52 protein-coding genes and 1 pseudogene are annotated in these 44,005 nt (G+C 39.7%); 31 read left to right on the top strand and 22 right to left on the bottom strand.

What is annotated here, in order from left to right:
- The 6 genes from CL42_RS17255 to CL42_RS17400 all read left to right on the top strand — a co-directional run.
- Positions 1–971: styrene monooxygenase/indole monooxygenase family protein (locus tag CL42_RS17255; RefSeq protein WP_035266805.1), on the top strand; the 971-nt coding region annotated here is incomplete at its 5' end.
- Entirely contained in the window at positions 958–1,482 is a 525-nt protein-coding gene (locus CL42_RS07555) for a flavin reductase family protein (RefSeq protein ID WP_035266802.1), read from the top strand. The genes CL42_RS17255 and CL42_RS07555, both read left to right, overlap by 14 nt.
- The gene (locus CL42_RS07550) at positions 1,479–2,249 is read left to right on the top strand and encodes an SDR family oxidoreductase (RefSeq protein ID WP_035266800.1); all 771 of its coding nucleotides are present in this window, start codon (positions 1,479–1,481) and stop codon (positions 2,247–2,249) included. Before CL42_RS07555 ends, CL42_RS07550 begins: the two co-directional genes overlap by 4 nt.
- On the top strand, positions 2,246–2,578 hold the full coding sequence (locus CL42_RS07545; RefSeq protein WP_081403254.1) for a non-heme iron oxygenase ferredoxin subunit: 333 nt from the start codon (positions 2,246–2,248) through the stop codon (positions 2,576–2,578). Before CL42_RS07550 ends, CL42_RS07545 begins: the two co-directional genes overlap by 4 nt.
- A 5-nt stretch (positions 2,579–2,583) precedes the next feature.
- Complete coding sequence (locus tag CL42_RS17405) at positions 2,584–2,895, top strand: 2Fe-2S iron-sulfur cluster-binding protein (RefSeq protein ID WP_228133244.1); 312 nt, start codon at positions 2,584–2,586, stop codon at positions 2,893–2,895.
- A 20-nt stretch (positions 2,896–2,915) separates the two neighbouring features.
- Positions 2,916–3,575, top strand: a complete 660-nt coding sequence (locus CL42_RS17400) for an FAD-binding oxidoreductase (protein ID WP_265596983.1) — start codon at positions 2,916–2,918, stop codon at positions 3,573–3,575.
- Positions 3,576–3,610: 35 nt separating this feature from the next.
- Here CL42_RS17400 and CL42_RS07535 read toward each other — a convergent pair whose 3' ends face one another.
- Together CL42_RS07535 and CL42_RS16655 are read right to left on the bottom strand one after the other, a co-directional pair.
- Positions 3,611–4,258, bottom strand: coding sequence for a response regulator transcription factor (locus CL42_RS07535; RefSeq protein ID WP_035266798.1), 648 nt, complete (start codon positions 4,256–4,258; stop codon positions 3,611–3,613).
- On the bottom strand, positions 4,249–5,736 hold the full coding sequence (locus tag CL42_RS16655) for a PAS domain S-box protein (protein ID WP_081403253.1): 1,488 nt from the start codon (positions 5,734–5,736) through the stop codon (positions 4,249–4,251). The genes CL42_RS07535 and CL42_RS16655 overlap by 10 nt, the downstream gene beginning before the upstream one ends.
- A gap of 392 nt (positions 5,737–6,128) precedes the next feature.
- On the opposite strand from CL42_RS16655, the gene CL42_RS07525 reads away from it, so the two are divergent.
- The 5 genes from CL42_RS07525 (at position 6,129) to CL42_RS07505 (ending at position 9,548) form a co-directional block, all read left to right on the top strand.
- Positions 6,129–7,016, top strand: coding sequence for a DMT family transporter (locus CL42_RS07525; RefSeq protein ID WP_035266795.1), 888 nt, complete (start codon positions 6,129–6,131; stop codon positions 7,014–7,016).
- Positions 7,017–7,186: 170 nt separating this feature from the next.
- Positions 7,187–7,672 carry an urease accessory protein UreE gene (gene ureE, locus CL42_RS07520; RefSeq protein WP_035266816.1) on the top strand — a complete coding sequence of 162 codons (486 nt, stop codon included), beginning with the start codon at positions 7,187–7,189 and terminating at the stop codon, positions 7,670–7,672.
- A complete protein-coding gene (locus tag CL42_RS07515; RefSeq protein WP_035266793.1) occupies positions 7,659–8,324 on the top strand; it encodes an urease accessory protein UreF in 666 nt (221 codons plus the stop codon). Before ureE ends, CL42_RS07515 begins: the two co-directional genes overlap by 14 nt.
- Positions 8,325–8,346: 22 nt before the next feature.
- Positions 8,347–8,961, top strand: a complete 615-nt coding sequence (gene ureG, locus CL42_RS07510; RefSeq protein ID WP_035266791.1) for an urease accessory protein UreG — start codon at positions 8,347–8,349, stop codon at positions 8,959–8,961.
- A gap of 17 nt (positions 8,962–8,978) precedes the next feature.
- Complete coding sequence (locus CL42_RS07505) at positions 8,979–9,548, top strand: HupE/UreJ family protein (protein WP_035266789.1); 570 nt, start codon at positions 8,979–8,981, stop codon at positions 9,546–9,548.
- Between the two features lie 59 nt (positions 9,549–9,607).
- Here the strand turns inward: CL42_RS07505 and CL42_RS07500 are convergent, their stop codons facing one another.
- Positions 9,608–11,518 (bottom strand): ATP-binding cassette domain-containing protein, encoded by a 1,911-nt coding sequence (locus CL42_RS07500; RefSeq protein ID WP_035266786.1) that lies wholly within the window; start codon positions 11,516–11,518, stop codon positions 9,608–9,610.
- A gap of 34 nt (positions 11,519–11,552) precedes the next feature.
- On the opposite strand from CL42_RS07500, the gene CL42_RS07495 reads away from it, so the two are divergent.
- The 12 genes and pseudogenes from CL42_RS07495 to CL42_RS07445 all read left to right on the top strand — a co-directional run bounded on the left by CL42_RS07495 (position 11,553) and on the right by CL42_RS07445 (position 22,598).
- Complete coding sequence (locus CL42_RS07495) at positions 11,553–11,798, top strand: SlyX family protein (protein ID WP_035266784.1); 246 nt, start codon at positions 11,553–11,555, stop codon at positions 11,796–11,798.
- Positions 11,799–11,910: 112 nt separating this feature from the next.
- On the top strand, positions 11,911–12,921 hold the full coding sequence (locus tag CL42_RS07490; protein WP_035266782.1) for a hypothetical protein: 1,011 nt from the start codon (positions 11,911–11,913) through the stop codon (positions 12,919–12,921).
- A gap of 202 nt (positions 12,922–13,123) precedes the next feature.
- On the top strand, positions 13,124–13,573 hold the full coding sequence (locus tag CL42_RS07485; RefSeq protein WP_035266779.1) for a hypothetical protein: 450 nt from the start codon (positions 13,124–13,126) through the stop codon (positions 13,571–13,573).
- Positions 13,574–13,604: 31 nt separating this feature from the next.
- Positions 13,605–16,244 carry a type I DNA topoisomerase gene (gene topA, locus CL42_RS07480; RefSeq protein WP_035266776.1) on the top strand — a complete coding sequence of 880 codons (2,640 nt, stop codon included), beginning with the start codon at positions 13,605–13,607 and terminating at the stop codon, positions 16,242–16,244.
- 82 nt (positions 16,245–16,326) lie between these two features.
- Positions 16,327–17,064: pseudogene (locus CL42_RS07475) on the top strand (NYN domain-containing protein); the annotation flags it as partial.
- Positions 17,050–17,307, top strand: coding sequence for an OST-HTH/LOTUS domain-containing protein (locus tag CL42_RS17735; protein ID WP_373683324.1), 258 nt, complete (start codon positions 17,050–17,052; stop codon positions 17,305–17,307). The pseudogene CL42_RS07475 and the gene CL42_RS17735, both read left to right, overlap by 15 nt.
- Positions 17,308–17,323: 16 nt before the next feature.
- Positions 17,324–18,454: a glycerate kinase gene (locus CL42_RS07470; protein WP_035266770.1), complete on the top strand. Its 1,131-nt coding sequence runs from the start codon at positions 17,324–17,326 to the stop codon at positions 18,452–18,454.
- Positions 18,455–18,556: 102 nt separating this feature from the next.
- Entirely contained in the window at positions 18,557–20,545 is a 1,989-nt protein-coding gene (locus tag CL42_RS07465; RefSeq protein ID WP_035266767.1) for an ATP-dependent helicase, read from the top strand.
- An 80-nt stretch (positions 20,546–20,625) separates the two neighbouring features.
- Positions 20,626–20,877: an RNA recognition motif domain-containing protein gene (locus CL42_RS07460; RefSeq protein ID WP_035266766.1), complete on the top strand. Its 252-nt coding sequence runs from the start codon at positions 20,626–20,628 to the stop codon at positions 20,875–20,877.
- 297 nt (positions 20,878–21,174) lie between these two features.
- Positions 21,175–21,501, top strand: coding sequence for a hypothetical protein (locus tag CL42_RS07455; RefSeq protein WP_035266764.1), 327 nt, complete (start codon positions 21,175–21,177; stop codon positions 21,499–21,501).
- A 192-nt stretch (positions 21,502–21,693) separates the two neighbouring features.
- The gene (locus CL42_RS07450; RefSeq protein ID WP_035266761.1) at positions 21,694–22,197 is read left to right on the top strand and encodes a DUF6586 family protein; all 504 of its coding nucleotides are present in this window, start codon (positions 21,694–21,696) and stop codon (positions 22,195–22,197) included.
- Positions 22,198–22,319: 122 nt separating this feature from the next.
- Entirely contained in the window at positions 22,320–22,598 is a 279-nt protein-coding gene (locus tag CL42_RS07445; protein ID WP_035266758.1) for a hypothetical protein, read from the top strand.
- 36 nt (positions 22,599–22,634) lie between these two features.
- Here CL42_RS07445 and CL42_RS07440 read toward each other — a convergent pair whose 3' ends face one another.
- The 4 genes from CL42_RS07440 to CL42_RS07425 all read right to left on the bottom strand — a co-directional run bounded on the left by CL42_RS07440 (position 22,635) and on the right by CL42_RS07425 (position 26,523).
- Positions 22,635–24,353: a cation:proton antiporter gene (locus CL42_RS07440; protein WP_035266756.1), complete on the bottom strand. Its 1,719-nt coding sequence runs from the start codon at positions 24,351–24,353 to the stop codon at positions 22,635–22,637.
- A gap of 151 nt (positions 24,354–24,504) precedes the next feature.
- Positions 24,505–24,660: a 50S ribosomal protein L33 gene (gene rpmG, locus CL42_RS07435; protein ID WP_001205031.1), complete on the bottom strand. Its 156-nt coding sequence runs from the start codon at positions 24,658–24,660 to the stop codon at positions 24,505–24,507.
- Positions 24,661–24,672: 12 nt separating this feature from the next.
- The gene (rpmB, locus tag CL42_RS07430) at positions 24,673–24,909 is read right to left on the bottom strand and encodes a 50S ribosomal protein L28 (RefSeq protein WP_000048256.1); all 237 of its coding nucleotides are present in this window, start codon (positions 24,907–24,909) and stop codon (positions 24,673–24,675) included.
- A gap of 165 nt (positions 24,910–25,074) precedes the next feature.
- The gene (locus tag CL42_RS07425; RefSeq protein ID WP_035266754.1) at positions 25,075–26,523 is read right to left on the bottom strand and encodes a coniferyl aldehyde dehydrogenase; all 1,449 of its coding nucleotides are present in this window, start codon (positions 26,521–26,523) and stop codon (positions 25,075–25,077) included.
- Between the two features lie 124 nt (positions 26,524–26,647).
- Between CL42_RS07425 and CL42_RS07420 the strand changes: the two genes are divergently transcribed.
- From CL42_RS07420 to CL42_RS07400, 5 genes are all read left to right on the top strand, one after another.
- Complete coding sequence (locus CL42_RS07420; RefSeq protein WP_035266753.1) at positions 26,648–27,340, top strand: TetR/AcrR family transcriptional regulator; 693 nt, start codon at positions 26,648–26,650, stop codon at positions 27,338–27,340.
- An 88-nt stretch (positions 27,341–27,428) separates the two neighbouring features.
- Positions 27,429–28,295 (top strand): formyltetrahydrofolate deformylase, encoded by an 867-nt coding sequence (gene purU, locus CL42_RS07415; RefSeq protein ID WP_035266751.1) that lies wholly within the window; start codon positions 27,429–27,431, stop codon positions 28,293–28,295.
- Between the two features lie 213 nt (positions 28,296–28,508).
- On the top strand, positions 28,509–29,327 hold the full coding sequence (locus CL42_RS07410) for an energy transducer TonB (protein WP_035266750.1): 819 nt from the start codon (positions 28,509–28,511) through the stop codon (positions 29,325–29,327).
- Between the two features lie 20 nt (positions 29,328–29,347).
- Positions 29,348–29,971 carry a MotA/TolQ/ExbB proton channel family protein gene (locus CL42_RS07405; protein WP_035266747.1) on the top strand — a complete coding sequence of 208 codons (624 nt, stop codon included), beginning with the start codon at positions 29,348–29,350 and terminating at the stop codon, positions 29,969–29,971.
- On the top strand, positions 29,971–30,375 hold the full coding sequence (locus tag CL42_RS07400) for an ExbD/TolR family protein (protein ID WP_035266746.1): 405 nt from the start codon (positions 29,971–29,973) through the stop codon (positions 30,373–30,375). Before CL42_RS07405 ends, CL42_RS07400 begins: the two co-directional genes overlap by 1 nt.
- A 50-nt stretch (positions 30,376–30,425) precedes the next feature.
- Here the strand turns inward: CL42_RS07400 and msrA are convergent, their stop codons facing one another.
- The 9 genes from msrA to lgt form a co-directional block, all read right to left on the bottom strand.
- Entirely contained in the window at positions 30,426–30,947 is a 522-nt protein-coding gene (gene msrA / locus CL42_RS07395; RefSeq protein ID WP_035266744.1) for a peptide-methionine (S)-S-oxide reductase MsrA, read from the bottom strand.
- 83 nt (positions 30,948–31,030) lie between these two features.
- On the bottom strand, positions 31,031–31,486 hold the full coding sequence (locus tag CL42_RS07390) for an META domain-containing protein (protein ID WP_035266743.1): 456 nt from the start codon (positions 31,484–31,486) through the stop codon (positions 31,031–31,033).
- Between the two features lie 74 nt (positions 31,487–31,560).
- Positions 31,561–32,631, bottom strand: coding sequence for a DUF4105 domain-containing protein (locus CL42_RS07385; RefSeq protein WP_035266740.1), 1,071 nt, complete (start codon positions 32,629–32,631; stop codon positions 31,561–31,563).
- 26 nt (positions 32,632–32,657) lie between these two features.
- Entirely contained in the window at positions 32,658–33,170 is a 513-nt protein-coding gene (locus CL42_RS07380; protein WP_035266739.1) for a dihydrofolate reductase, read from the bottom strand.
- A 93-nt stretch (positions 33,171–33,263) separates the two neighbouring features.
- Positions 33,264–34,106, bottom strand: coding sequence for a thymidylate synthase (gene thyA, locus CL42_RS07375; RefSeq protein WP_035266815.1), 843 nt, complete (start codon positions 34,104–34,106; stop codon positions 33,264–33,266).
- 192 nt (positions 34,107–34,298) lie between these two features.
- A complete protein-coding gene (locus CL42_RS07370) occupies positions 34,299–34,790 on the bottom strand; it encodes a lipocalin family protein (RefSeq protein WP_035266738.1) in 492 nt (163 codons plus the stop codon).
- 141 nt (positions 34,791–34,931) lie between these two features.
- The gene (locus CL42_RS07365; protein WP_035266736.1) at positions 34,932–35,234 is read right to left on the bottom strand and encodes a hypothetical protein; all 303 of its coding nucleotides are present in this window, start codon (positions 35,232–35,234) and stop codon (positions 34,932–34,934) included.
- A gap of 81 nt (positions 35,235–35,315) precedes the next feature.
- A complete protein-coding gene (locus CL42_RS07360; protein WP_035266735.1) occupies positions 35,316–35,687 on the bottom strand; it encodes a hypothetical protein in 372 nt (123 codons plus the stop codon).
- 84 nt (positions 35,688–35,771) lie between these two features.
- On the bottom strand, positions 35,772–36,587 hold the full coding sequence (gene lgt / locus CL42_RS07355; protein ID WP_035266733.1) for a prolipoprotein diacylglyceryl transferase: 816 nt from the start codon (positions 36,585–36,587) through the stop codon (positions 35,772–35,774).
- Positions 36,588–36,680: 93 nt separating this feature from the next.
- Between lgt and CL42_RS07350 the strand changes: the two genes are divergently transcribed.
- Positions 36,681–37,484 carry an NRDE family protein gene (locus CL42_RS07350; RefSeq protein ID WP_035266731.1) on the top strand — a complete coding sequence of 268 codons (804 nt, stop codon included), beginning with the start codon at positions 36,681–36,683 and terminating at the stop codon, positions 37,482–37,484.
- 27 nt (positions 37,485–37,511) lie between these two features.
- On the opposite strand, the gene CL42_RS07345 is transcribed toward CL42_RS07350, so the two are convergent.
- The 4 genes from CL42_RS07345 to tatA all read right to left on the bottom strand — a co-directional run bounded on the left by CL42_RS07345 (position 37,512) and on the right by tatA (position 41,371).
- Entirely contained in the window at positions 37,512–39,719 is a 2,208-nt protein-coding gene (locus tag CL42_RS07345) for a PhoX family protein (RefSeq protein WP_035266728.1), read from the bottom strand.
- A gap of 165 nt (positions 39,720–39,884) precedes the next feature.
- On the bottom strand, positions 39,885–40,667 hold the full coding sequence (gene tatC / locus CL42_RS07340; protein WP_035266727.1) for a twin-arginine translocase subunit TatC: 783 nt from the start codon (positions 40,665–40,667) through the stop codon (positions 39,885–39,887).
- Positions 40,664–41,128, bottom strand: coding sequence for a Sec-independent protein translocase protein TatB (gene tatB, locus CL42_RS16490; RefSeq protein ID WP_051586559.1), 465 nt, complete (start codon positions 41,126–41,128; stop codon positions 40,664–40,666). The genes tatC and tatB overlap by 4 nt, the downstream gene beginning before the upstream one ends.
- Before the next feature lie 15 nt (positions 41,129–41,143).
- Positions 41,144–41,371: a Sec-independent protein translocase subunit TatA gene (gene tatA, locus CL42_RS07330; protein WP_035266725.1), complete on the bottom strand. Its 228-nt coding sequence runs from the start codon at positions 41,369–41,371 to the stop codon at positions 41,144–41,146.
- A gap of 172 nt (positions 41,372–41,543) precedes the next feature.
- Between tatA and CL42_RS07325 the strand changes: the two genes are divergently transcribed.
- Positions 41,544–42,419 (top strand): permease, encoded by an 876-nt coding sequence (locus CL42_RS07325; RefSeq protein ID WP_035266723.1) that lies wholly within the window; start codon positions 41,544–41,546, stop codon positions 42,417–42,419.
- On the opposite strand, the gene rdgB is transcribed toward CL42_RS07325, so the two are convergent.
- Positions 42,416–43,045, bottom strand: coding sequence for an RdgB/HAM1 family non-canonical purine NTP pyrophosphatase (gene rdgB, locus CL42_RS07320; protein ID WP_035266721.1), 630 nt, complete (start codon positions 43,043–43,045; stop codon positions 42,416–42,418). The two genes, CL42_RS07325 and rdgB, sit on opposite strands and share 4 nt — an antisense overlap.
- Positions 43,046–43,139: 94 nt before the next feature.
- On the opposite strand from rdgB, the gene CL42_RS07315 reads away from it, so the two are divergent.
- On the top strand, positions 43,140–43,595 hold the full coding sequence (locus tag CL42_RS07315; RefSeq protein ID WP_035266717.1) for a GNAT family N-acetyltransferase: 456 nt from the start codon (positions 43,140–43,142) through the stop codon (positions 43,593–43,595).
- A 42-nt stretch (positions 43,596–43,637) separates the two neighbouring features.
- Here CL42_RS07315 and CL42_RS07310 read toward each other — a convergent pair.
- A partial coding sequence (locus tag CL42_RS07310; protein WP_035266715.1) for a tetratricopeptide repeat protein occupies positions 43,638–44,005 on the bottom strand: 368 nt, incomplete at its 5' end.

The following is a 44,005-nucleotide window of genomic DNA, read 5'->3' as shown; positions in this document are numbered from 1 at the left end:
CCATGGACCAACGAACCAAATATCACCGTTGGTTAGAGGAATATCCGCGCCGTGGTGGCAAGCTCATCATTCAAAATGTCAGTCCAGAAGATTTGGAAGTAATCACTGTTGAAAATGATCTGACGATTTTGGCAGCAGGTAAGGGCAATATCACCAGTTTATTCAAACGCAACGAATCACGCTCAGTACATCACACTCCTCCTCGCAAATTGGCTGCAGCACTCGTCGTCGGTGATGATTTATGCGGTCCAAACAGTTGGCAAGGTCAACCATCTCAGACTTTGCATTTTAATTTTGTTGCAGGTGCAGGCGAATACTTCAGTATGCCATTCTATAGTCACACGCATGGTCCATGTCGTAGTTTCTTATTTGAATGTGTACCGAATGGTCCAATGGATATCTTCGATGATGTGACATCTGGCGAAGAAATGGTCCAACGCATGAAAGAAGCGGTTGCCAAAGTAACACCAGATCAAAGCTTCCGTATGGTCGATAATATGGAATTAAGTGATCCAAACGCATGGCTCAAAGGTGCATTCCGCCCTGAAGTTCGAGATCCTGTTGCAACCTTAGATAACGGTGCAAAAATTTGGGGGATTGGAGACACTGTCATTGTAAATGATCCAATCGCAGGACAAGGCGCAAACAATGCAACCCGTATGGTGGAGCATTATTTAGCTGCGATTTTAGCACGAGGTGATGAAGACTTTAGTGCAGATTGGATGACAGAAGTATTCGAGCAATTCTGGGAAAAGTCAGGTCGCTATACGACTGAATTCACGAATCTATTGTTAAATCCACCAAGTGAGAGCTTATTACAAGTATTAGCTGCAGCCTCGCAGAACCAAGCGATTGCGGATGACTTTATGGGGCATTTCAACAACCCGTGCGGTTTCTGGCCAGCCGTAGATGGTGCAGAAGGGGCTAAAGAATATCTGTCACGTGAGGAGTTTCAACATGCAGCTGCCTGAAGTTTTGTGGCAGGACGTTGACCTAGCTGAAGCGAAAGCGCTTCGGCAGGCCTTCGGCGGTTTTGCCACTGGTGTCGCGATTGTCACTTGCTTAGACCAAGATCAACAACCTGTAGGGTTGACGATTAATTCCTTTAGTTCAGTGTCTTTAGATCCTGCATTGGTGTTATGGAGTTTAGTCAATTATTCTCCAAGCCGATCTATTTTTGAAAGTGCTGAATACTTCGCCATTAATATTTTAGGTGCACATCAGCAGGAAGTAGGTTTGAACTTCGCTAAGCCAATAGCAGATAAATTTCAGTATGGTACGTGGAATATTCAAGCTTCAAAAGCTCCTGTTTTAGAAGATTGTGTAGTGCAATTTATTTGTAAAAGAGCTCAACAAATTGAAGCAGGTGATCATCAAATTTTCTTAGGAAAAATTGAGCAATGTCGTCACAGTAATCAACGTCCACTGTTGTTTTGCAAGGGACAATTTAATGAATGGCCTGAGTACAAGGAGGTTTCATGACAGACTTAGATGGAAAAGTCGTCTTGGTGACAGGTGGTGCGACACATATTGGTCAAGCCGTAGTCCAAGAGTTGAAAGGCTTAGGTGCACAGGTCATTGTTGCTGATATTAATCAAACTCAAGGACAGCAAGTGGCAGACGCAACCCAAGCGCAATATGAATTTTTAGATCTCGCTAATGATGACAGTATTCGCACATTAAGTGCCAAATTAACACAGTTAGATATTTTGGTGAATTTGGCGTGTTTGTATGAAGATCATGGATCTGAATCTACACGTCAAGATTGGCAAAACACGTTCAATGTCACGGTATTTGGTCACGCAGCGTTAGTACAAGCATGTCGACCACTTTTGAAAAAAAGTACTGATGGTGCCGTAATTAATATCAGCAGCGTAAGCGCACGTATTGCACAAAAAGAACGCTGGGTCTATCCAGCATCTAAAGCAACTTTAGAGCAACTCACACAAAGCATGGCACTGGATCTAGCACAAGATGGTATTCGTGTACATGCACTCTCATTAGGTTGGACTTGGTCCGTCCCAATGCAAATGATTTCCGGCGGAGACCGCGCCAAAACTGATCGAGTGGCAGGACGTTTCCATGTGTTAGGACGTATTGCGGATGCAGAGGAAGTCGCACAAGCATTAAGTTTATTGTGTAGCCCGAAAGCAAAATTACTCACAGGCAGTGTGATTCATGCCGATGGTGGTTATCACATTCTAGGTCCTGAAGCCACAGATTCACCGATAGAGGAGTTAACTCAATGAACATAAAAATGACCAATATTGCCGAGAAATTTTTGTGTTCAACCTCTGATGTGGAACAGGGTGAGGGACTACAAGTCATCATTGACGGTTATCCGCCATTGGCAGTGTTTCACTTAGAAGATGGCGAGTTCTATGTCACCGATGATACGTGTACACATGGTGATGCATCATTGGCAGATGGTGAGATTGATGGCTGTGAAGTGGAGTGCCCATTTCATGCGGGTGCATTTGATATCAAAACAGGTGAGCCATGTGGTGCACCTTGTACGATTCCACTGAAAACCTATCAATCGATTGTACGTGACAACAATGTTTATTTGGTGGAGTGATGCCGATGTATAAAATCCAAATAGACGGTCAAGCCGAATTTCATTGTTCAGCTAATGATGTATTGCTTCGCGGTGGCTTACGTGAAGGACTAGGCATTCCTTACGAATGTAATGCGGGTGGTTGCGGGACGTGTAAAATCGAAGTCTTGTCAGGTGAAGTGGAAAATTTATGGGCAGATGCACCTGGATTAAGCGATCGTGATAAACGTAAAGGTCGGTTACTGGCGTGTCAGTGTCGCCCCAAATCTGATTGTGTCATTAAGCTTCGTTTAGACGAACAATGTGTTCCTAAAATTATTCCAAAACAAAAAAAGTAACATTGAAGCATGCTCATTTGGTGACACATGATATTTTGGAAGTACATTTTCAATCAGATGAGCCAGCACAATTTATTCCTGGACAATACGCTTTAATTTGGGTGAATCAAGAGTTACTTCGTGCCTATTCGATGTCCAATCTGCCGAATGACGACGGTTTATGGGTCTTCCAAATCCGCCGTGTTCCTGATGGTAAAATGACCAATCTGTTATTTGATGAACAGTTACGTGAAAAGGCTGATATTCAAATTGATGGTCCATATGGGTTAGCGCATTTACAAGAGAAGCCTCGCCCTATTGTGTGTGTGGCTGGTGGTTCTGGACTTGCTCCCATGTTAGCGATTGCTCGAGGCGTTGCAGTTAACCCACATTTGCAACATCAAAAAGTCTGGTTTTTCCATGGTGGTCGTGAGCAACGTGATTTGTTTACTGAAAATCAATTACGTGACTGGACAGAATTAGGGGAACGCCTCAATTATGTGCCTGCAACCTCCTCTGAACTCATTGAAGGTATCCGTTCGGGGTTTATTCATGAAGTGATTCAAGATGTATTAGGCGAACAGTTGCTTGAGCATGAAATTTATTGTGCAGGTCCGCCACCGATGGTGAAATCTATTGAACAAATGGCCCATCAAGCAGGTATTCCACAACAACAAATTCATTTTGATCGTTTCTTTTAATCGAAGATATCATTTTTCTCCCGCTCAGGCGATGGTTAACCCATCGCCGGTATTGAGCGATCACGACACATCAAGACCATATTGACGATCTGTGCGATAGATTCAGTTCCTAATTTCTGACGAATATGAGTGCGGTGAATTTCTACTGTTTTATGGCTGATATTCAACATTTGTGCGATATGTTTACTCGAAAGTCCATCGACCAATAAATTGATAATCTCACTTTCTCTTGGTGATAAAGATTTCAATTTAATCATCTGTTCTTGACGTTTTTCTTCTTCAATAAAGTCTTGTTCAGCAAGTTGCAGACAGACTTGGATTTGATTAAGCATATGCTGTGGATTAAAAGGTTTTTCTAAAAAATCAAATGCCCCAGCTTTCATCGCATTGACCGACATTGGAATGTCGCCGTGACCAGTCATGAAAATGATTGGCATACGGATTTTTTGTTGATTCAATTGTTGTTGTAGTTGCAAGCCACTCATCCCTCGCATACGAATATCAAGGATTAAACATGCAGGCGTTTGCGGGCGCTGATAATTCAGGAATTCAGTAGCACTATTGAATGTTTTAGTTTCGAGTTGCACGGAATCGAGCAACCATGTGAGTGAATTACAAATGTCTTGATCATCATCTATCACATACACAATGGGCTCGGGAACATGAGAATTAGTTAAATACATTTTGCACGCTCCTGTGCTGCTAAAGAAATATTAAAAATGGCACCAGACTCACCTTCAGAGACCCATAAATAACCATGATGATTTTCAATGATGCTCCGAGACAGGGTTAAGCCAATGCCCATACTGTTGTTTTTACTTGAATAGAAAGATTCAAAAATTTGTTCTGGATTTTGCCCTTCGAGTCCAGGACCATTATCTGCAATTGCAACCCGAGCATGTTGGTTATGTTGCCAAGTGCGGATATAAATGTCCCTTTCACCTTCGGGATTATTTTGTAGAGCATCGACCGCATTAAAGACGAGATTGATAATGACTTGGCTAAAGAGCGTTTCATCTGCTGATATAAAAATAGGTGAAACACTTAATTCATAATGGATGGTACATCCACCTTGATCAGCTTTAAGGTTAATCAAAGGATGTAACTCTTGAATAAGATGATTCACAGAATGAATCTGAAAATTCGCCTCACCTTTACGCAAAAAACTTCGCATGCTGTGAATAATACCATTGACGCGATGTGTTTGATTTAACGCAGCATTGAGGGCATCAAGTGTCTCTTGTGAGTTGGCTAAACCGTTTTGAATGCGAATAATACTGCCTCCGACATAATTATTGAGTGCAGCAAGTGGTTGATTTAATTCATGTGCAAGTGCGGTAGCTAACTCACCCATAGTTTTGCAACGTGACATATGACCAAGTTGCTTTTCTCGAGCACGTGCTTTTTCTTCAGCCTCAATACGTTCAGTGATATCACGATAATTTACCAATATACCTTGAATATCAGGGTGATCTAATAAGTTACGATAGGTTGCCTCATGGTGTCGCCATTTTCCATTGTGGTGCAAGATTTTGTAATGAATCACACCAACTGCATGTTGTTCTGTTTTTTTAAATAAAAGCTGTCTGACTTTAATACGATCGTCGGGATGAATAGCGGTTAACACATTCTTATTAAGTACAAAGCGATCCCGATAACCAAGAATACCTTGTAGAGACGGGCTGGCATACAGCAACTTGCCTTGTAAGTCGAGAATAGCAATTCCATCTCCTGAATGTTCAAGCAGTATTTTGAAATACTGATCTTTAGACTGTAAGGCATATTGATATTTTTTGATTTCGCTGATGTTGCGTACTAGAGCAAGAAGCTTTGGTTCATTTTCGATTTCAACTTTTTTAAGACATACTTCAACGGGTATATGACGTTGGTCATGAGACTCTATTAACCATTCAAATGTGATTGCTTCATCTGTTGTTGTGGCGGCCTGTTGAACTTTTCTGAGCGCATGATGTAAATCAAAACCATGTTGAAAAGCACTGATCTTTTCAACAGTCATCTGTGTCAATTCAGATTTACTATATCCTGTAAGTTCCACAGCGGCTTCATTGACATCCATAAATTGGACGCTGCCAATATCATGTACAAAAATTGCATCGCCCGCTTTATCAAAAATAGTTTGATAATATTGTAAGCTGGTCATTGTAGGTCCTTACCTGAGATGGCTTCCGGCTATCGGGTATAGGGAGAAATATCGTCACTGATAAATCATTTTTTTTATAAGTAAATACTGCATTAAGGGGCAGCATCTTGCAATTAGACTTAGGGTCTAATTACATACTTTTAACATATAAAAATATTCATGTGAAAAATTTATCAGTGATCTCAATGTTATGCAATTTAGATACCATATTACTTCAACTGATTTAGGTGACAGTTACACGAGGAATGTTAGCTCAAAAAATATCATCTTTTTATCTAACGAATAAAATCAAACTTTATGCTATCTACATACAATCCTTTTTTGATTAGTCATTACACTGGATGAGGCATAGAATAAAACCCGTCAGTCCTACTCATTAAAGTGATATTTTTATGGCGTTCAGTTGGATTCTCTTTACCCTCATGGCTGCTTTTATGCAGGCTTGGCGCAATGCCTTTCAAAAACAATTGAGTACCACTGTCGATGTATGGGGCGTCACCCTTGCACGCTTTATCTTCGCCTTGCCTTTTGCATTGATTTATTTGAGTAGCCTTTATCACTTCTCACCGGTAACAGCGACTGTTCAATTTACGACAAAATATTGGGTTTATATTTTTATCGCAGGCATTAGCCAAATTTTAGCCACTGCATTGATGGTGCAGTTATTTAAACAAAAAAACTATGCCATTGGCGTGGGACTGGCTAAAAGTGAAGCGATCTTAGCTGCAATCATTGGCGTTGCTTTTCTCTCTGATCATTTGTCATGGTTGGCATGGTTTGGGGTGTTACTGGGTGGTTTTGCTGTGTTTCTGTTGAGTCGGGGACATGGTTTTACTGGATTTTCACCCAAAACACTGATGATTGGCATCGGGAGTGGTTTGTGTTTTGCTATCACTTCACTATTGGTTAGAGAGGCCAGTCTTGAACTAACAATGTTGCCAACAATTCATCGCGCTGCATGGGTATTACTGTCGGTGATTGGCTTTCAATGCTTGAGTATGCTTTTGTATCTGAGCTTATTCCGTCGTCAAACGCTGCTGGCGATGTGGCAATGTCTAGGACTGACCTTTAAAGTCAGTGTATGTAGTTTTATGGCATCACTGGGATGGTTTACTGCCATGAGTATGATGAGTGTCCCAGTGGTCAAAACGCTCGGTCAGATTGAGATTTTGTTTAGCTTATTGATCTCCGCTTATTTCTTTAAAGAAAAGTTAGCGAAAGCCGAACATTGGGGATTAGCTTTAGTTGTGATTGCAGCAATCTTGGTGATTTGGGCTTAAACATTTTTATAGATCATTGAATATTCTTTAATAAGAAGAAGGGGATGCACCAATAGATTTCATGTTGGCATGAATAATGCTTAATTTTGATGCGTAAATGGATTGATGTTGAACAAGACATTTCGCGAGTTGAAATTAAAGCAAAGTATTCAAGCGACAATAGGAAAGGCATGAAAATCTATACTCAAAGAATAGAAGCAGTGACAGAAGATCAAGCTTTCGAAACTGTGCAACTCAACTTTGATACACGACAAAAGAGCCGTTTTCGTGCAACTTTAGTTTCAGGGTGCGATATTGGTGCAGTTTTACCGCGCACAGGTATTCTTCGCGGCGGATCATTTATTGCAACTGAATCAGGTGACTTACTGCGGGTGGACGCATTGCCCGAACGCCTGATGTGTGTTCAAGCTTCTTCTGAATTTGAGCTTTTGAAAGCAGCCTATCATTTAGGGAATCGTCATGTCCCTCTTATGCTCACGCCTAGTGCACTATATTTTGAACCTGATCATGTCTTAGCCGAAATGGTCGAAGGATTGGGTTTAATGGTCACGGAAGTGGATCATCCATTTGAGCCAGAAAGTGGTGCTTATGCTCAGCATGCACATGATCATCGTCTAAGCCCAATCAAAGCGATTCATGCTCATGCGCATCACTAATGCAGCTCACTTACTCAAACTGTTAACTTTGTCCTCTACAGCTTTGCCTGTAGGCGCTTATTGCTATTCGCAAGGTGTTGAAAGTGCGATCGATCAAGGTTTGATCCATGATGAGCAATCCAGTATTGCGTACTTCGAAGAAGTTCTGGAAATGCTTTTGGTTCGTTTTGAGCTACCTGTATTGAAGCGTTTGATGCAGGCCCATGATAATGAACAGCAGTTTAATCATTGGGCACAGTTCTATCGAGCCAGTCGTGAAAGTCGTGAGTTATTGGCTGAATCGCAGCAGTTGGCATTTTCCTTGAACGCATGGATTAAAGATGTATTGAAAATGCCCGTTACGGTCAAAAAACAACTTGGATTTGTACCTGTATATGCTCAGTTATGTGGGCGATTGGATCTGAATATCGAAGATGTTTTAACGGCGTATACATTTACTGTTTTAGAAAACCAAGTACTTGGCGCAGTCAAAACTGTGCCGCTCGGTCAGATGAGTGGTCAACGAATTTTGTGGCATTTACATGGTTTAGTCCCAGATGCCATAACGCATGCAATGTGTATAGAAGATCATCAACTCAGCAGTGCCTTACCTCAATATGCCATGCTCAGCATGTCCCATGAAACACAATATTCGCGTTTATTTAGATCTTAAAAATTATCATAAGGAATCAATCATGTCAGAACGTTCTCCTTTACGTGTCGGAATTGGTGGACCAGTCGGATCTGGTAAAACAGCACTGACTTTAAATTTATGCCGTGCATTGCGTAATAAATACAATATGGCGGTGGTGACCAATGATATTTATACCAAAGAAGATTCCAACTTTTTAACTCGTCATGAAGCCATGTCACCCGATCGTATTGTGGGGGTGGAAACTGGCGGTTGCCCGCATACGGCTATTCGTGAAGATGCCTCAATCAATTTGGCAGCGATTGATGACTTATGTGAAAAGTTTGATGGTCTAGAGTTAATTATCATTGAAAGTGGTGGTGATAATTTGGCAGCAACGTTTAGCCCTGAACTGTCTGATCTGACGCTATATGTGATTGATGTTGCTGGTGGTGAAAAAATTCCACGTAAAGGCGGTCCAGGCATTACCAAGTCTGACTTACTGATTATCAATAAAACAGATCTGGCGCCAATGGTTGGAGCGAATTTGCAGGTGATGGATCAAGATGCCAAGCGTATGCGAGGAGATAAACCGTTCTTGTTTTCAAACATGAAAACTGAAGATGGTTTAAACGAGATTATCAGTTTTATTGAAAAACAAGGTTTATTCAAAGCTTAAACAAGAGGGCTTAAAGGATGAAACAATGCAATAAATTCGGTCTATTCATTCTGGCAAGTGTTCCGAGCCTTGTAATGGCACATCCAGGCCATCATCACCATGACGCTAATTTTTGGACGGGCTTCATTCATCCGTTTACAGGATTGGATCATTTGATGATGGCACTCAGTTTCGGCGTTTTGATGTGGAGCATGTCTAAAATTTGGAAGATGATTGGGGCATGGGGCTTGCTTACAGCGCTCGTTGCTGGATTCAGTTTAGGTGCGCATGGAATTATTCCGAATGGCGTTGCAGAAATTGGAATTGTAGGTTCATTGTTCATCTTAGCTGTAAGTTTATGGACCAAATCGAACAGAATTTTTCCAGTTGCAGCAGTGTTTCTATCAGTTTTTCATGGTTCAGCACACGGAGCTGAATTAGCGATGAATGGAAATGTTGGCGTTCAGATTTTAGGCATGATTACTGCCATGGCAATGATTTATGCTCTTGGACTGGGTTTAGGGGCATTGATGGTGAAATTTGTTCCACAAGGTAAAAAGATTGTAGGTGTGCTAGCAGCATTGGTTGCAGTAATTGGTTTAGCGTGATCAAACTTGGCAAAATAAAAAACTCCGCAAGCGCGGAGTTTTTTTATTCATCAGGGTAATCAGCCACCATTCGCAAGACTTTCAAGCGCTTCCCAGCGCTCTAATTTCTCTAAAAGTAACTCATCAATTTCAGTAAGGCGAATCGAAAGTTGAGTTGCTTTGTCACTATCTGTCACAAATAAAGAACCATCTGCTAAAAGCGCATTAATCTCGGCTTGTTCCTTTTCCAAAGCTTCCATTTCAGCAGGAAGTTGTTCTAAAGCACGTTGATCTTTATAGCTTAGTTTTACTTTTTTAACCGCTGGTGCAGGGGTTGCCGCCGCTTCAGCTTTTGCAGCTGCTTTCTTCACCGCAGATTTCTGATCGACTACAGTTTGATCAGGACGTTGCATGAGGTAGTCTTGATAACCACCGACATATTCATCGATATTGCCTTTGCCATCGAATACCCAAGTTGAGGTCACGACATTGTCCATAAAGGCACGGTCATGCGAGATCAACAATAAAGTTCCTTTGTAATCACTGAGCATCTCTTCAAGCAGCTCAAGCGTCACCATATCCAAGTCATTGGTTGGCTCATCCATCACGATGAGGTTCGATGGTTTAAGCAGTAATTTCGCTAATAAAATGCGGTTACGTTCACCACCAGAAAGGGCTTTTACAGGTGTACGAGCACGCTCAGGGGAGAACAAGAAATCTTGTAAATAGCTATAGATATGACGACGTCCGCCATTGATATCGACAAAGTCTGACCCTTCGGCCACGTTGTCTTTTACCGATTTTTCAAGATCGAGCACGTTACGAAGCTGGTCAAAATAAGCCACTTCGAGTTGTGTCCCTGTTTTGACCGTACCTGAGTGTTCTTGTTGACCCAAAATTGCTTTGATTAGCGTGGTTTTACCGACACCGTTATCGCCCACGAGACCAATACGATCTCCACGCAGAACCAGTGCATTAAAATCTTTGATAATTGGAGTGTTGTCGCCAAATTGCACACTGAGGTTTTCAATTTCGAAGACCACTTTGCCTGAACGTTGAGCATCTTGGGTAGCCATGCTCACTTTGCCTTGCTGCGAACGGCGGGCTTTAGATTCTTCACGTAATGCTTTTAAGGCACGTACACGACCTTCGTTACGGGTACGACGTGCTTTAATGCCTTGACGAATCCAAACTTCTTCTTCTGCTAGCTTTTTATCGAACAGCGCATTTTGTTTTTCTTCAGCTTCCATCTGTGCAGTTTTGAGTTCGAGGTAACGTGAATAGTTCCCTTCATAACTGCGTAAGATGCCACGATCCAGTTCCACAATACGTGTAGCAATACTGTCTACAAATGAACGGTCATGCGAAATGAAGAGTAATGTTAAATTATTTTGATCGAGTAAGAATTTTTCTAACCACTCGATACTTTCAACATCTAAATGGTTCGTTGGTTCGTCGAGTAACAAAACATCAGGTTGGGTGAGTAGTGCGCGTGCAAGAAGCACACGACGTTTACGACCACCTGAAAGATCAGCTAAATCAGCATCAGGATCAAGTCCCATTTTACTGAGGATTGAATTCACTTTAGTTTCAAGTGCCCAACCATCTAATTGATCCATTTTATGTTGCAAGTTACCCATGCGATCGCAAGCTTCCATATCGCCGAGTACACAAGCTTCGCTTGCTTCGTGATAAGCTCTAAGAACAAAAGCTGCTTCACCTGCGCCATCTGCCACAATATCTGCAACACGTCCCGAGTCCATTGGCACGTCTTGAGCCAGCATAGAAATGGTGATGCCATTTTGCAGGGAAACTTCACCAGCATCAGGCAATAAACTTCCATCAATGAGTTTAAGTAAAGTAGACTTACCCTCACCATTACGGCCAATCAAACACACTCGTTCGCCGCGTTCTAAACTAAAATTCGCGCCGTCGAGTAAGTACGGTCCACCAAATGCGAGTTGGACGTCCCTTAAGGTAATATAGGCCATAATGTTTCCTGAAATCCCCTGATGAGGACTTATAATGTCGAATCAAAAAAATCTAAATGAGCAGGCGTCATTTTCCGCACCCATAGAAGATTTGCAAGTCCGAATTGCATTTTTAGATGAATTAGTTGATCAGTTAAATATTCAAATTGCATTACAAAGCCGTGAAATCAGCGATTTAAAGAAACAAATGCAAATTTTGTATCAACGTGTTGAAGCTACTCATGCTGACGATGGTGTTGCTCCATTTGATCCAATTTTGGATAAACCGCCACATTATTAAGACGTGACATAAATACTGATTATTTATCAAGAAGTATGCGTAAATAGTTTGACCTTTGATATGAAGGTCGTTGTAATAGTCTTTTCACTTGCCGAATTCTGAATCTTATCCTATGAGCGCTAAAGTTGTCCTAATAGATCTTGAAAATAACATGCCGACTTCGACGTTATTTCGGGAGATTGTGCAACATTACACCACGACCTATCTATTTCATTCGAAAGGGAGTTTTCATTACAGTCTCACTGATTTGACTGAATTTGCGAGTTGGATTAGTAGTGGTCAAATTGTCATTTTAGAAATGCTTGAGGCAAAAGAAAAAGAATTTGAGTACGCTGTGATTGTGGGGCAAATCTTGGCATTGGTTGAGCATGGCGCAGAGATTGATGTGATTTCTGCACGAGACTGTAGCACCATGTTGGCTGACATGATGCGAGCTTCTGGCATTCAATGTAATTTGATACAGGTACAACCAGAGCAACCTGTGTCAAAACTCAAATACAACGTGCCTTCAGTTGAAACTATTCGTCAAAATCATGATTTATTTAAAGTAAAGCAGTATTGTGATGTTGTGGTTCGTATGGAAGGGAAGCCCAACACCTTAGCTAAGCTTAAAAACTCGATCGAGAATACGTTGAGAATAAATGACGAGCACAGCGCTAAATTGATTGGCATGCTGATTAATTTAAAGGTAGTTAAAAAAGAAGGTGAGCAAATTTCCTTTCGTAAAAAGGTATTAAAGCAGTGGGCTCAATTGGATATGAATGTTGATGAAGATGTAGTAGCAGACCACAAGCTTGGGCAGGTAGATGCGTTATTGGCGAAGCTACATATCGAAGCAAAAGACATTTTAGCTGAAATTGAAGAGTCACAAGACATTCAACATATTCAGAGTGATTTGTTTAAAAATTTTGAAAAAATAGATCCTGTCCAGCTGGAAGTCATCCAAAAATTGAATGCTTTAAAATCCGGAAAGCCTAAAGATATTTATGAACTGCGTGATTTATTAGAACAACTATTTCCAAAATCAGATGTGCGGTTATTGCTTAAGGAAATGATTGATAAAGGATATATTTATTGGAATGGTCATGAAGTACTTTATAGCCATGAGATGTTTTTGAACTAAAAATGCCTCGGAAAAAAGCGATGATTTTATCGCTTTTTTTTATTTCAGTTGCACTGTGCTTAGGTGAGTTATACCACATCATGCCTTATTTGGTTCAGGTCTCAATACTGGTTTCATGCCGCTATAAATCGTATTTTTAATTTTCAACTTGCCTTTTATATTCGGCTTATGCAACTCTAATATAAGAAGCAAAAGGTGAACTATGGAAAATGCTGGACTTTGGATAACGATTCTTATCGTTGTTTTTGTGCTGGGCTCGATCTTCGGATTACGTGTAAATCCAAGAGAAAAAGCTTTGGGGATCATGCGTGAGAAAGCGCGAAAAATGGGATTACACCCGCGTTTGATTGCTGCACCTTCATGGACCAATATTCCAATGGCATCAGAAAATCGTGCCAGTATGGTAGCGTATTACAGCGTTATCATTCCTGATGGTCGCCTACCTTTAATGCGCGCATTGGTTGAAAATGAAAAACTTAAGGTTGTTCACGGGAATGAGAAATTTAATGATTTCCCCATTGCATTAAAAGGGATTTATGCTATTGATATGCAGTCTAATTGCGTCGGTTTGTACTGGAAGGAAGAAGAAGATCTTCATGCTACACAACTTGATGAAATGAAAGCACTTTTACACAAATTGGCTGAAATTTAATTTTTTAATCTTATAGGAATAACGGTTCACTATGGCGAATGCTCCTAAGTCCACATCCAAAAGCGCTACAGCTCAATCGTCAGAAGCTGGAAAAAAACGTGCTTTAGTGATCGTCGAGTCGCCTGCTAAAGCGAAGACCATTAATAAATACTTAGGTTCAAACTACATTGTGAAATCATCTGTGGGTCATGTCCGTGACTTACCAACAGGTGCTTCAAAAAGTACGGAAAAGAAACCAGTAACACGTACCAAACAGACTGCTGAAGAGAAAGCTGAAAAAGCTCAACAGGCACTGATTAATCGTATGGGGGTAGACCCTGAGCACGGTTGGAAAGCACACTATGAAGTGCTTCCTGGTAAAGAAAATGTTGTTTCAGAACTGAAAAAGCTTGCTTCGCAGGTTGACGAGGTCTATCTCGCAACTGATTTGGACCGTGAAGGAGAAGCGATTGCTTGGCATTTAAAAGAAGTTATTGGTGGTGATGACTCTCGTTATAGACGTGTGGTTTTCAACGAAATTACTAAAAATGCCATTCAAGAAGCATTTAAACAGCCTGCTCGTTTAGATATTGATAAAGTCAATGCACAACAAGCACGCCGTTTCCTTGATCGTATTGTTGGCTTTATGATTTCACCACTATTGTGGGAGAAGATCGCACGTGGTTTATCTGCGGGTCGTGTACAGTCAGTTGCTGCGAAACTTGTGGTTGAGCGTGAGCGAGAAATTCGTGCTTTTATTCCTGAAGAATATTGGCAAGTTTTTGCAGATACCAAATCTAAAAAAGATGATATTCGTTTAGAAGCAGTCAAACAGTCAGGTAAGACATTAAAACTTCAAAACAAAGCACAAACAGATGCTTTATTAGATGTTTTAAAAGACGCTGAATTCAAAGTTGCTGCCCGTGAAGATAAACCGACCAAAGTTAATCCGAGCGCACCTTATATCACCTCGACCTTACAACAAGCAGCAAGTACTCGACTCGGTTTCTCTGTAAAGAAAACGATGACGATGGCACAGCGCTTGTATGAGGCAGGTTATATCACCTATATGCGTACCGACTCTACATTCTTGAGTGATGATGCGGTCAATATGGTACGTGGACATATCGAAACTGAGTATGGTGAAAAATATCTCCCTGCAAAGCCAAACCGTTTTGGAAATAAAGCAGGTGCGCAAGAAGCCCATGAAGCGATTCGTCCATCAAACGTCGCACTGAAGGGTGATCAACTTGCGGGTGTAGATCGCGATGCTCAGCGTCTATATGATCTGATTTGGCGTCAGTTTGTTGCATGTCAAATGACACCTGCTGAATATTTGTCTTCGACGATCTTGGTTGACGCGAATGGTGTAGAGCTTAAAGCTAAAGGTCGTACTTTGGTATTTGATGGCTTTACGAAAGTACGTGGCCAGAACAAGTCGGATGATGATGTTTTACTGCCTGCTGTGAAAGTGGGTGAAGTTCTACAACTTCAAAAGTTAGATCCTTCGCAACATTTCACTAAACCGCCTGCACGTTTTACAGAAGCATCATTGGTGAAAGAGCTTGAGAAAAAAGGCATTGGTCGTCCTTCAACTTACGCAGCGATTATTTCAACGATCCAAGATCGTGGCTATGTGAAATTGGATAACCGTCGTCTCTATGCAGAGAAGATGGGTGAAATCGTTACAGATCGTTTGGACGAAAGTTTTAACAACTTAATGAATTATGCATTTACTGCAGATCTAGAAGGTCAACTGGATAAAGTTGCAGATGGTGAGCGTAATTGGAAAGAGTTATTAGATAGTTTCTATGGTGATTTTAAGAAACGTCTGACTACTGCACAGGGTGAAAATGGCATGCGCCGTAATCAGCCTGTTGAAGTTGATGCTGTGCATTGTAAAGAATGTGATCGTCCGATGCAGATTCGTACCGGTACCACAGGTGTATTCTTAGGTTGTTCTGGCTATAACTTACCACCGAAAGAACGTTGTAAAGGTACACTTAACTTAACGCCAGTAGAGTCTTTGGCTGCATTATCTGATGATGAGTCTGCAGAAACCGCAGATTTAATGTCGAAAAAACGTTGCCCAATTTGCGAAACAGCAATGGATAGCTACGTTATTGATGGTGGTCGTAAACTTCATATTTGTGGGAACAATCCAGACTGCGAAGGTTTTGAGCTTGAAGAAGGTGAGTTCAAAATTAAAGGGTACGATGGTCCAACAATTCCATGTGACAAATGTGATGGTGAGATGCAGTTAAAGACAGGGCGTTTTGGTCCTTATTTTGCCTGCACAAGCTGTGAAAATACACGTAAAGTATTGAAGAATGGTCAACCAGCACCTCCTCGTGTCGACCCTATTAAAATGGAACATTTGCGCTCAACGAAACATGACGACTTTTTCGTATTACGTGATGGAGCAGCAGGCTTATTCTTAGCAGCAAGTAAATTCCCTAAAGTGCGTGAAACTCGTGCTCCTAAGGTTGCGGAATTGCGTACGGTTGCTGAACAGCTAGATCCAAAGTATCAGTTTATTCTGCAAGCGCCAGATACTGACCCTGATGGAAATCCAACTTTAGTGAAATTTAGTCGTAAAAACCAAGCGCAATATATTGGTTCCGAAACGCCTGAAGGTAAACAAACGAAATGGTCTTTGATTTACCAAGATGGTAAATGGATTGAAGCGTAAACATGAAGAAATGCTGGCTAAGGTCAGCATTTTTTTTAAATTATTTGAATAATACTTAGATTTAACGTGAGAAATTTTTACCATGGATATAGGTAATAAGAAGCTAGCTGTGTTGATTGATGCAGATAATTCTTCAGCTGCTTTAGTAGAGCCTTTACTTGAAGAAATTGCTAAGTATGGTATAGCCATTGTAAAAAGAATTTATGGGGATTGGAGTAGTGAATATTTAAAAAAATGGCGTGATGTATTGCTTCCTCATGCAATTATACCTATTCAGCAGTTTGCTTATACTTCAGGCAAAAATTCTACCGATATGACTTTGGTAATAGATGCTATGGATTTACTTTATAGCGGAACATTTGATGGGTTTTGTATTGTGTCAAGTGATAGCGATTTCACTAGACTTGCGTCAAGAATAAGGGAGAGCGGATTATCTGTATATGGTTTTGGTAAAAAACACACTCCAGAAGCTTTTAGAAAAGCCTGTGATACATTTATTTTTACAGAGAATTTAGATTTAGATAATAAAAATCATAAAGATGAGGATAACAAATCTCCTGATCAGAATTATATAAATAATGACTTAAAGGCATCTAGTTTAAAGCTTGAACCTGCACTAATGAATTTGATTTATAAAGCTGTAAAAGATCAGTCTGATGAGCATGGGTGGGCAAGTTTATCTATGGTACGTAAATATATTAGTAATGTTAAACCCGAATTTGATCCAAGGACTTATGGGAAATCCAAAATTTCTGAATTGTTCAAAGAGCTTGGTGTTTTTGAAATAAAAACTGTAAGAAGTCAGCTGCTAGTAAGAAAACGAAGTTTTAGCCTCTTTGTAAAGCTTGTACAAAATTTAATTAATCAAATATCAAATAATGAAGGCTGGGCAAAAACAGAAGAAGTATTAAAATCTTTAGAATCTGCGGAAATTGATTTTAATCCTTCGAATTATGGTTTTGTTACAACTCTTGATGCATTTAGTTCGATTCATGGTGGGTGGTTAGAGTTTAAAAAAACTAAAAACGCTGACTATGTAAAAGTAAATAAAATTATGCCTTAGAGATTTTAAATTTTAGATGTTATCAATATTACTTGCTCCCGACTCTTTCAAAGAAAGCATGCCTGCTGAGCAGGTATGCATGATTATGAAAAATGCCATCCACAAAGTCTTACCAGATGCACAATGTATTTTGAATCCAATGGCAGATGGTGGTGAAGGAACCATTGATGCATTGGTCATGGCAAAATCAGGATTAAAAATCGCGTGCGAAGTACAAGGCCCATTCGCTAATCAGCGTGTCATGACTCATTTTGGATTAATTGATCAGGGACAAACAGCAGTCATTGAAATGGCGAAAGCCAATGGCATTCATCTCATACCACCTCATTTAAGAAATCCTTTGTTCACTAATACTGTAGGAACAGGGCAACTGATTGCCGCAGCTCTCGAATTCGGTGTGAAAAAGATCATCATCGGATTGGGTGGGAGTGTGACCAATGATGGTGGTGCTGGTATGGCGCATGCTTTGGGCGTGAAATTTATTAATCAATATCATGAAGCATTTGAGCCAACAGGTGGAAACTTAAACCAAATCGATTCCATTGATGTGTCACAACTCGACCCAAGATTGACTAAAACAGATATTGTTATTGCTTCAGATGTAAACAATCCATTATGTGGTCCACTTGGCGCATCTTATATTTTTGGTCCGCAAAAAGGGGCAACACCTGAAATGGTGCAAGTATTGGATCATAATTTATTGCACTTTGCAGGGGTGGTAGAGCAGCAGCTTTTAGTCGATTTACGTCATCGATCTGGTGCTGGTGCAGCAGGTGGTTTGGGATTTGGTTTGATGGCATTTACAGGCGCAGATATTCGATCGGGTGCTGAATTAATCATTGAGGAAACTCAATTGGCTGAAAAAATTGCGCAAGCTGATTATGTATTTACGGGTGAAGGGAAAATTGATACTCAGACTCAATTTGGTAAAACCCCATTTGCCGTTGCTCAAGTCGCATATCGGCACAACAAGCCTGTATTTGCATTCGCTGGTAGAGTTGGTGAAGGGGTAGAACCATTGTACGAACAAGGGTTTCATCACATCTGTAGTATTAATCCTCTGGATCAAAGTTTGTCAGAATCCTTGAAAAATGCAGTTCAGAATTTAGATTTAACGGTACAAAATATCGTAAGGCAGCATATCTAATCCTCTATGTAAGTGGGCTTTGAGGTTTAAAACTGAAGCGTGTTTGTATTTTCTAAATCTAGCTCTGTTAAACTATTGTTATTGTAAAATTGATGAGTAGCGATGAGTTTAGACAGCCTGATTGATGAATTAAATCCTCAACAAAAACAAGCTGCAACCACAGAAGCCTTACATAGTTTGGTGTTGGCGGGTGCGGGCTGTGGTAAAACCAAAACGATTGTGGCACGTGCTGCTTATCTTATTGATCAAGGTGTACCCGCCAATCAAATTCAAATTTTGACGTTTACGCGTCGTGCTGCCAGTGAAATCGTGGCGCGTGTCGAATTGGCACTCGGTGAACAAGCAAAAGGATTACGAGCATCAACATTCCATACTTTTTGTATGTACTTGCTGCGTCGTATACCAAAAGCTTTCGGCTTAGCGCAATTCTCAATTATTGATCGTGATGATCAACTCATGATGTTTCGTTTGATACGTGGTAAAGATGATAAGAAGAATCCCAATCAGCTCCCGAAGCCTGCTGAATTATGTGATCTGTATTCATATGCTAGAAATACGCGTCAAAAGCTAAGTGTTGCCATAGAAAAGCAAATGCCTGAATTCTTAGCAATGAAAGACCTGATTGCAGAAATCATGAAAGAATATGAAACTCGAAAGCAGGCACGCAGCTTTCTTGATTATGACGATATTCTTGCGATCGTGGCGTCAGCTTTAGCACAGTCTGAGGGTCTAGTCGATTATGTGGCTTCGATTTGCAGACATATGCTCGTGGATGAAATGCAAGACACCAATCCATTGCAATGGGCGCTATTAGAGCCTTTGAAGGACCGAGTAAGTTTGTTTTGTGTCGGGGATGATGCTCAATCGATTTATGGTTTTCGTGGCGCAGATTTCGAAAACATTCATCATTTTAAAGAGCGTGTGCCAGCAGCTCAGATCTTTAAATTAGAAAAAAACTACCGATCTACTCAAGAAATTTTAGATTTATCAAATTGGTTGCTTGATCAAAGTGAGATTAAATATGACAAGCGCTTAGATGCGTATCGAGGTACAGGCATAAAGCCTAAAATTCATATTTTCCCGAATGAGTTTGATGAAGCAAAATGGATTGCCATAGATATTAAAGAGAGATATTTGCTTGAGGGAAGTCCTTGGCGCGATCATATGGTTCTGGTACGTTCAAGCTTTGCAGCTCGTCATATTGAAGCAGCTTTCATTGCAGCTAATGTCCCATACCGGTTTATTGGTGGTATGAAACTTCTTGAAACTGCGCATGTTAAGGATTTACTAAGTTTACTACGCGTCATTGCCAATCCTTCAGACGATATTGCATGGATGCGGTTTTTGACGCTTTGGGATGGTGTCGGTGATGTAGGCGCAAGCCGTTTAGCGCAACACTTGTTACAGGATCCTCAAGATGACGTCATTGCGGAAAAACTAGAAAAATTTGGACGTATTCCTGCTGAGGCTCTACTCATTATGAAGCAGTTGAATGTGTTAAAGACCGAAGTTAAAGCTTGCGTAAGCTTGGCAATTCAGGCAATAGAAATTCAGTTGAGTGAAAATTACAAAAAGGATTGGGGGCGTCGTCAAGGAGACTTTGAGTTGGTGAAACAGTTAGCTTCAAAACATACTCAGTTAAGTGAGTTTTTAGAAGCCTACGTGCTTGATCCAGTTTCAATCAGTGAAATCGAACGCCAGTCAGATACTGATGTTGTTACCTTGATCACGATACATTCTGCTAAAGGAACTGAACAAAAAGTTTGTTACGTGGCGAATGTGACACCTGGTCAGTATCCACATGCAAGAGCTCAAGGGGATTTTGATGAAGTTGAAGAAGAACGCCGTGTCCTTTATGTAGCACTTACCCGTGCACAAAATGAATTGATTTTAACTAAGCAAAATTTGGTGACGTGGGCAAGGGAACAAGTCGATGAGCAAGGACGAAAAGTTGAAAGCTATTTTCTTAATGATCTTTCAAGACATTTGTGTACAAGTGAAACACATTATAAAACCAGGCAGCAAACGGTTAAGAGTGCTTTGATTGAGCGACAGTCGATTAATTTAGATTTTGGGATTGATCTCGATTAAACTATCTAGATTGTTTCATACAAAAAGTAGAGTAGGCGCGTACTTTTTGGTTTTTTTGCCTATCTTCTTAAGGTTTTTTCATGAAAATTTTAGTTCGTAACTTAGAGCGCAGCATTACTGAAGCTGAGATTCTGGAGTTATTTCAGCAGTTTGGAACAGTAGACTCATGTACATTGGTGTTAGATGCTGCAACAGGAAAATCGAAAGGATTTGCCTTTGTTGAGATGCCACATGGCCGTGAAGCTGTGAAAGCAATTAAGGGGCTGAACACCCGTAAAGTTAAAGGTGCAGGTATTCGAGTAAAAGCTGCAGACGAAAAGCCAGAAGCATAACTTGATGTCTAAATAAAGTAGGAGCAGTTATTGCTCCTTTTTATTTGATATTTTATTTAATTTAACTAATAAATATGAATATTTTTTAGCTTTTTTGACCGACTTTTGTACTTTCAAGAATTGACATATTTTTGAAATGTATTTCTGTTATATATTAATATTTTTATTAAAAACATACAATTAAAATCACATTTATATACAAATTATTGTGAAGTATATATTAATAATAGATTGAATAATTTTGAGTGAAGTGTGTAGTATAAAAGCTCCATTATAAAACCCCAAAAGGTTATAAAAATGTCTATTCAAGAATTAAATCATCTAGAAACAGAAATCGTATCAGGTGCAGGTACGTTAATCGGTGACACGCTTCAAAACGCATCAAACTTATTTTCGAGCACATTGAATGTTCAAGCTCCAATTTGGAAGCCATTGAGCCTAATACCTGGTGTTGGTACAGTTCATCAAGCAATTGATGTTGGCTTCCTTGCGATTTCAGAGGGTCTTTACAAGGCTGGAACACTGTTAGGTGGTGATCAAGATCAGGTCAAATTTCATTATGACAATGAAAAAGGCGATGGGACTTATAATCCATTAGGAATTTTTAAGGGTATTGTTCGCTAATATAACCTTAGATTCATTCGCAAGGGTCAGCCATGCATTTGGCTGGCTTTTTTTTAAGCAGTATGCATTAATCATCAAGCTTTCAATCAATCTTGTTGATCTAAAATTAATCTTTATTTTTTTCTTAAAAGCATTGCGTGATATGGCGCCAACATTTAAGTTGTATGACATAAATGTTGCTAGGAAGTTTTCATGTCTCGTGTTGCTCGTTTTCATGCAGATCGCACTAATCAAAAACTCTATTTTGCCCGTCTATCATGTCAGCAAGCAGAACAGACAGATCATATTCAACAAGCTCAAGCCCATCGTGAAGCGGCAGTCTTTCATTTGCATGGAGCGGTTTTGGCATTTTTGCAAGAGTTGGTTCGTTATTACCGTTTAAATGATTTTTCACCTACATTAAAATCTATTGAAGAGCATATGGCCGCTAAAGGGCAAGTTTCTCCAGAAATCACCGTGTTACAGCATCTTGCAAAGGATGGTTTTATTGCAGAACTAAAGCGCGCTTATCGTATGTGCCAGTATGCACCTGAACCAAGTGCACCAGAACCTGAGGATGAGACTTCTTCAAATCTTATTATTAAAGTCACGCAGACACCTCAAGCGTGGTTGCCAGACACTCAAATTCTTCGAGAGTGGCATCGTGACTTAACCCATCTTATTGACGGTTTTCGTAACGAAATGGTTGAGTTTTAATTGTAATCATGACAGTTTTAAACGATTAGACTTGAAATATAAATTTTAGAACTTATATAAAATAGTCTAAGCTATGCAAAGTGCATTCAGCATTTTGCCACCATGTGAATCATGGAGGGTATATGTCTATAGAGCAATTGAAAGAATTATTCGGAACACAAGAAGCAATTTTAGAATTGGTGCAACTCGAGAATGGCGAGTTAGCGCTTCGTCACGCTGCATCCGAGGATGAGCCACTTGTGAAAATTCAATTTAATGATGAAGTGAAAGCTTTATTAGGTGATCATATGCCTTTGATTGCCCAACACATGATTCAGGCTGCGTTATTTGCACTTCTCGAAAAACAATCGAATGAATGGCATGCGGAAGTCGTAGATGAAAAACCACAGTTTTATAGCTAAGAAAAAACCGCGCAAATAGCGCGGTTTTTATTTTACTTAGTGAGATGGTGCATGATGATGTGCGATTTCAATTTGATTTAGAATATGATTGCTCATGTTCTTCGCCATTTCTTCCTTCGCGTAATACACTTCACCAATTTCATCTGCACGTATTGCTTCAGCTTCTTCTTTACTTTCTGCACAGATCAAAACTTGAATCTGTGGATTCAGAAGTTTGGCAGTATCTACAATCTTATGAATATCTAAAATATCCATCGGCGAGATAATTAAAAGCCTCGCATGTTGTATATGCGCTTGAATTAATACGCCCGGCTCTGTTGCTGAACCTGATACTGCAGCAATATCTTTTGCACGTAGTTTTTCAACAATTTCTCGATTTTCTTCAGCAATCACCACTTTGATGTTATTTTCCATCAGTGTTTTTGTTAAGCGACGTCCAACTTCTCCATGACCGACCATGACCACTTGATCGCGCAGGTAGTCCTGTGAGACCTCGTCAGGTAGCATCGCCAATGGATCACCACTACGCTCAAGCAAACGAGCCAAATGCGAGCGCTCACGAATCCATTTCTGTACGGGTTCAATGGCTGAAAATAAAACAGAATTGAGCGAAATAGAAAATAATGCCCCGGCTAAAATCAAGTTTTGAGCTTCAGGGGTTAATAATCCTATAGATAGACCGAGTGTTGCCAAGATAAAGGAGAACTCACCGATTTGAGCGAGTGAGGCACCTACTGTAAGTGCGGTATTTAATGGATAGCGGAAGAACAAAACCAGCGCCATTGCTGCTAATGTTTTTCCGATCATGATAATGCTAATCACAGCCAGAATATGAAGTGGTTCTTCAACGATAATTGTTGGGTCAAACAACATTCCGACAGAGACGAAGAATAGGATGGAGAATATCTCACGCAGTGGTAACGTTTCTTCTTCAGCACGATGACTGAAGTCAGACTCTTTAACCACCATCCCAGCAAAGAATGCACCTAATGCCATTGAAACGCCAAAAATCGCATATGAACCATAGGCAATGGATACGGCTGCTGCAACCACAGTCAGTGTAAATAGCTCGCGAGAACCCAAGCGTACGACAAACTGAATAATTTTAGGGATGAGGCGCTTACCAATAATCAGCATAAAGGCAATAAAGCCCGCAACTTTAAGTAAGGTTATTCCTAAAGTCACAAAGACATTTTGATCTGGATCAGCGCCTTCCAGTGCTGTTCCGCCAAGGAGTACAGCTGTAGCGGGTAATAAAACTAAAGCGAGCACCATGACTAGGTCTTCGACGAGTAGCCATCCCACAGCAATTTTTCCATTGACTGAATCCAGTAAGCCTCGGTCACCTAAAGCTTTTAGGAGTACCACAGTACTCGCACAAGATAAGCTTAAGCCAAACACCAATGCTGACCCAAAACTCCATCCCCATAGCATGGAGACGCCAATCCCGAGGATGGTAGCCACTGTGATTTGTAAAATTGCACCAGGGACAGCAATACGCCGAACTTGCATTAAATCTTTCAGTGAAAAGTGCATCCCGACACCGAACATCAAAAACATGACACCCAGTTCTGCGAGTTGATTGGCTAGTGTGATATCGGCGACGATACCGGGGGTTTTGGGGCTAATAATAATGCCGGCAATGAGATAGCCAACAAGAGGGGGTAGACGTAAACGTGCGGCGATAAAGCCAAAAATAAGGGCTAAGCCAAAACCAACCGCAAGCAATATAATTAAATCTACATCATGTGGCACTAATCACCCCTTAAATATTTATAAATTATGAATTGGCTTTTGAGCTGTATAAGCATAAAAAATGCCAAACTGAGATTAAATTTTAACAACCTGAAGAAAAAAAAGGCAAAAAAAACGACCCAATGGGTCGTATTTTTTTAAAGAACTAAAATTATTTGATTTTAGCTTCTTTGAAGATTACGTGTTGACGGATTTTTGGATCAAATTTTTTGATTTCCATTTTTTCCGGCATAGTACGTTTGTTCTTAGTAGTGGTATAGAAATAACCTGTACCAGCAGAAGAAACTAGGCGAATCTTATCACGCATTTTCGTTGCTCCTTAGATCTTTTGACCTTGAGCACGTAGGTCAGCAACAACCTTTTCGATGCCCAATTTGTCGATAATACGCATACCTTTAGTAGTTAGACGAAGACGTACGAAACGTTTTTCGCTTTCTAACCAAAAACGGTGGTGGTGCAGGTTCGGCTCGAACCGGCGCTTAGTTTTGTTGTTGGCGTGTGAGACGTTGTTACCAACGACTGGACGCTTGCCGGTAACTTGGCAAACCTTAGACATGGTGTAACTCCATTGATTTAGCCAACAGCAAACCTGTATGGCCAGTCAAAATAAAACGGATTGAATTCATTCAAGGGGCGTTTTATATCAAAAATACGCTTAAAAGACAAGCGAAATTGATAAAAACAGGGCATGACCTGTTGTGATAGATCATGCCTTGATCATTTAACGAAGAAAGGCTTTACGGATAAGACTAGGGATCGGTCTATTAAACGGAGGCAGTACGTATTTCAAGCTGAATAGCTTTGGAATAGACATGACTGAGCGTTCATTTGATAAACTGAAGAAGCCTTCGGGACCATGGTATCTGCCCATACCAGATGCACCAACGCCACCGAAAGGTAGATCATCTTGTGCAACATGAGTAACAACAGCGTTTTGACCAAAGTGTCCAGAGTGAGTACGTTGCGAAACGTATTCTGCTCGAGCATCGTTAAAGTCGAAATAGTATAATGCAAGTGGACGTGGTCGGTCATTAATAAACTCGATAACTTCGTCTATTTGATCATATTCTAAGATTGGTAAAATTGGACCAAAGATTTCGTTCTTCATAATTTCCATATCAGGGCTGATATTGGTCAGAAGGGTTGGCGCTATTTTACGTACAGAAGCAAGCTCTTCTTTTAATGGGTTAATTTCAGTGACTTGAGCACCATTTTGAATCGCATCTTCTAAGTAACCTTGTAAGCGTTTATTTTGCTTATCGCTCACTATAGAGGTGTAATCTTGGTTGTCACGTAATGTTGGATACATCGTTTTCGCAACGGTTTCAAACTGGTGAATAAACTCTGAAGTTTTACCACGTGGTAGGAAAATATAATCTGGTGCGACACAAGTTTGACCCGCATTCCACAATTTACCGAATGCAACACGCTCCGCGACATCCTTTAAGTCAATTGAAGGGTGCACGATAACTGGTGATTTACCACCAAGTTCTAGAATAACTGGAACTAAGTTTTCAGATGCTGCTTTCATCACAGTCTTACCAACATTGGTAGAGCCTGTGAAGACTAATTTATCAAATGCAAGATGACTGAATGTGTCAGAGATTACGCCACCACCTGTAACAACGGCAACTAACTCTTGTGGGAACGCTTCAGATAAAGCATTTTGTAATACATAGCCAAAGTTACGAGAGGTGCTTGAAACTTTAATCATGGCATGGTTGCCCGCTGCCAATGCACATACTAATGGGCTAATCGCCAATAATAAAGGGTAGTTCCAAGGGGAAATGATACCGACAACACCTAAAGGTTGATACTGAACCCAACCTTTTGCAGGTTGATGTAAAATACCGATATGGCGTTTAGAAGGCTTCATCCACTCTGTTAAATGTTTGCTGTAATATTTGATTTGTTCGAGTGAAGTGAGTAGTTCACCAATTTTCGTTTCAGAAACCGAACGATTACCATAATCTTGGCTAATTGCTTCTGCAATTTGGTCCTGATATTTAATCAAAACTGCTTTAAGACGAGCCAAACGTTCAATACGCTGTTTTGCTGTCGGGTTCGGATAACGTCGATAGGCTGCTTTCTGAAGCGCTAGAAGATCATGTAAATGCTGAACTTCCGATGCTTCAGTCGTCATTAAATTTGTTTTTGTTTGACTGTTCATGACCAGTACCACTAATGTAAGGGTTGATGTGATTTTTATTTTTAGAGTAAATACTCTAAAAGTCAAGTCACTTTTATGTTAGCTTGGGCTAAACGTCATTATTCTTGTTATAGATGGTATTAGGATGTCGCATTCCAAAACGTTAAAAACCAAAGACCGAATCTTGCAAATTAGTTTGCAACTCTTTAACGAACGTGGAGAGCGATCTGTCACAACTAACCATATCGCAGCAGAGTTAGGTATTAGTCCTGGTAATCTCTATTATCACTTTCGTAACAAGCAAGAGATCATTAAAGAGCTGATGGAGCAATATCAGCATGCAACTTTAGAGCTGCTAGCATTGCCAGAAGACCGTGATGTAAATGCCAATGATAAAATCCGATACTTTCAAGTACTCAGTAGTCAGTTATGGGCCTATCGTTTTCTGCATCGTGATGTATATCATTTAACAGAAAATAATGATGACTTTAGAAAAATTTACCCGCGTTTCGCAGGTAAAGTGATGCAACAAGGTCAAAAGATTTACAGAGCCTTCGTCAATGCAGGTCTCATGCAAATGACAGAGTCTGAAATTGAAGCGTTGATCATCAACCTATGGATCGTCCTAACGAACTGGACGAATTTTCTCTATATGTCTGGTCATTTAAAAGATTCCAACCATTTAGATGAAAAGTGGGTTTGGCAGGCACTGCGTCAAATGGTGTTTCTTGAAGGTCCTTATTTACGTGGTGAAAGTCGTCAGACTTATGAGCGCTTGCTTGAAACGCTGGGAACATCTGAATTATTTGCCAGTCTTTCTGCTGATCGAGAAGATTGATTTCAGCAAAGATAATTTGAAAGCATTAAAAAAAGAGTTAGAATACGCGGCTGTTTTTCAATTTAACTGTTAAGTGATATAAATCATCATGAATATGACAACTGCTAACACAGCACGTTTACTGATTACTTGCGAAGATAAACCAGGAATCGTGCAGGCTGTATCGAGCTTTTTGTATCATCAAGGGGCAAACATCACTGCGCTTGATCAATATGCAACAGAAGCTCAGGGCGGGCGTTATTTCATGCGTGTTGAGTTTGAACTCGACAATTTGCAAAGCCGTAAGGAAAATATTCTACAAACTTTCGCCACAAACGTAGCTGAACGTTACAACATGCATTGGCGTTTAGCTTTAGTGTCAGATGTAAAGAAAGTCGGTATTTTGGTATCGAGAGTCGACCATGCCTTGCTTGAGCTTTTGTGGCGTCATGCACGTGGTGGATTACCTTGTGAAATCACTAAGGTTGTATCGAATCATGAAGATCTACGTGAGTCTGTGGAAAACTTCGGTATTCCTTTTGAAGTTGTGCCTGTCAATAAAGAGAACAAGCGCGAAGCATATGCAAAAATTGATGAGTTAATGCAAGGTAATGATTTACTTGTACTCGCACGTTATATGCAGATTCTTGATGAAGAGTTCGTCTCTAAGTGGGAAATGAAAGTGATCAACATTCATCATTCTTTCCTTCCAGCTTTTGTGGGTGCTAACCCTTATAAGCAAGCGTATGAAAAAGGCGTAAAACTGATTGGTGCAACAGCGCATTATGTGACAGCTGATTTGGATCAAGGTCCGATTATTGAACAAGATGTCGAGCGTGTCAGCCATGATTTTACAGTTGATCAATTACGTGAATTAGGTCAAGACGTTGAGCGTAATGTCTTGGCGCGTGCTGTTAAGTGGCATTTAGAAGACCGTATCATTGTTGATGGTAATAAAACTGTGGTATTCCAGTGATTTTTAATTAAATATCACTGATTTATTAAGGCATGCGTGAGCATGCCTTTTTTATTGATGATCAAAAAAACTCATCAAAACTGCAGAATTAATAGTTGCAAATGAAAACACTTCTCATTTATTATTGGCGTACTTTAATTGTACTAACCGATAAGTTTGATTGAAATCTTCCTTCTGAAGACAGCGTCAATGTATATCAGGTCATAAATTTTAATGAGCCCATCTTCCATTCCTATGATGCAAAATCCAATCTCAATGAAAAAGAAAGTGCTTACTTCGCTCATTGCAGTGGTGATCGGGCATATTGGTGTTTTATTTGCCGTGAGTCAGATGAAAACACCTGAATTAAAACCTATTGATAAAGACCCAATTAAGGTTCGTTTTGTTCAGATTAAAGAGGATGCGCCACCGCCGCCACCTCCTGTTGAACCTGTGAAACCTCAAGTTCAACCAAAACCAGAACCTAAAGTCGTTGAACCACCTCCTGTGGTTAAACCCAAAGTCATTGCTGAAAAGCCTAAACCTGTCGAACAAAAAGCAATTGTTCAAGAAGATAAATTAGAAAAGCAAAAGCAGGAACAACAGCGTTTAGAGCAAGAACGTAAAAATCGTGAGTTGCTTGAACAGCAGCGACGTGAGCAAGCATTGCGTGACCAACAGCTACGTGAGCAACAAGAACGTGAGCGCTTGGAAAATGAAAGACGCGAACAAGAACGTCGTGAGCAGCAAGCACGGAATACACCAAAGAATTTAAGTATTGGGCAAATATCATGGTCTCGTACACCGAAGCCATCATATACCAACCGAGATTTACAAGGTTCTGATCGTACTGTTGTAGTATCGATTGAAGCGGACACTAACGGTAATGTAGTGAATGCCAGAATCACAAAATCAAGTGGAATTGATTCGCTTGATCAAAAGATTTTACGCTCAGTGCGTAATGCAAAATTCAGACCTTATAAGGAAAATGGTGTGGCTTATCCGTTTAGAGCGGAACAACCATTTGAACTTAAGTTGAATTCTAACGGCTAACTTTTATTAGGAGTTCGAGTATGAACTTTTCAGTTTATTGGCAACATGCTGATGCAGTCAGTAAGACGCTTTATTTCGTTTTACTCGCAATGTCTATTGCGACATGGACAATTGTCGTTTTACGTGTGATAGGAACACGTCAACTGAAAGAAGTTGCTTATGCTCAACTCTCTAAAGCATTAGCAGGATTGAAAGCAAAACTCGCTCCTTTGGGATTTGAACAACGTAAAGCTGTTGCTGAGCAAGCTTTATTGCGTCAGATTGCTTTGGAAAAAGCATCTGCTGAAAAAGGTGTTGCTGTACTCGGAACAATTGCCTCACTTGCACCATTTGTAGGGCTATTTGGTACAGTATGGGGAATCTTCCATGCATTGGTTGCAGTAGGTAAAAGCGGTCAAGCAGGACTTGCACAAGTTGCAACCCCTGTAGGTGAAGCCCTGATTATGACTGGTATTGGTTTGGCAGTTGCTATTCCAGCAGTGATCGCATACAACATTTGTATTCGCTTTAATCGTACATTAAGTAATGAACTACAAGATCATGCTCACAGTCTGTTAATCGACACGATGCTGCAACAAGATTCTTCTGCGCAAAAAGTTGAAGTGAAAGCGACTCAAGAAAGTTACGTTGGAGGTCAAGCTTAATGGCTTTTCAATTGGGTGAAGACAACGATACAGGCATGACGGAGATGAACCTCATCCCGTTAATTGACATTATGTTGGTTTTGATGATCATCTTCTTGGTGACAGCGACCGTTGCTAACCCATCAATTCCATTAACTTTACCAAAAACGACAGCGGATATCATTGATCCACCACCTGAATCGATTCAAGTAAGCATTAACTCACAGGGTGAGATTGCATGGGATTCAGAAATTATCAGCTTAGATGAATTGCAAAAAAGATTTAACGATGCCGGTGGTTCAGCACAACAACCGACGATTATTCTTAAAGCAGATAAAGAATCACGTTATGATACTGTTGCTCAAGTGATGTCACGTGCAAGCGAAGCCGGGCTTGCTGACATTGCCTTTGCCACAGATAATTAAGTGATTAACATGAGAAAAGCGACCATAAGGTCGCTTTTTTTATACCTGTATTAGTCTTTGAGTAAACCTTCAAATTTAGAGCGCAGCTTTAAAAGTTTTGGTGGGATACTAAAATTGCAGTAGCCCTGAGTCGGGTTACGAGCAAAGAAGTTTTGATGATATTCTTCAGCAGGGTAGAAGGTCGGTACTGAGCTTAATTCTGTAACAATATCTAAACCTTCTGCTTTTAACTGTTGAATTGCTTTCTCTGCAATCTGGCGCTGTTCTTCATTAAAATAATAAATGACAGAGCGATATTGCGTACCTATATCATTACCTTGGCGATTGAGTGTGGTTGGATCATGTGTTGCAAAAAATACATCAAGCAATTGAGCAAAGCTAATTTGACTTTCATCAAAATCCACTAAAACCACTTCTGCGTGATGGGTGTCTCCTTTGCAAATGTCCTCATAGCTTGGATTGGCCGTATACCCACCCGCATAACCACTCACGACTTTAGTGACACCTTTGAGTTGAAGGAAAACTGCTTCAACACACCAGAAGCATCCGCCACCGAGCAAAGCTTGTTGCATGGGATTCACCTTATTGAGTTGCAATGACTGAAATAATGGGGTGTAGAATGAAAAAAGCAACCAGTGAAATGGTTGCTTAACTGTTAACGCGGTTGTATTGCAGACTCATACTGCAATACTGGATTACCATTCTCATCGAGTAGGCGAAGCGTTTTGTCATAGACTTGGAATGCCGCGACTTTTGCCAAGGCAGCATTATAGCGATTTGCAAGTTCTTGAGTATTCACGCACATCATTTGTGTAGTCGCAACTTCACTCAAGCTAATTTTGTCAGCTTTAATGCTATATGCACCCATAAAACGGTTACAACCATCTGCACCACTCAAACGACTAGATGCTGCATCAAATTGAATACTTGGAACATTGTGTGCAGTAGGGTCGGTTTTAAATTCTGTTGCGCCGATATGTGTCAAAATCCAAGTTTTATTTTGCAATTGATTAAGTGCTTGTTGCTGCTTTTCAGCAGATGGTGTTGTGGTACATGCTGTAAAAAGTAATGCTGAGCCTATAACGGATACGGCTAAAAGTTGTTTTAACATATGAAATGCCCCTGTGTTATTTCTTTCTAATATAAATTAAATTCAAGTCAATTTTATGTATATCAACTGATACGCTAAGGTGCAAGCTCTGGCTGACTCTGAGGGAGACCCAGACGAATCAATTTTGAATAATTTTCACTACTTTGATATTTAAATTGATTAAATTGGTCTGTTCTTGGGTTGACATGTGCCTTGTTGTACCATGTTTTGATATCCCAATGATGTTGTAATGCCCCCAAGTCATACAGATAATTAGGTAAATAACCTGAGGCTAATAATCTGTAGTCCACTGGCAGTTCATGTTTGGAAATCGCTTGAACCATATCAAAAACCAAAGTGGTGCAGTTACTGGTCAAGGTGTTATACCATTTTGGTTCTTGATTAAGTTGATCTGCTTGCTCTAAATATTCCTCAAATAAAGCTTTCATTTCAGCAGCTTCCATGTTGATTGGGAAAAAATAGACCTGCTCATTACGTACATTGCTACGTGTATAAATAATGTCTTTCTCGTCAGCAGCAACTAAACTGACTTCGTACTTTCTAAAAAAACCACCAATAGCAGAGAACTCTTCATCTTTTTCTTTGCGAATTTCAATCGAAAAGGTCAGTGGTTTAGAGTTTTTGAAATCAAAGCTGACTAAAGTGTGGGCGATTTGTGGTCCCATCCAATATGAAGTAATGATGTTAATGCCACTGATTTGATTCAAATCAATTTGACGTGTTTCCCAGCGTTCTTGAAAGGTTCCGTCTTCATTCCATGCAAAATTACGCACATTGTGTAAAGTGACCCAATCACCTTGACGTTCATAATTGAGAATTCTTGCGACTTCAGGATTCCACTCACGGTCTTGTTTGGCAGGGATACTAAAATACCAAACTAAACTGAACGCAAAAAAGACAATGTATAAGACAACATCTTTACTACGGCTGAAAAAATGTTGTGTTGCATATATGCCTAAAACACTTAAGGCAAAAGCGACCCAAAAGCCAATGATAATACGATTGACTAACCAGCCAAATGGCTCTTGAACCCATAAGGCCATACATAACCAAATTGAAGAGAAGATGACAAATAAACTAAATAGGGAGTGAAAAGCTCCCTTTGCAAGCGCAAGAATAAACTCTCTTTTACCGATGTTATGCATTGTTATTGGCTATATGTAAGAAAGCTTTATTTTTGGTAGGTTGCGAACTCAAATGCAATATTTGTTTTGTCATCAATGTGTTGCTCTGATGCCACTTTTTTAAATTCAGGTGGAATCTCAGGATAATGAGCATCACCTTGAACGTCTAATTCAACATGCGTGAGTTCTAAGCGATCCGCAATAGAGATCGTTTGGCTAAAAATTTCTCCACCACCTATGATAAAAATAGATCCAGGCTTTTCTGAAGCTTTTACATCATGGACTGCCTGCTCAAGTGCACTCTCGATTGTATGCGCGATTTTTGTTCCTTCAAACTGCCATGACGTATCTCGTGTAATGACCCAATTTACACGTTTAGGAAGTGTTCTACCCATAGATTCAAGTGTTTTACGTCCCATGACCACAACACCACCTTGAGTAATTTCTTTAAAATGTTTGAGATCAGCTGAAATATGCCATGGCAAATCATTTCCTTTGCCAATACAACGTTGTTGATCCATTGCAACGACGTGTACGACTTCTAAACCTTGAAATGCCATGATTATTCTTCCAGCGAATATGAGTTAAAGAGGGAAATGTAAAGTTGGATCACGATTGGTACCAACGGTGATCCCAAAAGACTTTAGTTAAAATCAAACCGCAACTGGTGCTTTAATTGCAGGATGCGATTCGTAATTTACGATTTCAATATCTTCAAATTTGAAATCAAAAATATCTTTAATTTCGGGATTCAGTTTGAGTTGGCACAATGGAAGTGGTTCACGTGTTAATTGAAGTTGTGCTTGCTCGAAATGATTGGCGTAAAGATGAGTATCACCACCTGTCCAAACAAAATCACCGACTTCTAGATCACAGACTTGCGCAATCATATGGGTGAGAAGTGCATAACTTGCAATATTAAATGGAACGCCAAGAAAAACATCAGCACTACGTTGATAAAGCTGACATGATAATTTTCCATCCTGAACAAAAAACTGGAAAAGCGTGTGACAAGGAGGGAGTGCCACTTGTCCAGCTTCTTTTGGGTTCCAACCTGATACGATTAAACGACGGGAGTTTGGATTGGTTTTAATTTCATTAATTAACCATTTGATTTGATCAAAACCATCTTGCTCGTATAAACCATCGTCTTTTTTAGTTGCACCAAAGTTACGCCATTGGTGTCCATATACTGGACCTAGCTCTCCTTCAGGACGTCCAAAACGAGCAGTCTGCTCAGCTGTCGACCATTCATCCCAAATTGTAACTTTATGATCTTGCAGATATTTAACATTGGTATCACCTTTAAGGAACCAAAGTAATTCAATCACGATTGAACGGAAGTGAACTTTCTTTGTGGTCAGTAGAGGAAAACCTTTAGAAAGATCAAAGCGCATTTGATGACCAAATACAGAACGAGTACCTGTACCAGTACGGTCACCTTTATCACCGCCATTGTCGAGGATATGTTGTAGTAGGTCTAAATACGCTTTCATAAATGTCCTGATCGATTTGAATGTGGCATTTGAAGAATAAACCAATGCCAAAAATTTCATTGGCATCAGTTTATACTAAAGCAGCATGCATTTTAATATCTTCCTTACGGAATAGACTCTTTGAAAGCGAGTAATTAAAGAAATAAGAAAGCACCCTTTAGGGTGCTCTCATTTAACACAAAATTTTAGGGCTTAAGCAGTTTTGTGTCCTGTATGTACAGTATGAATTAAATCGCTTAGGTCATAACCAATGGATTGAGCATATGCTAGATACGCTTGTTTGATAGATTCATTTAACACAGGTTCACGGTGCAGAATCCAAAGATATTTTTGATTAGGTTCACCGACTAAAGCAGTTTGATAATTTTCATCGATCTTAAGTACCCAATAATCACCCTTAGTGAATGGAATCCAACGAAATCCTTCAGGCAAAAAGCTGACTTCTAATTTGCCATGTTCAGCATCTACAACTGTGGCTTCGCCAATAGACTCATCCAGTTCTTTGTTGCCATCAAGACAACGATTTTGAACACGTACGGTTCCATCGCTGTTTAAGGTATAGACTGCCGAAATATCCGTACTGTCTTCAGGTTGGTGCTTCATTGGTAAGCGTGCAATCTCATACCAAGTACCTAAATAGCGTTCAAGTTGGAAGTTAGATACGGTCGTTAAATTTTGACTCATTATGATGTACTCCATTTAATCTAAATTAGATACGTTCTTTGAGTATAGGCACAGTTTTGGAGTAGAAATAATACTGTTCTGTAGCAAAGCGTTAAGTGAGTGTGATTATATTTATTTTCATTTGCTTAGTTGTTTTGAAATTCAGCGGGGTGTACGAGATGCATATAAACTCACTACGAACAATCCCACTGCGCTATAACCTATGAGTTGTACAAAAAGTGCAAAAAACTCTCTGCTATTTTGAAAGTTCAGCGCTGAAAGCATGAAGATAAAAAATACAATCAAGATGATAGGAATTAAAGCATAATATGCTTTCAGCTGATGCTTTAGACGCTTAGATTGGATCAAAACATGATGAATAATGTGTACGCTTAAGCCTAAACATAAGCTCATTAGTGTCGATAGAAAATCAAGTTTTTTAATTTCAGCTGTCAACAGAATCATTACACACGTTGATATACAAATGATCAATTTAAGCGTGCGTGTGCATCGTTCCGAATACCAGAAATTTAACATAATGACGTCTTAATGCTGATGTTGATGAAGTAGAGACAGTGGAGAAAATAAGCAAATAGATAAAGCCATAAATCCTAATCCTTGAGCACCAGGTAAAAGAATTTCTCCATCCTTTGCATGCATGAAAATCAAGGCAAGTAGCAAAGCGATAGGAATCCAAGTAAATAATCGGTACATTAGCCCAGTTGGATGGTGTGAAGCGAAATGAATTTTACAGTAACGGCAAATAAGAAAAACAATACCTGTGCCCACAAACATTAAGATGGCATCGAAGTTAAGCGGTTGCATCCAATATAACGTAGCGGTAGCACTCGCAATCAAAATAAAAAATAAAGCTTTGTATTGTATTGAAACTTTAGGATCAAACCAAAACTCGAGCATAGTAATCTGAATCACAGTAAATAATTCAAAACTCTAGCACAAAAAAAGGTGAACAAGATGTTCACCTTTGAGGACATAATTTACTTATTTGCCATTATTTTGTAGAGGACCCCAGTCATATACTTTCTTTTGGTAGGCATACCAAAGCATCCATAGCCCGATGAGAATCATTGGAACTGTAAGGAATTGTCCTTTGCTCATCCATCCGATAAATAATTGACCATTATCTGGCTCACGGAAGAATTCAACTGTGAAGCGAGCGATACCATATCCAATTAAGAATAGAGCAGAAACAGCCATGCGTGGACGAGGTTTAGAACTAAACCACCACAGAACAATAAAAAGAATCAAACCCTCACAGAGTGCTTGGTAAAGTTGGGATGGATGTCGTACGAGTTGTAAAGGATCTGTAGGGAAAATCATACCCAATGCGAAATTTGGATCTGTGACTTGTCGGCCATAAAGTTCGCCGCCAATAAAGTTGCCAATACGACCAAACATCAGACCTGTTGGAACACATGGGGCAATAAAATCCAGTGTTTGGAACCAAGTCATTTTGTATTTTTTACACCACAATAACATGGCCAACATGACACCTAAGAAGCCGCCATGGAAGCTCATGCCACCTGTCCAAACTTGGAATAACCATATCGGATTTGCAAGGAATTGATCAAAACCATAAAAGAACACATAGCCTACTCGACCACCAATCACGACACCTAATGCACCGTAAAAGATGAGATCAGAGACCATGTCTGGTGTCCATCCTCGTTGCTTAGCACGGAATGTTGCCAAGCCCCACGCAAATAAAAATGCGAGTAGATACATGAGTCCATACCAGTGAACTTGTAATGGACCCACAGATATTGCCACTGGGTCAATAGAAGGATAGGTCAGCATTGCTTTTCCTTTATATTATGTTTTGTGTCGATTCTAACGGAAAGACTGAAAAAATGTTGTACATTCAATGTGTAAAGTTCTAAGGATGCAACGATGTGTATTGTAGCAATCGCATGGCAAGTGTTGGATGAAACACCATTATGCTTAATTTCAAATCGGGATGAGTTTTATCACCGACCTGCTTCACAAATTCATAAGTGGGAAAATAGCCCAATTATTGCAGGTCAAGATTTACAATCTGGTGGGACATGGATGGGGATTACTGCTGCAGGGCGTTGGGCACTTGTGACAAATTACCGTGATGCAAATGATAAGAAGGAATATTCACCTTCAAGAGGACATATCATTCAGCAATATCTGGAGTCTGAATTAGCACCGATCCGATTTGCCCAAGAATTAGAAAAAAAGCAATGTGATTACGCTGGATTTAACCTTTTTATCGGAACCTCTGATCAAGCGGTTTATATGAGTAATCGTGGTGAATCTCCACAAGTTCTTGCTAAAGGTGTATATGTGGTTTCCAATGGTGTATTAAGTGATCCATGGGAAAAAACCAAACATTTGCGTAAACGCTTTACACAAGAGTTCTTGCCCTTATTGCAATTAAATCCCAATGATCAAAAAGCGTATGATTTAGAGTATGTCGTTTGGGATATCTTACAAGATGAAAGAAAAATTGATTTAGACTTATTACCTCAAACGGGCATATCAGTGGAAATGGAGCAGCTGTTATCTTCTACTTTTATACAAAGCCCGATATATGGAACACGATGCTCAAACTACCTGTTGTTGAAAAGAAACCAATGGACTTGGCTTGAAAAAACGCAGCAAGGTGAACATCAGAATCACATAGTCAAAATTGATCTGAATCTCTCAAAAAAAATGCCGACATCGTAGTCGGCATTTTCTATTTCAATGTTTGAATTAAGCAGCAGGAGTGTTTTCTTTCTTTTCTAGACTTTCCCCAACAATCTCACCACCATCTTTACGTGTAATCACGACCGTCGCAGAGCGAGGACGTGTACCTTTACCACCGCTGATAGTGTTGCTGTGATTTGCAGGCCAAGTACCACCTGGATGCTGAACATTCACAAAAATAGCTTTATAGTCTGGTGTCATCGTTACACCTGTAATTTCACAGCCTGAAGGGCCTGTTAAAAAACGACGTAACTTTGAATCATCAAGCTGTGCGCCAGCAGGAGTAAGTTGAGTGGCATTATTTGAACCAGCATTTGCAGAAGTCACTTTACCATCACTTACTTGACCTGGAAGTGCAGCGAGCATCATGCAATTCGTTTCATCTGTATAAGCGCCATCATCAGTCTGTACCCACAAGACACCACGTGGATCAAACCATAGGCCATCTGGACTTGAGAAATCATTGGCTGATGTGAGTCCAGATAGGTTTACACCCGGAAGTGAATCTTCTTCTGCGCCAAATAAGAAGATATCCCATACAAATGTTTTTGCTGTAACAGTATCACCAGTTTCACGGAAACGAATAATATGTCCGTTGATATTCCCGCGAGGACTACCACCTTTATCATTATCAGCATAATTACGAGGGTTGGCAGCATCAATCGTATGCTCACTTCCACGTAATGAGTTATTTGTTAAGGTGACATAAACCTCACCATTCTCTGGGTTTACTGCAACCCATTCTGGACGATCCATTTTGGTTGCACCAACTGCATCACCTGCTAAACGGGCATTTACCAATACATCAGCTTGATCTGTAAATTTGTATTTTGAATAACTAGCAATTAATGGATTGGAGATATTGAGTTCAATCCACTCACCAGACGTCTTTTGAGTTGCTTCATTAAAGTTAAATTTAGCAACATAGAATTTACCGTTATTCATATATTTATCACCAGCAGCATAACCGCCGTTGATATCTTTAGGGTCCCAAACCGCATCTGAAACAAATTTATAGATATATTCGCCTTGAGAGTCATCCCCCATATAGAAGGCTAGTGGTTGCCCAGGAATGGCACGACTGACACGACAATCTTCATGTGCAAAACGTCCAAGAGCTGTACGTTTTACTGGGCGTTGACGACCATCAAACGGGTCAATTTCAACAATCCAACCAAATGTATTTGGTGAGTTTCTAAAATCTTGAGTTGCAGAAGATGCAGAGACTTTAGTTAACCAGCGCTCATAGACATCTTGAGGGAACAGTTGTGCTTGAACTGTGTGCCACTTATAAGAACTATTTGAAGCAATTTTATAGCGTTTTAACGACTCCAAATCCTTTTCAGAACGATCTTTATCATCGCGAGTAAAGTATTGGTTAAAGTTTTCTTCAGTGGTTAAGTATGTGCCCCAAGGCGTATAACCGTTACCACAGTTATTGATCGTACCTAATGTAAATGTGCCTTCTGGACTGATCTTGGTTTGTACCAATTCATGCCCTTTTACAGGACCAGCGAAATCGATCGGTGTTGCAGCTGTAATTCGACGGTTGAATACAGAGCGTTTGTTTAGAGTGACTTGTTGAGTTGTAGGATTTTTTTGTACTTCAATCACTGAAACGCCGTGACAGTTGATTTCACGTAATGCTTCATCTTCAGAACGAATATCCGCTGAAATTGTATTATTCGCTGGATGCAAAATCGCTTTGTTATCTACATATTCGTGGTTGAGTACCAGTAAACCTACATTTGACTCATTTTGATCATAACGACTATTTTTCATGCCGAAATATGTCATACCGTCATGACATTCGCCTGAGCGCATGGTAAATGAAGCACCACTCGGAATATTATCTGCATCCCATTCAGGCATACCTTCAAAAAGCGGGTCTCCTAGTGCATAAATAACACGTGCTTCATATCCTTCAGGCACTGTGAATTCATTTTTAATATTTTTATCAACCGCTTTAAATGTTAGTTCAGTTGGCGTTTTTGATTTGTCGAATTCAGGTAGAGAAGGATTTGAGTTGTTATTGTCATTGTCGTCACTGTTACAGCCTGCTACTGAAGCCGCTACTGTCAATGCTACTGCACCACCAGCAGTCTTCTTAATGAGATCTCTACGCGTAATTTGCTTTTCAAGTAAATGGTGAAATTCTGGATTCCCCGAATCATTGCTATCGTAATCATCGTTAAAAGGTGTTAAATCAGTCATGTTCGTTCCTAGCATCTTGCTTGGTAGTTTTTAGCGTCACAAACAACTTAATGCGGAATCATGACAATCAAGTGATAGATTTATGTCAGTTGAATTAAGCTTTTATTTAAAGAGTATGAAAAAGGCGAGTCTTCAGACTCGCCTATGTGTAAAAGGGTCAAGATATCAAAGTACTGACTTTGCTCTTCTGTTTTCGAGTAATTTTCCAAACAAAAGTCCCAATTCAAATAACATCCACATTGGTATCGCTAACATAATCATCGAGAGTGCATCAGGTGGCGTCACAAACATAGAAACGAAGAAACAACCTACAATAATAAAACGTCTTTTTTCAACCAATTGTTCTGTGGTAACGACTCCAATCATAATGAGTAATAAAGTCACAATTGGAATTTCAAAAGTTAAACCAAAAACCAAGAATAATTTTAAACAGAAACTCAGATAGCTATTAATGTCAGTCATGGGTGCTACCGTTTCAGGTGCAACGCTAATGAAAAAATGTAAAATCGAAGGGAGGGCTACAAAGTAAGCAAAAGCAACACCCGCATAAAATAATGTAATACTTCCGATGAGTAATGGTAGAGCTAAAGCTTTCTCATTTTTATATAGCGCCGGTCTGACAAAAGCCCATATTTGATAAATGATAAATGGCATGGCGATCATTAGAGCAACGAAGAAGTTTAACTTAAATGGTGCCATAAATGTCGCGGTGACATCAGTTGCAATCATTGATGAATTTATTGGGAGTTGAGCTCTAAGAGGCTCAGACATCATTTGATAGCTTTGATTTGCAAATGGTAATAAACAAAAGAATAAAACGAGAATGACCCCAACTATTCTAAATAAATATTTTCTTAAAATAATAAGATGCTTGGTTATTGGCATTTCTTCAAGCTGAGGATTAACTTCATTTGAAGAGATGATATTTGGGAGAGTATTGTGACTCATACTGCCTCCGCTAAGACTACATACGGTTTATTGTGTTGCGCCGAATTTTGAATATGAATAAAACTTTGCTTAGGTGTAGCGTGTCCTCTAAAAGGAACTGCTGTACTTTGCTGAACGCTTAAATACACATAAATAGATCTTGTTTCAGAGAGAACCTGTTGATCGATAGGTGGATTTAAATATTCATCGCTTAATACTGTGTGTTTTTCAATTTCCTGCATTTGCGCTTTCATTTTTTCTTCTAATTCTTGAATGCGCTTCATTTCAGTCTGCATTTGTTCTTTAAGTTCAGACATTCTTAGTTCACGATCAATATCATTTTGTACATTGCTGACCATACGCTTAATTTTGCCATACCATTTACCAGCAAATCGCGCACCCTCAGGAAGCTTTTCAGGTCCAAGAACAAGCAATGCAATGATGCCAAACATTAATAGTTCAGCCATACCAATATTCAGCATTACTGTTACCTACCTTTAATGTTTAGCTGTTGAGTTCAAATCATGAGATGTTTGATGTTCAATCGTGCGTGGTTCTTTTAATTGAGCAGATGTGCTCTGGTCTTCGTCATCCTTAATTGATTTTTTAAAATCTTTAACCGCACCACCAACATCTTTACCCAAATTTTTTAGCTTAGACGTACCGAACAAAAGTAAAACGACAATTGCGAAAATAAGTACGTGCCAAATTGATAATCCAGCCATGATATATTCCTTATTGAAAATGATCTTGAATGATTTCAACAGTTCTTTATGACAGCAAGTTGACGGAATTATTTCAGTTTGAAGTCATGGATTTTTTATGTGTGCAAGAGACTTATTCTGAAGTGAAATAGATGTTGTGCTAAGATGAGAAAAAATCTATTTCATATTTAATATGGTTCTTCTACTCCCACTAGTCTCCTTTCTCATCGGCTATTTTGGTGTAGAATATTTACAAAAAATTCGTCCCTTTATGGCGATGTTGTTGGCGAAAGTGCTGATTCCTCTCATCATTATTTACAATATGGTGTTTTACCAAGAGGGCAGTATATGGTTGATGTTATTTGGTTTTATCGCTTCATTTTTGCTGTATTTATTTGTTTATTACCGTACAAAAGACAAATTAGTCTCCTTATGTTCCAGTTACCTGAACATGGCTTGGCTTGGCTTTCCATTTGCATTCGCTATTTTTGGTGCGCAAGCATCTAGTCCTATGGTTGCACTTTATGTCGGGGGCTCTATTTTTGGTAATATTTGTGCAGTGACCGTATTAAGTGCTGAAAAGCAGTCTGCGATGGAGATTTTGAGAAAATTGACTTTCTCTCCACCGATTTTAGCTTTATTAGTTGCTGGTTTTCTTTCGTTATGGAATGTTAGTCATTTTCAGCAGAATGCAATGATTCAATCATTGTATATATTGGATAAGTGGTTAATGACCTTTACAGGGATGTGTATCCTTGGGATGTGGTTATCTCAAGTAAAAATTCACTTGTCCGATTTAATTGAAAGTTTAAAACTTGCTTTGATTAAATTTCTATTTGGTTTAGTGTGCTGTGCGGTAGCCTATTTTCTTCTACCGATTCCTCACGAACTGGTTGTTATTGCACTGATGTCTATGTTTTTTTTATTGCCACCCGCAGCGAATATTGTTGCTTTAGAAACACATTATTCAGGAACAGGTGTTTCAGCCCAATATATCGCAGCGGGTACCATCGTAAGTTGCATGACAATTGGTTTATTTGCCATGGTTTATCATGGACTGATTGTTTAGTTCGTTTCGAGGCTTGCTTTGAATAACTGCATGGCTTGACCACGATGACTGATCTTATTTTTTTCTTCTTTGGTCATTTCAGCGCTACTAATATTGAGTTCAGGTAGCCAAAACAGTGGGTCATAGCCAAAACCATTTTTGCCACGTGCTACTTCCAAAATTTCACCTTTCCAGATTCCTTGGAAAATCTGAGGTAAAGGATCTTCGGCGTGTTGAACTAAGGCGAGTACACACACAAACATCCCTTCAATCACGTCACCATTGTTACGTAATGGTGCTAAATCTGCCAGTAATTTAGCATTATTGGCAGCATCATCGCCATGCTCACCAGCATAACGTGCAGAGTAAATACCAGGAGCACCACCAAGTGCAGGGACGCAAATACCTGAGTCATCTGCTATAGCTGGTTTACCCGAAATCTTAGAAGCATGTCGTGCTTTGATAATGGCATTTTCTACAAAACTTAACCCATCTTCCACCGCATCCTCAATGTTCAGTTTTCCTTGAGGCACAACGTTAACAGGGAGTTTTAAATCTTCAAATAACTTTTCGAACTCAGCTATTTTCCCTTTATTGTTGCTCGCTAAAACCAAAGTACCTTGATCTAACCAATCTTTAGACGCCATGTTGAATCGCTTTCAGTTTCAAATTTGAAGCTATTCTAACGGATATTTGCGATGATACAGATGAACTCATCTCTAAAATAACCAATCATTAATCATGAGAGATTTAAATACCATTCATATTCGTCAAGCAGAGATCGCGGATGTTGAAAATATTGCGTCCTGTATTGCTTTCGCTTTGAATCACTTTGATGAAATGCCAAAAAGTAAGTCCCTATTTTCAAAAGAAGCTCTTGTATCGCACATCAATCATCAAGAGATAAAATACTTTGTTGCAGAATTAAAGCAGTCGCTTGTGGGGATGATTGCTTACAAACAACCCACTCATATTTTTCATTTTTTTGTTCATCCAAATCTGCAATTTCAAGGCGTTGGAACTCATTTATTTAATTATGTGTTAGATCAATTAACTCAAACGGAGATCCAACAGATCACAGTCAATGCGCATATAGGGGCTGTTCATTTTTATAAAAAATTAGGTTTTACTTCACAGAATGAAGTGGACATATTCGAAGATCTGAAATTCATAAGAATGAAGAAGATGATCGAATAAAAAAAGCACCGATAGGTGCTTTCTTCAAACTTATAAGCGTTATTAACGACTTTGAATCCATTGATCAGCACGGTCACGTGCAGTACGAATTTGTTCTGGTGTCAGGTTGGCAGCCAAAGCCGTCTTTTTCGTCTCAGACATATTGATCACTTTATTATCTAACATGCCATCACGTGTAGAAAGCTCATACCATTGGTAAGCACCCATATAGTTTTTCTTTTGCTCTTCCATAACGGCTAAATTGAAGCTTGCACGATTGTCACCATGACTTGCTGCTTTTTCGAAGTATTGGCGAGCTAAGGTTTCATTTTTAGTAACACCAATACCATCAGCATACATACGACCCACATTCAGCTGAGCAGATGAAATACCTTGATCGGCTGCTGCCTTATACCAAACGAAAGCTTGTT

The organism is Acinetobacter sp. Ver3 (genome assembly GCF_000632455.1).
In the GTDB taxonomy this organism is placed as follows: Bacteria; Pseudomonadota; Gammaproteobacteria; order Pseudomonadales; family Moraxellaceae; genus Acinetobacter.
This window is presented reverse-complemented; position numbering and strand designations above follow the sequence as displayed.

What these genes read in the sequence shown, in the direction of transcription:
- CL42_RS07555 (WP_035266802.1), top strand. Translation starts at nt 958, where the DNA reads ATGCAGCTGCCTGAAGTTTTGTGGCAGGACGTTGACCTAGCTGAAGCG.
- CL42_RS07550 (WP_035266800.1), top strand. Translation starts at nt 1,479, where the DNA reads ATGACAGACTTAGATGGAAAAGTCGTCTTGGTGACAGGTGGTGCGACA.
- CL42_RS07545 (WP_081403254.1), top strand. Translation starts at nt 2,246, where the DNA reads ATGAACATAAAAATGACCAATATTGCCGAGAAATTTTTGTGTTCAACC.
- CL42_RS17405 (WP_228133244.1), top strand. Translation starts at nt 2,584, where the DNA reads ATGTATAAAATCCAAATAGACGGTCAAGCCGAATTTCATTGTTCAGCT.
- CL42_RS07535 (WP_035266798.1), bottom strand. Translation starts at nt 4,258, where the DNA reads ATGTATTTAACTAATTCTCATGTTCCCGAGCCCATTGTGTATGTGATA.
- CL42_RS16655 (WP_081403253.1), bottom strand. Translation starts at nt 5,736, where the DNA reads ATGACCAGCTTACAATATTATCAAACTATTTTTGATAAAGCGGGCGAT.
- CL42_RS07525 (WP_035266795.1), top strand. Translation starts at nt 6,129, where the DNA reads ATGGCGTTCAGTTGGATTCTCTTTACCCTCATGGCTGCTTTTATGCAG.
- ureE (WP_035266816.1), top strand. Translation starts at nt 7,187, where the DNA reads ATGAAAATCTATACTCAAAGAATAGAAGCAGTGACAGAAGATCAAGCT.
- CL42_RS07515 (WP_035266793.1), top strand. Translation starts at nt 7,659, where the DNA reads ATGCGCATCACTAATGCAGCTCACTTACTCAAACTGTTAACTTTGTCC.
- ureG (WP_035266791.1), top strand. Translation starts at nt 8,347, where the DNA reads ATGTCAGAACGTTCTCCTTTACGTGTCGGAATTGGTGGACCAGTCGGA.
- CL42_RS07505 (WP_035266789.1), top strand. Translation starts at nt 8,979, where the DNA reads ATGAAACAATGCAATAAATTCGGTCTATTCATTCTGGCAAGTGTTCCG.
- CL42_RS07500 (WP_035266786.1), bottom strand. Translation starts at nt 11,518, where the DNA reads ATGGCCTATATTACCTTAAGGGACGTCCAACTCGCATTTGGTGGACCG.
- CL42_RS07495 (WP_035266784.1), top strand. Translation starts at nt 11,553, where the DNA reads ATGTCGAATCAAAAAAATCTAAATGAGCAGGCGTCATTTTCCGCACCC.
- CL42_RS07490 (WP_035266782.1), top strand. Translation starts at nt 11,911, where the DNA reads ATGAGCGCTAAAGTTGTCCTAATAGATCTTGAAAATAACATGCCGACT.
- CL42_RS07485 (WP_035266779.1), top strand. Translation starts at nt 13,124, where the DNA reads ATGGAAAATGCTGGACTTTGGATAACGATTCTTATCGTTGTTTTTGTG.
- topA (WP_035266776.1), top strand. Translation starts at nt 13,605, where the DNA reads ATGGCGAATGCTCCTAAGTCCACATCCAAAAGCGCTACAGCTCAATCG.
- CL42_RS07470 (WP_035266770.1), top strand. Translation starts at nt 17,324, where the DNA reads ATGTTATCAATATTACTTGCTCCCGACTCTTTCAAAGAAAGCATGCCT.
- CL42_RS07465 (WP_035266767.1), top strand. Translation starts at nt 18,557, where the DNA reads ATGAGTTTAGACAGCCTGATTGATGAATTAAATCCTCAACAAAAACAA.
- CL42_RS07460 (WP_035266766.1), top strand. Translation starts at nt 20,626, where the DNA reads ATGAAAATTTTAGTTCGTAACTTAGAGCGCAGCATTACTGAAGCTGAG.
- CL42_RS07455 (WP_035266764.1), top strand. Translation starts at nt 21,175, where the DNA reads ATGTCTATTCAAGAATTAAATCATCTAGAAACAGAAATCGTATCAGGT.
- CL42_RS07450 (WP_035266761.1), top strand. Translation starts at nt 21,694, where the DNA reads ATGTCTCGTGTTGCTCGTTTTCATGCAGATCGCACTAATCAAAAACTC.
- CL42_RS07445 (WP_035266758.1), top strand. Translation starts at nt 22,320, where the DNA reads ATGTCTATAGAGCAATTGAAAGAATTATTCGGAACACAAGAAGCAATT.
- rpmG (WP_001205031.1), bottom strand. Translation starts at nt 24,660, where the DNA reads ATGCGTGATAAGATTCGCCTAGTTTCTTCTGCTGGTACAGGTTATTTC.
- rpmB (WP_000048256.1), bottom strand. Translation starts at nt 24,909, where the DNA reads ATGTCTAAGGTTTGCCAAGTTACCGGCAAGCGTCCAGTCGTTGGTAAC.
- CL42_RS07425 (WP_035266754.1), bottom strand. Translation starts at nt 26,523, where the DNA reads ATGAACAGTCAAACAAAAACAAATTTAATGACGACTGAAGCATCGGAA.
- CL42_RS07420 (WP_035266753.1), top strand. Translation starts at nt 26,648, where the DNA reads ATGTCGCATTCCAAAACGTTAAAAACCAAAGACCGAATCTTGCAAATT.
- purU (WP_035266751.1), top strand. Translation starts at nt 27,429, where the DNA reads ATGAATATGACAACTGCTAACACAGCACGTTTACTGATTACTTGCGAA.
- CL42_RS07410 (WP_035266750.1), top strand. Translation starts at nt 28,509, where the DNA reads ATGAGCCCATCTTCCATTCCTATGATGCAAAATCCAATCTCAATGAAA.
- CL42_RS07405 (WP_035266747.1), top strand. Translation starts at nt 29,348, where the DNA reads ATGAACTTTTCAGTTTATTGGCAACATGCTGATGCAGTCAGTAAGACG.
- CL42_RS07400 (WP_035266746.1), top strand. Translation starts at nt 29,971, where the DNA reads ATGGCTTTTCAATTGGGTGAAGACAACGATACAGGCATGACGGAGATG.
- msrA (WP_035266744.1), bottom strand. Translation starts at nt 30,947, where the DNA reads ATGCAACAAGCTTTGCTCGGTGGCGGATGCTTCTGGTGTGTTGAAGCA.
- CL42_RS07390 (WP_035266743.1), bottom strand. Translation starts at nt 31,486, where the DNA reads ATGTTAAAACAACTTTTAGCCGTATCCGTTATAGGCTCAGCATTACTT.
- CL42_RS07385 (WP_035266740.1), bottom strand. Translation starts at nt 32,631, where the DNA reads ATGCATAACATCGGTAAAAGAGAGTTTATTCTTGCGCTTGCAAAGGGA.
- CL42_RS07380 (WP_035266739.1), bottom strand. Translation starts at nt 33,170, where the DNA reads ATGGCATTTCAAGGTTTAGAAGTCGTACACGTCGTTGCAATGGATCAA.
- thyA (WP_035266815.1), bottom strand. Translation starts at nt 34,106, where the DNA reads ATGAAAGCGTATTTAGACCTACTACAACATATCCTCGACAATGGCGGT.
- CL42_RS07370 (WP_035266738.1), bottom strand. Translation starts at nt 34,790, where the DNA reads ATGAGTCAAAATTTAACGACCGTATCTAACTTCCAACTTGAACGCTAT.
- CL42_RS07365 (WP_035266736.1), bottom strand. Translation starts at nt 35,234, where the DNA reads ATGATTCTGTTGACAGCTGAAATTAAAAAACTTGATTTTCTATCGACA.
- CL42_RS07360 (WP_035266735.1), bottom strand. Translation starts at nt 35,687, where the DNA reads ATGCTCGAGTTTTGGTTTGATCCTAAAGTTTCAATACAATACAAAGCT.
- lgt (WP_035266733.1), bottom strand. Translation starts at nt 36,587, where the DNA reads ATGCTGACCTATCCTTCTATTGACCCAGTGGCAATATCTGTGGGTCCA.
- CL42_RS07350 (WP_035266731.1), top strand. Translation starts at nt 36,681, where the DNA reads ATGTGTATTGTAGCAATCGCATGGCAAGTGTTGGATGAAACACCATTA.
- CL42_RS07345 (WP_035266728.1), bottom strand. Translation starts at nt 39,719, where the DNA reads ATGACTGATTTAACACCTTTTAACGATGATTACGATAGCAATGATTCG.
- tatC (WP_035266727.1), bottom strand. Translation starts at nt 40,667, where the DNA reads ATGAGTCACAATACTCTCCCAAATATCATCTCTTCAAATGAAGTTAAT.
- tatB (WP_051586559.1), bottom strand. Translation starts at nt 41,128, where the DNA reads ATGCTGAATATTGGTATGGCTGAACTATTAATGTTTGGCATCATTGCA.
- tatA (WP_035266725.1), bottom strand. Translation starts at nt 41,371, where the DNA reads ATGGCTGGATTATCAATTTGGCACGTACTTATTTTCGCAATTGTCGTT.
- CL42_RS07325 (WP_035266723.1), top strand. Translation starts at nt 41,544, where the DNA reads ATGGTTCTTCTACTCCCACTAGTCTCCTTTCTCATCGGCTATTTTGGT.
- rdgB (WP_035266721.1), bottom strand. Translation starts at nt 43,045, where the DNA reads ATGGCGTCTAAAGATTGGTTAGATCAAGGTACTTTGGTTTTAGCGAGC.
- CL42_RS07315 (WP_035266717.1), top strand. Translation starts at nt 43,140, where the DNA reads ATGAGAGATTTAAATACCATTCATATTCGTCAAGCAGAGATCGCGGAT.